This window comes from Streptomyces sp. NBC_00400, assembly GCF_036048035.1.
GTDB lineage: Bacteria > Actinomycetota > Actinomycetes > Streptomycetales > Streptomycetaceae > Streptomyces.
On record NZ_CP107940.1, the window covers coordinates 2,783,934 to 2,841,376 of the forward strand.

General features: G+C 70.2%; 47 protein-coding genes and 1 pseudogene (2 of these 48 cut by a window edge). 21 read left to right on the forward strand and 27 right to left on the reverse strand.

The window, feature by feature from the left end; genetic code table 11:
* The 3 genes from OHS81_RS12115 to OHS81_RS12125 all read right to left on the reverse strand — a co-directional run.
* On the reverse strand, positions 1 to 284 hold the 5' portion of the coding sequence (locus OHS81_RS12115) for an antibiotic biosynthesis monooxygenase family protein (RefSeq protein ID WP_328384795.1). Its footprint begins 49 nt before the window's first position; only the first 284 of its 333 coding nucleotides appear in the window; it begins with the start codon at positions 282 to 284; its stop codon lies off the left edge, out of view.
* A gap of 219 nt (positions 285 to 503) precedes the next feature.
* Entirely contained in the window at positions 504 to 2,408 is a 1,905-nt protein-coding gene (gene typA / locus OHS81_RS12120) for a translational GTPase TypA (RefSeq protein ID WP_328384796.1), read from the reverse strand.
* 187 nt (positions 2,409 to 2,595) lie between these two features.
* Complete coding sequence (locus OHS81_RS12125; RefSeq protein WP_328384797.1) at positions 2,596 to 5,007, reverse strand: ABC transporter family substrate-binding protein; 2,412 nt, start codon at positions 5,005 to 5,007, stop codon at positions 2,596 to 2,598.
* 405 nt (positions 5,008 to 5,412) lie between these two features.
* On the opposite strand from OHS81_RS12125, the gene OHS81_RS12130 reads away from it, so the two are divergent.
* The 4 genes from OHS81_RS12130 (at position 5,413) to OHS81_RS12145 (ending at position 9,445) form a co-directional block, all read left to right on the forward strand.
* Positions 5,413 to 5,712, forward strand: coding sequence for a hypothetical protein (locus OHS81_RS12130; RefSeq protein WP_328384798.1), 300 nt, complete (start codon positions 5,413 to 5,415; stop codon positions 5,710 to 5,712).
* A gap of 106 nt (positions 5,713 to 5,818) precedes the next feature.
* Complete coding sequence (locus OHS81_RS12135) at positions 5,819 to 6,646, forward strand: hypothetical protein (RefSeq protein ID WP_328384799.1); 828 nt, start codon at positions 5,819 to 5,821, stop codon at positions 6,644 to 6,646.
* Between the two features lie 34 nt (positions 6,647 to 6,680).
* Positions 6,681 to 8,648 (forward strand): fumarate reductase/succinate dehydrogenase flavoprotein subunit, encoded by a 1,968-nt coding sequence (locus tag OHS81_RS12140; RefSeq protein WP_328384800.1) that lies wholly within the window; start codon positions 6,681 to 6,683, stop codon positions 8,646 to 8,648.
* Complete coding sequence (locus OHS81_RS12145) at positions 8,645 to 9,445, forward strand: succinate dehydrogenase/fumarate reductase iron-sulfur subunit (RefSeq protein ID WP_328384801.1); 801 nt, start codon at positions 8,645 to 8,647, stop codon at positions 9,443 to 9,445. Before OHS81_RS12140 ends, OHS81_RS12145 begins: the two co-directional genes overlap by 4 nt.
* Before the next feature lie 89 nt (positions 9,446 to 9,534).
* Here the strand turns inward: OHS81_RS12145 and OHS81_RS12150 are convergent, their stop codons facing one another.
* From OHS81_RS12150 to OHS81_RS12175, 6 genes are all read right to left on the reverse strand, one after another.
* Entirely contained in the window at positions 9,535 to 12,099 is a 2,565-nt protein-coding gene (locus OHS81_RS12150; protein WP_328384802.1) for a SpoIIE family protein phosphatase, read from the reverse strand.
* A 277-nt stretch (positions 12,100 to 12,376) separates the two neighbouring features.
* The gene (locus OHS81_RS12155; protein WP_328391085.1) at positions 12,377 to 12,838 is read right to left on the reverse strand and encodes an ATP-binding protein; all 462 of its coding nucleotides are present in this window, start codon (positions 12,836 to 12,838) and stop codon (positions 12,377 to 12,379) included.
* Positions 12,839 to 13,286: 448 nt separating this feature from the next.
* The gene (locus OHS81_RS12160; RefSeq protein ID WP_328384803.1) at positions 13,287 to 13,709 is read right to left on the reverse strand and encodes a (deoxy)nucleoside triphosphate pyrophosphohydrolase; all 423 of its coding nucleotides are present in this window, start codon (positions 13,707 to 13,709) and stop codon (positions 13,287 to 13,289) included.
* A 51-nt stretch (positions 13,710 to 13,760) separates the two neighbouring features.
* Positions 13,761 to 13,940 (reverse strand): SPOR domain-containing protein, encoded by a 180-nt coding sequence (locus OHS81_RS12165; RefSeq protein WP_328384804.1) that lies wholly within the window; start codon positions 13,938 to 13,940, stop codon positions 13,761 to 13,763.
* 239 nt (positions 13,941 to 14,179) lie between these two features.
* Positions 14,180 to 15,919 (reverse strand): APC family permease, encoded by a 1,740-nt coding sequence (locus OHS81_RS12170; RefSeq protein ID WP_328384805.1) that lies wholly within the window; start codon positions 15,917 to 15,919, stop codon positions 14,180 to 14,182.
* A gap of 318 nt (positions 15,920 to 16,237) precedes the next feature.
* The gene (locus OHS81_RS12175) at positions 16,238 to 16,990 is read right to left on the reverse strand and encodes a GntR family transcriptional regulator (RefSeq protein WP_328384806.1); all 753 of its coding nucleotides are present in this window, start codon (positions 16,988 to 16,990) and stop codon (positions 16,238 to 16,240) included.
* Positions 16,991 to 17,388: 398 nt separating this feature from the next.
* Between OHS81_RS12175 and OHS81_RS12180 the strand changes: the two genes are divergently transcribed.
* A complete protein-coding gene (locus tag OHS81_RS12180; RefSeq protein ID WP_328384807.1) occupies positions 17,389 to 18,138 on the forward strand; it encodes a PIG-L deacetylase family protein in 750 nt (249 codons plus the stop codon).
* Positions 18,139 to 18,216: 78 nt separating this feature from the next.
* Here the strand turns inward: OHS81_RS12180 and OHS81_RS12185 are convergent, their stop codons facing one another.
* Entirely contained in the window at positions 18,217 to 19,293 is a 1,077-nt protein-coding gene (locus OHS81_RS12185; RefSeq protein ID WP_328384808.1) for a class I SAM-dependent methyltransferase, read from the reverse strand.
* 332 nt (positions 19,294 to 19,625) lie between these two features.
* Between OHS81_RS12185 and OHS81_RS12190 the strand changes: the two genes are divergently transcribed.
* The gene (locus OHS81_RS12190; RefSeq protein WP_328384809.1) at positions 19,626 to 20,363 is read left to right on the forward strand and encodes a carbonic anhydrase; all 738 of its coding nucleotides are present in this window, start codon (positions 19,626 to 19,628) and stop codon (positions 20,361 to 20,363) included.
* A gap of 73 nt (positions 20,364 to 20,436) precedes the next feature.
* Complete coding sequence (locus tag OHS81_RS12195; RefSeq protein WP_328384810.1) at positions 20,437 to 21,018, forward strand: Uma2 family endonuclease; 582 nt, start codon at positions 20,437 to 20,439, stop codon at positions 21,016 to 21,018.
* A gap of 278 nt (positions 21,019 to 21,296) precedes the next feature.
* Here OHS81_RS12195 and OHS81_RS12200 read toward each other — a convergent pair whose 3' ends face one another.
* The 5 genes from OHS81_RS12200 to ychF form a co-directional block, all read right to left on the reverse strand.
* A complete protein-coding gene (locus tag OHS81_RS12200; protein ID WP_328384811.1) occupies positions 21,297 to 22,028 on the reverse strand; it encodes a hypothetical protein in 732 nt (243 codons plus the stop codon).
* Between the two features lie 629 nt (positions 22,029 to 22,657).
* Positions 22,658 to 24,247: a type I restriction-modification system subunit M gene (locus OHS81_RS12205; protein WP_443058843.1), complete on the reverse strand. Its 1,590-nt coding sequence runs from the start codon at positions 24,245 to 24,247 to the stop codon at positions 22,658 to 22,660.
* 32 nt (positions 24,248 to 24,279) lie between these two features.
* Positions 24,280 to 25,695 carry a restriction endonuclease subunit S gene (locus OHS81_RS12210; protein ID WP_328391087.1) on the reverse strand — a complete coding sequence of 472 codons (1,416 nt, stop codon included), beginning with the start codon at positions 25,693 to 25,695 and terminating at the stop codon, positions 24,280 to 24,282.
* Positions 25,696 to 25,697: 2 nt separating this feature from the next.
* A complete protein-coding gene (locus OHS81_RS12215) occupies positions 25,698 to 29,300 on the reverse strand; it encodes a type I restriction endonuclease subunit R (protein ID WP_328384813.1) in 3,603 nt (1,200 codons plus the stop codon).
* Positions 29,301 to 29,529: 229 nt separating this feature from the next.
* Positions 29,530 to 30,618: a redox-regulated ATPase YchF gene (gene ychF, locus OHS81_RS12220; protein ID WP_328384814.1), complete on the reverse strand. Its 1,089-nt coding sequence runs from the start codon at positions 30,616 to 30,618 to the stop codon at positions 29,530 to 29,532.
* 596 nt (positions 30,619 to 31,214) lie between these two features.
* Between ychF and OHS81_RS12225 the strand changes: the two are divergent.
* Positions 31,215 to 31,553: pseudogene (locus OHS81_RS12225) on the forward strand (DUF6542 domain-containing protein); the annotation flags it as partial.
* 13 nt (positions 31,554 to 31,566) lie between these two features.
* Here OHS81_RS12225 and ppgK read toward each other — a convergent pair.
* Together ppgK and OHS81_RS12235 are read right to left on the reverse strand one after the other, a co-directional pair.
* Positions 31,567 to 32,460, reverse strand: coding sequence for a polyphosphate--glucose phosphotransferase (ppgK, locus tag OHS81_RS12230; RefSeq protein ID WP_328384815.1), 894 nt, complete (start codon positions 32,458 to 32,460; stop codon positions 31,567 to 31,569).
* Positions 32,461 to 32,544: 84 nt separating this feature from the next.
* Positions 32,545 to 33,576, reverse strand: a complete 1,032-nt coding sequence (locus OHS81_RS12235) for a 4-hydroxy-3-methylbut-2-enyl diphosphate reductase (RefSeq protein WP_328384816.1) — start codon at positions 33,574 to 33,576, stop codon at positions 32,545 to 32,547.
* Between the two features lie 83 nt (positions 33,577 to 33,659).
* Here OHS81_RS12235 and OHS81_RS12240 point away from each other — a divergent pair, with 83 nt between their 5' ends.
* From OHS81_RS12240 to OHS81_RS12255, 4 genes are all read left to right on the forward strand, one after another.
* The gene (locus OHS81_RS12240; RefSeq protein ID WP_328384817.1) at positions 33,660 to 35,192 is read left to right on the forward strand and encodes an APC family permease; all 1,533 of its coding nucleotides are present in this window, start codon (positions 33,660 to 33,662) and stop codon (positions 35,190 to 35,192) included.
* 185 nt (positions 35,193 to 35,377) lie between these two features.
* Positions 35,378 to 36,613, forward strand: a complete 1,236-nt coding sequence (gene xseA / locus OHS81_RS12245; RefSeq protein ID WP_328384818.1) for an exodeoxyribonuclease VII large subunit — start codon at positions 35,378 to 35,380, stop codon at positions 36,611 to 36,613.
* Between the two features lie 29 nt (positions 36,614 to 36,642).
* Entirely contained in the window at positions 36,643 to 36,939 is a 297-nt protein-coding gene (locus tag OHS81_RS12250; protein ID WP_328384819.1) for an exodeoxyribonuclease VII small subunit, read from the forward strand.
* A 262-nt stretch (positions 36,940 to 37,201) separates the two neighbouring features.
* On the forward strand, positions 37,202 to 37,795 hold the full coding sequence (locus OHS81_RS12255) for a malonic semialdehyde reductase (RefSeq protein WP_328384820.1): 594 nt from the start codon (positions 37,202 to 37,204) through the stop codon (positions 37,793 to 37,795).
* A gap of 111 nt (positions 37,796 to 37,906) precedes the next feature.
* Here OHS81_RS12255 and OHS81_RS12260 read toward each other — a convergent pair whose 3' ends face one another.
* The gene (locus OHS81_RS12260) at positions 37,907 to 38,443 is read right to left on the reverse strand and encodes a DUF4245 domain-containing protein (protein WP_328391089.1); all 537 of its coding nucleotides are present in this window, start codon (positions 38,441 to 38,443) and stop codon (positions 37,907 to 37,909) included.
* Between the two features lie 236 nt (positions 38,444 to 38,679).
* Between OHS81_RS12260 and glpX the strand changes: the two genes are divergently transcribed.
* A complete protein-coding gene (glpX, locus tag OHS81_RS12265; RefSeq protein ID WP_030981453.1) occupies positions 38,680 to 39,711 on the forward strand; it encodes a class II fructose-bisphosphatase in 1,032 nt (343 codons plus the stop codon).
* Between the two features lie 148 nt (positions 39,712 to 39,859).
* Here the strand turns inward: glpX and OHS81_RS12270 are convergent, their stop codons facing one another.
* The gene (locus tag OHS81_RS12270) at positions 39,860 to 40,219 is read right to left on the reverse strand and encodes a WhiB family transcriptional regulator (protein ID WP_328384821.1); all 360 of its coding nucleotides are present in this window, start codon (positions 40,217 to 40,219) and stop codon (positions 39,860 to 39,862) included.
* Between the two features lie 308 nt (positions 40,220 to 40,527).
* Positions 40,528 to 41,394, reverse strand: coding sequence for a DUF1707 SHOCT-like domain-containing protein (locus OHS81_RS12275; protein ID WP_443058690.1), 867 nt, complete (start codon positions 41,392 to 41,394; stop codon positions 40,528 to 40,530).
* 167 nt (positions 41,395 to 41,561) lie between these two features.
* On the opposite strand from OHS81_RS12275, the gene OHS81_RS12280 reads away from it, so the two are divergent.
* Positions 41,562 to 43,235 carry a fumarate hydratase gene (locus tag OHS81_RS12280; protein WP_328384822.1) on the forward strand — a complete coding sequence of 558 codons (1,674 nt, stop codon included), beginning with the start codon at positions 41,562 to 41,564 and terminating at the stop codon, positions 43,233 to 43,235.
* 46 nt (positions 43,236 to 43,281) lie between these two features.
* Here the strand turns inward: OHS81_RS12280 and OHS81_RS12285 are convergent, their stop codons facing one another.
* The 6 genes from OHS81_RS12285 to OHS81_RS12310 form a co-directional block, all read right to left on the reverse strand.
* On the reverse strand, positions 43,282 to 43,926 hold the full coding sequence (locus tag OHS81_RS12285; RefSeq protein ID WP_328384823.1) for a TetR/AcrR family transcriptional regulator: 645 nt from the start codon (positions 43,924 to 43,926) through the stop codon (positions 43,282 to 43,284).
* Positions 43,923 to 44,603: a DUF4166 domain-containing protein gene (locus OHS81_RS12290; RefSeq protein ID WP_328384824.1), complete on the reverse strand. Its 681-nt coding sequence runs from the start codon at positions 44,601 to 44,603 to the stop codon at positions 43,923 to 43,925. The genes OHS81_RS12285 and OHS81_RS12290 overlap by 4 nt, the downstream gene beginning before the upstream one ends.
* On the reverse strand, positions 44,603 to 45,316 hold the full coding sequence (locus OHS81_RS12295; protein WP_328384825.1) for a hypothetical protein: 714 nt from the start codon (positions 45,314 to 45,316) through the stop codon (positions 44,603 to 44,605). The genes OHS81_RS12290 and OHS81_RS12295 overlap by 1 nt, the downstream gene beginning before the upstream one ends.
* 816 nt (positions 45,317 to 46,132) lie before the next feature.
* Positions 46,133 to 46,630 carry a hypothetical protein gene (locus OHS81_RS12300; protein ID WP_328391093.1) on the reverse strand — a complete coding sequence of 166 codons (498 nt, stop codon included), beginning with the start codon at positions 46,628 to 46,630 and terminating at the stop codon, positions 46,133 to 46,135.
* A gap of 242 nt (positions 46,631 to 46,872) precedes the next feature.
* Positions 46,873 to 47,346 (reverse strand): nuclear transport factor 2 family protein, encoded by a 474-nt coding sequence (locus OHS81_RS12305; RefSeq protein ID WP_328384826.1) that lies wholly within the window; start codon positions 47,344 to 47,346, stop codon positions 46,873 to 46,875.
* 65 nt (positions 47,347 to 47,411) lie between these two features.
* A complete protein-coding gene (locus OHS81_RS12310; RefSeq protein WP_328384827.1) occupies positions 47,412 to 47,588 on the reverse strand; it encodes a hypothetical protein in 177 nt (58 codons plus the stop codon).
* Positions 47,589 to 48,050: 462 nt separating this feature from the next.
* Between OHS81_RS12310 and OHS81_RS12315 the strand changes: the two genes are divergently transcribed.
* The 7 genes from OHS81_RS12315 (at position 48,051) to OHS81_RS12345 (ending at position 56,657) form a co-directional block, all read left to right on the forward strand.
* The gene (locus OHS81_RS12315) at positions 48,051 to 48,902 is read left to right on the forward strand and encodes a helix-turn-helix domain-containing protein (RefSeq protein WP_328384828.1); all 852 of its coding nucleotides are present in this window, start codon (positions 48,051 to 48,053) and stop codon (positions 48,900 to 48,902) included.
* Positions 48,881 to 49,096: a DUF397 domain-containing protein gene (locus OHS81_RS12320; RefSeq protein WP_328384829.1), complete on the forward strand. Its 216-nt coding sequence runs from the start codon at positions 48,881 to 48,883 to the stop codon at positions 49,094 to 49,096. The genes OHS81_RS12315 and OHS81_RS12320 overlap by 22 nt, the downstream gene beginning before the upstream one ends.
* A gap of 52 nt (positions 49,097 to 49,148) precedes the next feature.
* Positions 49,149 to 50,561, forward strand: a complete 1,413-nt coding sequence (locus tag OHS81_RS12325) for a class II fumarate hydratase (RefSeq protein WP_328384830.1) — start codon at positions 49,149 to 49,151, stop codon at positions 50,559 to 50,561.
* Between the two features lie 138 nt (positions 50,562 to 50,699).
* The gene (fomD, locus tag OHS81_RS12330) at positions 50,700 to 51,443 is read left to right on the forward strand and encodes a cytidylyl-2-hydroxypropylphosphonate hydrolase (protein ID WP_443058691.1); all 744 of its coding nucleotides are present in this window, start codon (positions 50,700 to 50,702) and stop codon (positions 51,441 to 51,443) included.
* 210 nt (positions 51,444 to 51,653) lie between these two features.
* A complete protein-coding gene (locus tag OHS81_RS12335; protein WP_328384831.1) occupies positions 51,654 to 52,337 on the forward strand; it encodes a class I SAM-dependent DNA methyltransferase in 684 nt (227 codons plus the stop codon).
* A 90-nt stretch (positions 52,338 to 52,427) separates the two neighbouring features.
* A complete protein-coding gene (locus OHS81_RS12340) occupies positions 52,428 to 55,010 on the forward strand; it encodes a SpoIIE family protein phosphatase (protein WP_328384832.1) in 2,583 nt (860 codons plus the stop codon).
* Positions 55,011 to 55,193: 183 nt separating this feature from the next.
* Positions 55,194 to 56,657 carry a catalase gene (locus OHS81_RS12345; protein ID WP_328384833.1) on the forward strand — a complete coding sequence of 488 codons (1,464 nt, stop codon included), beginning with the start codon at positions 55,194 to 55,196 and terminating at the stop codon, positions 56,655 to 56,657.
* Positions 56,658 to 57,415: 758 nt separating this feature from the next.
* Here OHS81_RS12345 and OHS81_RS12350 read toward each other — a convergent pair.
* Positions 57,416 to 57,443, reverse strand: the 3' portion of a protein-coding gene (locus OHS81_RS12350; RefSeq protein WP_328384834.1) for a transglycosylase domain-containing protein. Its footprint extends 2,252 nt past the window's final position; the window shows 28 of its 2,280 coding nt (coding positions 2,253-2,280); its start codon lies beyond the right edge, outside the window; its stop codon occupies positions 57,416 to 57,418.

Genomic DNA, 57,443 nt, shown 5'->3' on the forward strand with positions numbered 1-57,443 from the left:
TCCGCCAGCGCCGCGGCCTCCGTCATGTGCTCCTGCGCCGTCGGGTCGCCCAGCATCGCCCGGAAGTGCTCCTCGCTCTCCCACTGCGCGTAATTGACGACCCGTTCGCCGTCCGCGCTCGCGTGGATGTTCGCCGAGATGAACCCCGGCCGGTCCTTCATCGTCTCCTCGGTGGCCCGGCTGAGCACCGCCACCAGCTCCGCCTGCCGCTCGGGCAGGACGGTGAACACATTGATGAGCGTCGCGATCGTGCGCCCGGTCTCGATCTTCGTTACAGCTGCCATACCGACAGTCTGCCGCCGACCACTGACAACGCGGCCGCCGCCGGGACGCCCCAGCAGCGGCCCCCAGCCGCTCCCCCGCGCGGCCCGCCCCGCCGCCCTCCGGGTACGGCCGCCCTCCGGGTACGCAAACGGGGCGCCCCTCACGCGGAGGGGCGCCCCGTTTCCCGGGCCGGCATCCCGGCCCGGACCACCGTCGGTGTTACCGCTTGGCGCGGTCCTTCAGCGCTTCGCGCGGGAAGCCGTGCGGCCGCGCTCCTTCTGGTCCAGGACGACCTTGCGGATGCGCACGGCCTCCGGGGTCACCTCGACGCACTCGTCGTCGCGGCAGAACTCCAGGGACTGCTCCAGCGACAGCTTGCGCGGCGGCACGATCGCCTCGAACGAGTCGGCCGAGGAGGAGCGCATGTTGGTGAGCTTCTTCTCCTTGGTGATGTTGACGTCCATGTCGTCGGAGCGGGAGTTCTCGCCGACGATCATGCCCTCGTACACCTCGGTGCCCGGGTCGGTGAAGAGCACACCGCGCTCCTGGAGGTTGGTCATCGCGAAGGCGGTGACCGCACCGGAGCGGTCGGCGACCAGGGAGCCGTTGTTACGGGTGGAGAGCTGGCCGAACCACGGCTCGTGACCCTCGTGGATGGAGTGCGCGATACCGGTGCCGCGGGTGTTGGTCAGGAACTCGGTACGGAAGCCGATCAGGCCGCGGGAGGGAACGACGAACTCCATGCGGACCCAGCCGGAGCCGTGGTTGGACATGTTGTCCATCCGGCCCTTGCGGACACCCATCAGCTGCGTGACGGCACCCATGTGCTCCTCGGGCACGTCGATGGTCATGCGCTCGACGGGCTCGTGCGTCTTGCCGTCGACCTCCTTGGTGACCACCTGCGGCTTGCCGATGGTCATCTCGAAGCCCTCACGGCGCATCTGCTCGACCAGGATGGCCAGCGCCAGCTCACCGCGGCCCTGCACCTCCCAGGCGTCGGGACGCTCGGTCTCCAGCACGCGCAGCGAGACGTTACCGATCAGCTCACGCTCCAGGCGGTCCTTGACCTGGCGGGCGGTGACCTTGCGGTCCTTGACCACGTTCTTGGCGTCCGCGCCCTTGCCGGTACCGCCCCGGCCGACCAGCGGCGAGGTGTTGGTGCCGATGGTCATGGAGATGGCCGGCTCGTCGACCGTGATCAGCGGCAGCGCGATCGGGTTCTCCGGGTCGGCCAGGGTCTCGCCGATCATGATGTCGGGGATACCGGCGACCGCGCAGATGTCGCCCGGGCCGGCCACCTCGGCGGGCTTGCGGGTGAGCGCCTCGGTCATCATCAGCTCGGTGATGCGGACGTTCTGGATCGAGCCGTCGCGCTTGATCCAGGCGACGTTCTGGCCCTTGCGCAGCTCGCCCTGCTCGACGCGGAGCAGCGCGATACGGCCGAGGAAGTTGTCCGCGTCGAGGTTGGTGACGTGGGCCTGGAGCGGCGCCTGTGCGTCGTACTCCGGCGCCGGGGCGTGCTCCAGCAGCGTGCTGAAGAACGGCTGGAGGTTCTCGCTGTCGGCGGGGACGGTGCCGTCCTCCGGCTTGGTCAGCGAGGCGACGCCGTCACGGGCGCAGGCGTAGACGATCGGGAACTCGATCTGGTCCTCGTCCGCGTCCAGGTCCAGGAAGAGGTCGTAGGTCTCGTTGACGACCTCGTCGATCCGGGAGTCGGGGCGGTCGGTCTTGTTGATGCACAGGATGACCGGCATCCGGGCCGCGAGCGCCTTGCGGAGCACGAAGCGGGTCTGCGGGAGCGGGCCCTCGGAGGCGTCGACCAGCAGGACGACCGCGTCGACCATCGACAGACCGCGCTCGACCTCGCCACCGAAGTCGGCGTGGCCGGGGGTGTCGATGATGTTGATCGTGATCGGGTCCCCGCCGTCCTTGGGGTGATACTTCACCGCCGTGTTCTTGGCGAGGATCGTGATGCCCTTCTCACGCTCCAGGTCGTTGGAGTCCATCATCCGGTCGTCGAGCTTCTCGGCGGCGTGCTCGGCGAACGCGCCGGCCTGCTTGAGCATGGCGTCGACGAGGGTCGTCTTCCCGTGGTCGACGTGGGCGACGATGGCTACGTTACGAATGTCGTGGCGCGTGGGCATACTGGCGGCGCTTCTCCCGGAATCGTGGGTGGCGGCACGTCCATTCGGTACGCGCGCCTGCCGGGCATAACGAAGCCACGGCCTCACCCCATCGTACGGGGCTGCGGCGGCATTGACCGCCGCAGCCCGTATCTACGCCGTCTGACCTGCGGTTTCTTACCTTTTATTCGCCAGGGTGGCTGCCCGGCTACATCTGGTAGCCGATGTCCTGGAAACGGGGTGTGGCGAAGCCGAAGGCGCCGACGTTGGCGAGCGTCTTCTTCGTGGCCACCAGCTCGGGCCGCTGGTAGAGCGGAACCGATCCGGCGGCCGCCCAGATCCTGGCGTCGGCCTGCTCGACCAGCGTGTGCGCGGCACTCTCGTCCAGCTCGGAGGCGGCCTGGTCGAAGAGCTGGTCGATGTGGTCGGTGCCGACCCGGGTGTAGTTCTGCTCGACGGTCAGCGAGCCGTCGGGCGCGGGCTGCGGCTTGGCGTAGATCGGCCGGGCGTCGGTCGCCGGGTAGGCGGTGCCGGGCCAGGAGTACAGCGCCAGGTCGTAGTCGCCGGAGGCGATGTGGTCCTGGAAGTAGCTGGCGTCGGAGACCCGCTGGAGGGAGGTCTGCACACCGATCTTGCCGAGCATTTCGGCGATCTGCCGTCCGACGGCGCGCAGCTGGGCGGAGCCGGCCCCGTCGGGGAGCACGAAGCGCAGGGTGAGCGGCCTGCCGTTCTTCTTGACGGCGGCGATCTTGGCCCCCTTGTGGCCGGCCGGCCGCGGTGCGAAGGCCGCGTCGGCGGGCCGCTCGGCGGCCGCGCGCAGGGCGCCCGGGTGGCCGCCCGAGCCCGGCAGGTTCGGGGCCTGCCCGGTCTCGATCAGCTCGGCCGCGCCGAGCGTCTGTGCCGCGCGCTTCTTGTACTGCTTGTACCTGCCGTACGCCGCTGACCCGGCGTCACCGTCCGCCCGGCCCTTCTCCCTGGCCGCCGCCTCCTTGTAGAACGAGGCGCTCTGCCGCAGCAGGGCGGCCTGCTGGACCTCGGAGCCGACCGCGCCGGTGAAGGACAGCGGGGCCTTTGCGGCGGCGGGCCGCATGCCGTCGGACCGGTCGCCCCTGGCGGGCGGGGCGGCATGGCCGCGGCCGGCGCGGGCCGGGTTGCGGTCGTCGGCGTCGCCGTCGTCCCCGCCGTCGGACCGGTCGCCGGCCCCCTCGTCCCCGTAGCGGTCGCCCGAGGTGTCGTAGCCGTCCTCGCCGGCGGCGCGGCCCGTGCCGGGCGCCGGTGCGCCCGCCTTCTCGCCGGCCTGCTGACGGCCGGTGTCATCGCTCTTCCAGCCGGCTTCCGCGAGCAGCGCCCTGGCCGCCCCGGTGTCCTGGCCGCCGAGCGCATCGCTGTGATCCTGGTAGCCGTACTGCTCGGCCATGAGCAGATGGCTGCCGAGCGGCCTGGACGGCAGGTCGAGCGGCTTGAGGACGGTGTCCGCGAGCTCCTGGCGGTCGAGGGCACGGGCCACCGCGCGGCGCACCCGGTCGTCGGCCAGCGGCCCGCTGCTGCCGTTGAGGGCGAGCTGGGTGTAGGCGGGCTCCAGGGCCTTGCGGATGGTGTAGCCGCGCAGTAGGGCGGTCTGCGCTGCGACGGCCTTGGCGCCGGACCGGGCCCGGGCCCGGTTCCCCTCGCCCTGCGGACCCGCGTTGCCGTCGCCGGGCTCGTGGGGGCCGGCCGTGGCGGCACGCCGGGCGGAGGCGACCCGCTTCGCGGCGGCCTGGTCGACCGCGGCGACATCGATGCTCCCGTCGGCGAGCGCCGCGGCCCGCTTGTCGCCGGGCAGCGACTGCAGCACGATCCTCTTGAGCATGGCGGGATCGCCCCACCACCTCGGGTTGCGTACGAGGACGACGCGCCCTTCCTTGGCGTCCCGCTTCTGGAAGAGGAACGGCCCGGCGCTGACCTTCAGTTGCTCACGTGCGCCGTCGTTGAAGGCGTCGGCGCTGCCCATCACGCTCTTGGGGTAGAGCGGGGTGAACAGGGACTCCCAGTCGGCGTAGGGGCGGGCGAAGGTGACCTTGACCTCGTGGGAGTCCGCGCCCTGTTCGACCTTGCCGATCCGGTCGTAGCCGGCGTTGCGGGCGGCCCAGAAGGCGTTGTCCTTGCCGCGCAGCGCGGTCCACTGGGCGATGAAGTCGGCGGCGGTGACCGGTCTGCCGTCGCTCCACCGCGCCTTGGGGTTGATCTTGTAGGTGACGACCTGTTTGGGGTCGCGGGCGCTGATGTCCGCGGCGTCCAGGTAGTCGGCGTTGCGCTGTGGTCTGCCGCTCGCGTCGATGGTGAACAAGCTGGGCAGCACCGCGCCGGTGATCCGCGTGGTGGTCGCGTCGGCGTCCGACTGGAAGGCGTTCAGCGTGCCGGGCATCGCATCGACGGCCCAGCGCAGGGTGCCGCCCTTCTTCAGTTCGCCGCGGGGCGCGGGGGCGATGTCCTGGGATGTGGTGACGGACGTGTCCCGGGCCTCGTCACTGCATCCGGTCAGGGCCGGCAGCGGGAGCAGCACCCCGGCCGCGATGAGCGCGGCACAGCGGCGCCTGCGGCACGCCGCGCGGCGGCCTGAGGGGTGGTCGTGGTCGGTCATGACGGTTACCTCCGGGCTCGCCCGCGCCGCGCCGTGCGCCGCCTGGGGCCAGACCGGCGCACCACGTTCGGCCGACTTTGGGGCTCATCACATCTATGGCACCCCTACTGAAGGCGACCCCGGGCGGACCGTCCGCCCGACACGTCGTCCGGGACCCCAAGCCCACCCGCCCGGCCCAACACCGGGCCCCTCAGCGGCCAGAACCGGGGCCCCCGGGTGCGCGGAACGCCCCCGCGTACCGGCGGTTTCCGTATCCGCGTTCGACCTACGCCGCGGCGCATGGTTGCCGGAACGCACCGGTTCGAGTCGTAATCACGCTCGCCCCCTTCCCAACGCCTACTGTGACGCGCGACACTCTCGGGCGCATGAGATCGCCCACCACACCTTCAAAAGTGAGGGCACGTTATGTCCCTTCAGGACGAATTGACGGCGGTTGAACGCAGCCTGGACGGTCTGGCCCGTTCGGTGGGACGGCTGGAGGCGCAGCTCGACGCCTGTCTGGACATCCGCCGGCTCCGCAGCGACACGGACCATCTGCGCGAAAGCCTGACCCTGCTCAAGCAGAGTGTGGCGGCCGGTCCGCCCCGCCGTCCGAGCGCCGTCGTCGAGGAGATGGTGACGATCCCCGACGCCCCGTACAACGCCGCGCTGTGGACCGATGCCGAGGACGAGGGGCTCGGCTCCAGGAACGGCCACGCGCCCTGACGACGCAGCACGAGTCCCGCTCACCGCCCCTCATCCCGTCCCGCCCCGCCCCGGCGGTGCCTTCGCCGCCCCCGCCCCGACGGAGCGCCCTTCACGGAGACCGACGTTGGCCACTGGCACCGAACCCTCCCCACCAGCGCCCGCGAACGGTGTGCACACCGCCTCGCGCGCCGCCATCCCCGCCCGTCATCTGCGCACCGACCGCTGGTGGCTGGCACCGGCCGGCACCGCCGCCGGACTGTTCGCGTTCATCGTCTACTCGACCTGGCGGGCGTTCGCGAACGCCGACTACTACCACGCGCCCTATGTCTCACCGTTCTACTCGCCCTGTCTGGCGGAGAACTGCCGCACCATGCGCGGCGGCCCCAACTGGGAGCTCTTCGGCAGCTGGTGGGGCCTGTCCCCCGCGCTGCTCATCCTGATCTTCCCGCTGGGCTTCCGGCTGACCTGCTACTACTACCGCAAGGCCTACTACCGCGGCTTCTGGGCCTCGCCGCCGGCCTGCGCGGTCGCCGAGCCGCACAAGAAGTACACCGGTGAGACCCGCTTCCCGCTGATCCTGCAGAACATCCACCGCTACTTCTTCTACTTCGCGGTGCTGGTCGCGGGCGTGCTGACCTACGACACGGCGCTCACCTTCCGCGACGAGAACTACGCCTGGGGCCATATGGGCCTGGGCACCCTGGTCTTCCTCGCCAACATCGTGCTGATCTGGGCGTACACCCTCTCCTGCCACTCGTGCCGGCACATCATCGGCGGCCGGCTGCGGCACTTCTCCCAGCACCCGGTGCGCTACCGGCTGTGGGGCTGGGTCGGCAAGCTCAACGAGCGGCACATGCTGCTCGCGTGGTCCTCGCTGATCAGCGTGGCCGTCGCCGACTTCTATGTCTTCCTGCTGGCCAGCGGGGCCATCACGGACCCGCGTTTCTTCTGACGACAGCATCTCCTAAGGAAAGGTGTGCCCTCTGATGGCGCATGTGGACCGGCAGGCATGGGACGTGGTCGTGGTGGGCGCCGGCGGCGCCGGGCTGCGTGCCGCCATCGAGGCCCGCGAGGCCGGCATGCGGACGGCCGTGATCTGCAAGTCCCTGTTCGGCAAGGCGCATACGGTGATGGCCGAGGGCGGCATCGCCGCCAGCATGGGCAATGCCAACGAGCACGACAACTGGCAGGTGCACTTCCGCGACACCATGCGCGGCGGGAAGTTCCTCAACCAGTGGCGGATGGCCGAGCTGCACGCCCGTGAGGCCCCGGACCGGGTATGGGAGCTGGAGACCTGGGGCGCGCTCTTCGACCGCACCGCGGACGGCCGGATCTCCCAGCGCAACTTCGGCGGCCACGAGTACCCGCGCCTCGCGCACGTCGGCGACCGTACGGGCCTGGAGCTGATCCGCACCCTCCAGCAGAAGATCGTCTCGCTGCAGCAGGAGGACGAGAAGGAGTTCGGCGCGTACGACGCCCGGCTGAAGGTCTTCCAGGAGTGCACGGTCACCCGGGTGCTCACGGAGTCGTTCAGCGGCTCCGCCGCGGGGTCCGGCAGGGTCTCGGGCGCCTTCTGCTACGAGCGGGAGTCCGGGCGCTTCTTCGTGCTGGAGGCCCCGGCGGTGGTGCTGGCCACCGGCGGTATCGGCAAGTCCTTCAAGGTGACCTCGAACTCCTGGGAGTACACCGGCGACGGGCATGCGCTGGCGCTGCTGGCCGGGGCGCCGCTGATCAACATGGAGTTCGTGCAGTTCCACCCCACCGGCATGGTCTGGCCGCCGTCGGTCAAGGGCATCCTCGTGACCGAGTCGGTCCGCGGGGACGGCGGGGTGCTGCGCAACAGCGAGGGCAAGCGCTTCATGTTCGACTACATCCCGGACGTCTTCAAGGACAAGTACGCCCAGACCGAGGAGGAGGGCGACCGCTGGTACGAGGATCCGGACCACAACCGCCGCCCGCCCGAACTGCTGCCCCGCGACGAGGTAGCCCGCGCCATCAACTCCGAGGTCAAGGCGGGCCGCGGCTCGCCGCACGGCGGCGTCTATCTGGATGTCTCCACCCGGATGCCGGCCGAGGTGATCAAACGCCGGCTGCCGTCGATGCACCACCAGTTCAAGGAGCTGGCGGATGTGGACATCACCGCCGAGCCGATGGAGGTCGGCCCGACCTGTCACTACGTGATGGGCGGGGTGGACGTGGACCCGGACACCGCGGCGGCGATCGGCGTCCCGGGCCTGTTCGCGGCCGGTGAGGTGGCCGGCGGGATGCACGGCTCCAACCGGCTCGGCGGCAACTCGCTGTCCGACCTGCTGGTCTTCGGCCGCCGGGCGGGGCTGCACGCGGCCGAGTACGCACAGTCGCCGGCCGAACGGCCGGCCGTCGACCCGCTGCAGATCGACGCGGCGGAGGCGGAGGCGCTGCGCCCCTTCAGCGCCGAGCTCGTCGAGGCGGACACCGTCCGCGAACCGGGCCCGGCGGAGAACCCGTACACCCTGCACCAAGAGCTCCAGCAGTCGATGAACGACCTGGTCGGCATCATCCGCAAGGAAAGCGAGATGTTCGAGGCCCTGAAACGGCTGGCCGATCTGCGGGTGCGGGCCCGGCGGGCCGGCGTCGAGGGGCACCGGCAGTACAACCCCGGCTGGCATCTGTCCCTCGATCTGCGGAACATGCTGCTGGTCAGCGAGTGTGTGGCGCGGGCGGCGCTGGAGCGCGAGGAGAGCCGGGGCGGGCACACCCGCGACGACCATCCGGCGATGGACCGTACCTGGCGCAACATCAATCTGGTCTGTGAACTCGCCGACCCGCAGGGCGACGCGCGGGCATCCGACGCGGCACTGGGCCAGATCCGCCTCTCCCGCCGCGAGACCCCGCCGATCCGCCGCGACCTGCTGGAACTGTTCGAGAAGGACGAGCTGGCGAAGTATCTGACCGACGAGGAGCTGAGCCGGTGAGCGTGTCGCAGGAAGAGCAGCAGCAGTCCGGCGTCTACCAGGCGCACTTCCGGGTCTGGCGGGGCGACACGGACGCCGGGGACCTGGAGGATTTCAAGGTCGAGGTGCACGACGGCGAGGTGGTGCTGGACATCGTCCACCGCCTGCAGGCGACCCAGGCACCCGATCTCGCCGTGCGCTGGAACTGCAAGGCCGGCAAGTGCGGTTCGTGCAGCGCGGAGATCAACGGGCGGCCGCGGCTGATGTGCATGACCCGGATGTCGGTGTTCGACCGTACGGAGACCCTCACCATCACGCCGATGCGGGCCTTCCCGGTCATCCGCGATCTGGTCACCGATGTGTCGTTCAACTACACCAAGGCCCGCGAGATCCCGGCGTTCGTCCCGCCCCCGGAGCTGGGCCCCGGTGAGTACCGGATGCAGCAGGAGGACGTGGGCCGGTCGCAGGAGTTCCGCAAGTGCATCGAGTGCTTCCTGTGCCAGGACACCTGCCATGTCGTCCGGGACCACGAGGAGAACAAGGAGGCCTTCGCCGGTCCGCGCTTCCTGATGCGGATCGCCGAGCTCGACATGCACCCGCTGGACGCGGCCCCGGAAGCCGGTCTCGACCGCAAGCGCACCGCGCAGGACGAGCACGGGCTGGGCTACTGCAACATCACCAAGTGCTGCACCGAGGTCTGCCCCGAGCACATCAAGATCACCGACAATGCGCTGATCCCGCTGAAGGAGCGCGCCGCGGACCGCAAGTACGACCCGCTGGTGTGGCTCGGGAACAAGATCCGGCGCCGTAGCGAATGACCGGGCGGGACGCGGGCGGGGGCCCGGGGCGCGCGCCCCGGGCCCCCGCCCGCGTCCTCGGATCGTCAGAACCTCAGCCCCTCAGCCCCTCAGAACAGACTCAGCAGCGCTTCGGCCGGATCGACCGCCGCCGACTCCCCGTCCGGCAGCGCGAGTTCGAACCACACGGTCTTGCCGCGCGGGGTGCGGCGGCTGCCCCAGCCCTGGCTGAGCAGCCCGACCAGCTGCAGTCCGCGGCCACCCTCGTCGGTGTCCCGGGCCCGGCGGCGGCGCGGCTGGGCGAGATCGGCGTCCCAGACCTCGCAGACCAGGGAGCGGTCCAGCAGCAGCCGCAGCCGGATCTCGCCGTGGCCGTGCCGTAGCGCATTGGTCACCAGCTCGCTGACCAGCAGCTCCGTGGTGTCGACCAGCTCCTGCAGGCCCCAGTCCGTCAGCTGGTCACGGGCGAGCTCGCGGGCCCGGGCCACCGAACGGGCCTCCGGCGCCAGGCTCCAGTCGCCCACCGCGTCCTTGGGCAGCCCGTGCACCCGCGCCATCAGCAGCGCGATGTCGTCCTCGCCGTGCGAGGTGTCCATGGCGCTCAGGACCTGGTCGCAGGCGTCCTCCAGCGGACGGTCGGCGTGCGAGAGGGCGGTGCGGAACGCCTGCAGCCCCTCCTCCAGCGGATGGTGGCGGGACTCCACCAGACCGTCGGTGTAGAGCGCCAGCAGCGCCCCGTCCGGCAGCTCGACCTCGATCTCCTCGAACGGTTCGCCGCCCACCCCGAGCGGCATCCCCGGCGGCACGTCGAGCAGCAGAGCGTCCTCGCCGTCCTCGACCAGCGCCGGCGGCAGATGCCCGGCGTTGGCGAACGTACAGCGCCGGGTGACCGGGTCGTAGACGGCGTAGACGCAGGTGGCGAGGTAGACCTCGGAGAGATCGGCGGTGGCGGCGGAGCGCCGCTGCTCGCCCGTGCCCTCGCCGGCCCCGGACCGGCTGCGGGCGGAGCGCGCGGTCGACGACCTGCCGTCGCCGTCGCCGCCGAGCCCGCGGGCGATCTCGTCGAGCGCCGACAGCACCTCGGCGGGCTCCAGGTCCAGCAGCGCCAGGGTCCGTACGGCGGTGCGCAGTTCCCCCATCGCCACGGCGGCGCGCAGCCCGCGTCCCATGACATCGCCGACGACCAGCGCCGTACGGTGGCCCGGGAGTTCGATGACATCGAACCAGTCGCCGCCGACCTCGGTGGCGGTGGTGCCGGGCAGATAGCGGCAGGCGATGTCCAGACCGGCGGCCTCGGGGTCGCCGGGCGGCAGCAGGCTGCGCTGCAATATCAGGGCACGCTCGTGCTCCCGGCGGTAGAGGCGGGCGTTGTCGATGCAGACCGCGGCGCGCGCGGCCAGTTCGACGGCGAGCGCGGTGTCGCGCTCCCCGAAGGGCTCGCTGCCCTTCGTACGGGAGAACTGCACCAGTCCGACGACGGTGTCCCTGGCGACCATCGGGACGGCGAGGGTGGAGTGCACCACCGCGCCCAGCTCCGGTCCGTCGTCGCTCTCCCGGCCGGGGATGATCTGTGCGTGGGCGGTCCGCAGCGCGCCCGCACAGGGGGAGTTGAAGGGGTAGCGGTGGACGGCGCCGACCGCGACCGGCCCCGGCGCGTCGCCGAGGACACCGGGGGCGGCGAGCGGGGCGTCCGACACGGCGCTGGCGAAGGCGACCCGGCGCAGCTCCGCGCTGCCGTCGCTCATGCCGGGCGGCGCCTCGTCACCCGCCAGCAGGCCCTGGTAGAGGTCCACGGAGGCCAGATCGCAGAACTGCGGGACGGCGACGTCCAGGAGGGTGCGGGCGGTGGTCTCCAGATCGAGGGAGTTGCCTATCCGGGCGCCGGCTTCGTTGAGCAGGGCGAGGTTGCGGCGGGCGTTGGCGGCCTCGCGCTCGGCGCGCCGACGGCCCGTCACATCGGCGGCCAGCGCCGCGACACCGATCGGGCGGCCGCTGGCGCCGTGCAGCCGGTAGAGCGAGACCGCCCAGCGGCGGCGGTCCTCCTCGCCGGGCGCCATCCCGACCAACTGCATCTCGGTGACCGGCTCGCCGGTGTCCAGGACGCGGCGCAGCGCGACGGTCATCCGCTCGGCCTCGGAGCGCGGCAGGAAGTCGTGCGGGCTGCAGCCGCGGTACTTGCTCGCCGGACCGCCGAAGACCGTGGCGAAACGTTCGTTGACCCGCAGCAGCCGCAGATCCGTACCGAACAGGGTGAAGCCCATGGGAGATTGACCGAAAACGGCCTGCGAGGCGGCGAGGTCGGTCTCGATGCCGCGCAGCGCGCGGACATCGACGACGAGGCAGACCGCGGCCCGCTCGCCGTTCTCGTCGCGCGAGGGCATCACATAGATCTCGGCGAGCCCGTCGGCGTCCGTGCCCTCTCCACGGCGGTAGGGCACCAGGCCGGTCCACTCCCGGCCGTCAAGGATCTCGGACACCTTGCGGCGCCCGGTCGCCCGCAACTCGCGGGGGACGAAGGCCTCGACGGGGTCCTTGCCGAGTGCGTACCGCGCGGGTATGCCGAGCATGTCCTCGGCCCGCTCGCTCCACTGGTCGATCCGCCCGTCGGGGCCGAGCGAGAAGGAGGCCACGCGAATGTAGTCATAGATCGACCCGGGCCGGCTGCTCTGCCACACGGGCGGGCCTTGCAGCTCACGCGCGTGTGGGCGGCCACCTGGATCACCGGAGCCGTCCGCACCGCCCTGACCCTCGGCCTGCGCGGGTTCTTCCCCGCCAGATGACATCTCGCTCACGAGCCCCGTCCCCTCCAGCTCATCGTGCCCGGACCGGACCCGCCTGAGTATCCAGCACCTCGACTATCCGGAACACGGTCTTCACGATCACAGCACAGTCTCGATCGCAGGTCATCGACGGAATGTCGATGAATTGGCAACGATCAGACCCACCTGTCTCCTAACCAGCCACCGACAGCTCGAACCACACTGTCTTGCCACTCTTTCCGCGACGGGTCCCCCACCGCCGCGAACTGCATGCGACCAGCTGCAATCCACGGCCTCCCTCGTCGTCGGGAGCGGCGTCGCGCTCTTGCGGCGGGTCGGGCAGCGGATCGGAGACCTCGACGAGCAGCCCGTCGGTGTTGAGGAGCACCATACGGACTCCGATCGGCCCGCTGGCGTGACGCAGGGAGTTGGTGACGAGCTCGCTCACGAGTAGTACGGCCATGTCGGCGGCGCCGTTCAGCCCCCAGTCGTCCAGCACCTGCCGCACCGCCGTGCGGGCCGTGCGCACCGCCCCGGGGTCAGCCGGAAAACTCCATTCGGCACTGGGAGCACCGGAGGCCCTGCCGCGCCTGCGGACGTTCCCGGAGTCCGGCTCCGGGACCCCTGCCGCTGCGCTGTCGCTCACGCCGATCACATCCCAGCCCGATGGCAATCCCCGTCGCCTTGCCTGCATCGAAGGGGTCATTCAGGACATACCCGCTATGTATCCCTCAGTACCGCCTGCAGCGGCGCACTGTGGCACAAATGAAACATATCGGCGTGCTGGAGTGAGGCGGTGCGGGCGGGCAGTACAGGCGGACGGGCAGCACGTACAGACCGGCAATGCAGACGGACGGGCAATGCAGGCAGACGGGCAGCGGAGGCGGACGGGCAGCGGAGGCGGACGGGCAGCGGAGGCGGACGAGCAGCGGAGGCGGACGAGCAGCGGAGGCGGACGAGCAGACCAGCTCGCCGAGGGCGTCCGTACGGGCAGGGGGCGACGGTGTGCGGTCACCAGTCGCCGGTCACCGGATCCGGCACACGAAGCCGGCCTGGGCCGCGTACGGGGCCCTCAGGGCCGCGCACGGGGCCCGGCTCGGCGACTACGGCCGCAGGCTCGGCGCCCCGGCCGTCCCCGCCAGCCGGCGCATCGCCTCGGCCACCGCCGGGCGGTCCTGGTCCAGCCAGTCGACCTGGGACTCCTCACCGGGCAGCAGCCAGCGCAGCTCATCGTGATCCTGCAGAGGCCGCGGCGCCCCGGACAGCAGCCGGGCCGTCCACACCTGCAGGACATAGCCGGGCCGCAGCACCCACTCCCCCGGGATCCGCTCCTGGGCCGCCGCCTCGATACCCAGCTCCTCGCGCAGCTCTCGCTCCAGCGCCTGCTCGGGTGTCTCGTCGTCTTCCACCTTGCCGCCGGGCAGCTCCCAGCGGCCGGCCAGTGCGGGCGGTGCACTGCGCCGTGCGGCCAGCAGCCGCCCGCGCTCGCACACCGCTCCGCCCACCACTACGCGCACGGTCGTCATGCGCGGCAGCCTACGTGCCCCGCCCTCGTCCCGCTTCCCGCTCGCCGCCTCTCAGGTCGCCGCCCGGTCGGCCTTCTCGACCACGTAAAGCTGCTGGTGGCCGCGCGTTCCGAGCCGGTCGGCCACCCGCTCCGCCTCCGCTCGGGTGGCATAGCGGCCCACGCGATACCGGTTGCCGCCTTCGTCCTGGCGGATGACGAGCCAGGGGAGCACTGCTCCGCCCTCGGTCATTGCGCCCCTCCGTCCGCCGCGTAGCGCGCCGTCGCACGCCCCTGGTCTGCTGATGCCGAAATCGCAATCCGCATATGCCCGAGCCTACGCCCGACCTTTACTCACCGGATATGGATTTTCACAAAGAGATACCGAACCGGCCACCCGCGGGCCCCCGGCGTACCGGAAGCGGCCTGCGAGTGGCCGGTGGTCCCGAGGAGTCCCGGGCGATGTACGAAGTGGTGTGGAACGGGCGCGGCTCAGGCGCCGACGGGTGCCTTGGCCTCTTCGGCCTGGGCAGCCGCTTCCTGCTCCGCCGCATGGCTCTCGGCCTCGGCCTGGAGCAGCGTCGGGTTACGCCAGGAGCTGCGCACGCCCCAGTAGTAGAAGGCGAGACCGATCGCGGCGACCAGGAGGATGTCCCAGCCCTCGGGCAGATAGCCCTTGCCGCCGAAGTCCTTGCCGCCCAGGTACGAGACAGCGGCCATGACCAGCAGATACGCCACCATCCAGGCACCGGCCTTGAGGTGCGGACGCAGCTCTGCCCACGGCTTGCGGCCCTGGGTCAGCGGCTTGCCGATCTCGTACCAGGCCCAGACCGGCAGTCCGACGGCCATGATCAGGATGACCTTGCCGGTCAGCGGCCAGCGGCCCCAGTACAGGACCAGCGAACCGAAGATCATCGCGATCGGCGCGATGACCGGCATCGCCCGCAGCTTGACCGGCCGCGCGAGGTCCGGCGACAGCCGGCGCAGCGACATCACCGCGACCGGTCCGGTGATGTACGAGATGACCGTGGCGACCGAAACGATCTCGGCGAGCGAGCCCCAGCCGCGGAAGACCGCGAGGAACAGGAAGGCGATCGCGAGGTTGAGCAGCAGCGCCGGACGCGGCACACCGGTCTTCTTGTCGACCTTGCCGAAGATGCCGGGCAGATGACCGTTCTCCTGCACGCCCTGGATCATGCGCGAGGTGGTGGCCGCGTAGATCATGCCCGTACCGGACGGCGAGACAAAGGCGTCCGCGTACAGCAGCAGCGCCAGCCAGTTCAGGCCCCAGGCCACCGCGAGGTCGGCGAGCGGCGAGTTGAAGCCGAGCGAGGCCCAGCCGCCGCCGGCGGTCAGCTTGTCGCCGGGCACCGCCATCAGGAACGCGACCTGCAGGGCGACATAGATGACCAGCGCGATCACGATCGACCAAACGACGGCCTTCGGCAGCGACTTGCCGGGGTTGCGGGCCTCACCGGCCATGTTCAGCGGGGACTGGAAGCCGTTGTAGGCCCAGACTATGCCGGACACGGCGACGGCGGTGAAGACCGAGCTCCAGCCGTTGGGCGTGAAGCCGCCGTGGTGGGTGATGTTGCCGGTGTCGAAGTGCGCCACCATCAGCGCGCTCGCGGTCAGCACCGGGACCACGACCTTGAAGACCGTGATCGCGGTGTTGGTCTTCGCGAACAGCGAGATGGCGAACCAGTTGAGGAAGAAGTAGAAGATCAGCAGGATGCTGGCGAGCCCGACGCCGGTGCCGGTCAGCTCCTTGCCGTCGTAGAGCGCATGCGCCCAGCCGAAGTCCCAGGAGCTCATGTACTGGACGGAGGCGGTGGCCTCACCCGGGATGACCGAGACGATCGCGATCCAGTTCGCCCAGGCCGCGAGGTATCCGGCGAGCGAACCGTGCGAGTACTGGCCGTAGCGGACCATGCCGCCGGCCTTCGGGAACATCGAGCCGAGCTCGGTGTAGGTGAGCGCGATCGTGAGGGCGACGAGCGCCCCGATGAGCCAGGCGAGAATCGCGGCCGGGCCCGCAATCGCGGCGGCGCGTTCGGCTCCGAAGAGCCAGCCGGAGCCGATGATGGACCCGAGACCCGTGGCGGTCAGGGCGATGGTCCCGAGGGACCGACGGTAATTCGAGTGCGAGCCCTGCTCTGCGCTCGGGGTCTTCGTCGTGCTCACGTGCTTGGTCTCCTGGTCTTCCCCCGTGCCGTGCACAAACTTCGCCATCGTAAGAGCGAATCGAGGCGTCGGCTTCCCACAGCAGCCAGAAAAAGGCCTGTAGTTGAGGGTCTGTGAGTTATCCAACACAAGGTTTCAGCCATATTTTGTGTGCGAATAGCCACAAACTGGACACTCGCCAGAGAACCGGGACCGGGATCAGGGCGTCTCGCGCCCGCGTACGGAGGATGCGGGAGCGTTTTGCGCACGCGTATGGGGCTCGGAAAGGGTCTCGCGCAGGTGCCGGCGCAGAGGGCAGGTGCCGGCACAGAGGTGGGCGCTGCCGCTCGCGCACCGGGGTGCGGGAGCGGCAGCGGAGCTTCGCGGCTACTTCACCGGCAGGTGGTACGTGACCCGGTACCGGTCCGCGAGGGTGACGACATCGGCCGTCTCGACCGGCCTGCCGCCCGCGAAGTACGTACGCGAGACGACCAGGACGCCGTGCCCGGGGACCCCGCCCAGCGTCATGGCCTCCTCCGCCAGCGCGGGCCGCGCCCCGACCTCTTCGACGACGTTGTCCACCACCACATCGATGGCCGCCATCCGCTCGACCACGCCGCGCCCCGCCAGCGGCCCCTCCTCCGGCAGCATCACGGGCGTCCGCCCGGTCACCTCCAGGGGCTCCCAGGAGGTCGAGAGCATCGACGGCTCCCCCTCCGCCCGGAAGACATAGCGCGTCCGCATCACCTTGGCGTCCTGCGGGATGCGCAGCCGGGCGGCGATGGCAGCGCCGGCCGGCTCCTGCTCGCTGTGGGACTCCCAGGTGCCCCGCACCCGCTCGTCCGTCTGCTCCTGCCGGAACGGCGTACAGCCGCCCGCCGAGTGGAAGCCGACGCGGGCGATACGGCGCGGGACGGGCTGTTCGCGTACGTAGGTTCCCGACCCCGAGCGGCCCTCGACCAGCCCCTCGGCCATCAGGACCTTGCGCGCCTCCAGGGCGACGGTGTCCGAGACGCCGTACTCCTCGCGGATGCGCGCCTGGGAGGGAAGGCGGGTGTGCGGCGGCAGCACCCCGTCGACGATCTTCTGGCGCAGGTCGCCGGCGACGCGGAGGTATGCGGGCTGCTCACCGAAAGGCACGTGCCCCTCCCAACAGCTTGACGGTGAGCAACAGCGTGGCAACCGCGCGTTGCCGATCGCAAGCTTGGGCCAGATATTCACCTGATGTGATGAAACCCAGCTCAGCCCGTGTAAACGACCGAGGCCGGGCACCATGGGTTCTCGTACCCCCACCCCGCGCCACCCCACCCTTCCTTTCCACCCGGTAGCCGCCACCCATGCGTGTCACGATCGAAAAGGAAGCACGGTCGAGCCGGAGCGAGCAGCACGGTCGAGCCGGAGCGAAGAGACGCCCGAACGGCGCACGGCACACGGAACGCACGGCAGGCCGCGGTCGTGGGACACAGCAGACAGAAGACGGCACAGCACCCGGCAACGGAACGCGGGACGCGGTATCAGGACGCGAAGGAAGGGACCCCATGCCCGCCGAACCCCAGCTCTCCCCCATGCCCAAGGACTGGCAGCGGGCACTCGCCGTCGTCGCACACCCCGACGACCTCGAATACGGCGCCGCGGCCGCCATCGCCGAATGGACCGCCGCGGGGCGCGAGGTCAGCTACCTCCTGGTCACCCGCGGTGAGGCCGGCATCGACGGACTCGCGCCCGGGGAGGCCGCCACGGTCCGCGAGACCGAGCAGCGGGCCGGCGCCGCAGTGGTCGGCGTCCACACCGTCGAATTCCTCGACCACCACCACGACGGCATCATCGAGCCCGGTCCGGCGCTGCGGCGTGATCTGTCCTCGGCCGTCCGGCGCCACCGCCCCGAGCTGCTGCTCACCCTCAACCACCACGACACCTGGGGCGGCGGCCACTGGAACAGCCCGGACCACCGGGTCGTCGGCCGCGCCGTCCTCGACGCCGCGGGCGACGCCGGCAACCGCTGGATCTTCCCCGAACTCGCCGGCGCGAAGGGCCTGGCGCCCTGGAACGGCGTCCGCTGGGTGGCCGTGGCGGGCTCCCCGCACCCCACGCACGCCGCGGAGGTCGGCCCCGGCATCGACCGCGCGGTCGACTCACTGGCAGCACACGGGGCGTACATCAGGGGCCTGCGCGGCGCCGAACAGGACCCGCACGCGTACGCCCGCACCTTCATCGAGCAGATGCTGCGCACCGGCGGCGAACGCTACCGGGGCCGCCCCGCCACGCTCTTCCAGCTCTTTCCCCGCTGAGCGCCCGCTTGAGCGCCCGCTTGAGCGCCCGCTTGAGGCCCGCCAAGGGCTCTCCCGGCGCCTCCCCCCTTCCCCTCCTCACCCCTTCCGCGCCACGTAGTAGACGTTCAGGATGTCGCCCGGCACCTCCCGGGTCTCGACCTCGCCGAACCCGGCCTCCGCCAGCATCCGCAGCGCGGCCTGCCGCCCCCAGGCCGTGCCCAGCCCCGCGCCGCCCTCCGCGAGGGAGACGGTCATGCAGTAGAAGACCGACAGGGCGTAGAGGGTGGGTCCCAGTGGATGGCCGATGTTCTCGGACAGCTCGCTGGAGGCCGCGATGTCGCCCATCAGGAAGATCCCGCCGTCCCGCAGGCCGTTCGCGACGGCGGCCAGTGTGCGGGCGGGACGCGCCAGGTCATGGATCACGTCGAAGGCCGTGATCAGGTCGTAGGAGCCGGCGAGTTCGGCCGTATCGGCCACCTCGAAGCGGGCGTTGCCCAGCCCCCACCGCGCGGCCTCCGCCCGTGCCGTGGCGATGCCCGCGGCGGAGATGTCCATTCCCGCGAACCGGCTTCCGGGGAAGGCGCGCGCCAGCAGGTTGACGGCATGCCCCTGCCCGGTGCCGATGTCCAAGACGTCGATCCCGGAGCGCAGTTGGTCCGTGAGCCCCGGCACCAGCGGCACGATCGTGCCGGTCAGCGCGGCGTCGTACACCCGCGCCGTCTCCTCGGCCTGCACGTCCTGGAAGTGCGGATACGAGGAGTACGGCACCCCGCCGCCGGCCCGGAACGCCGCAAGGACCTCGTCCTCCACGTCACCCATCATCGCCAAGTACTGCATGAAGGCAGCCATGTTGTCCGGCCCCGCGGCCCGGGACAGCACGGCGGCGTGCTCGGGCGGCAGCCGGTAGCCGCCGTCCTCGGGGGCGTACGCGACGATGCCGCCGACCGTCATCCCGCCCAGCCACTCCCGCACATAGCGCTCGTCGAGCCCGGCCGCCTCGGCGATCTGCGCACTGGTCGCCGACGGCAGACCGGACATCACGTCGAACAGGCCCGCGCGGTGGCCGAGGCTGCAAAGGTGCCCCAGACAGGAGTCGTTCAGCACCTGGAGCATCCGTCCGGTGAACTCCTCCTGCCGCACCGGATCCGGGCGCGCCGGGGTCCGCTCGCTCATCGCCGCCTCCTCCTGACGCCGGAGTACGGTGCGAGGCCCCTCGCCCGCGCAACGGCGCGACGCGGGCACACCCGCGCCACCATCGGCCACACTGCCCCACTCCTGCACTTTGCGACTTCTTTACCCCTTTTCCGATGCTACGCGGAGGTTGGGAAGTCTTCACAGCCGCCAGAACACCGGGCCGCCCTCCCGGCCGGTTCCTGTGGGCCGTCGGTGGCAAAGTGACCCGCGCCCGCTTGCGCCTGCCGTCGGGTGCCGCCCTCGCGCTGGACAATCGCCCTGGTCACCACGTACGGACGCATCTCAGCGGACTGAAGTGAGGGGAACGGCCCATGGACGGAGCGGGACATCCGGATCGCAGAACACTGATCGCCGGCGGAGTTGCGGCCGCCACCGTCGCGCTGGCGGGGTGCGCCACGACCAGCGCCGCCCCGTTGGCGGCCGACTCTCCGTCGCCGGCACGGCCGACCACGCCCGAAGCGGCCTTCCAGAGACTGATGGACGGCAACGCCCGCTGGGTGAGCGGAGACCTCCAGCACCCCGACCGGGACCCGAGCCGCCGCGAGTTCGTGGCCCAGAAACAGGTGCCCTTCGGCTCGGTCCTCTCCTGCATCGACTCCCGGGTACCGCCCGAGCTCCTCTTCGACACCGGCCTGGGCGACCTCTACGTGATGCGCACGGGCGGAGAGGCGGTCGGCCCGGTGGTCACGGGTTCGGTGGAGTACGGCCCCATGACGAGCGGCACCCCCCTCATCGTGGTCCTCGGACACCAGCGCTGCGGCGCCGTCGAGGCGTCCTACAAGTCCCTCCGCGACGGCAAGCCCCTGCCCGGCAACCTTGAGGCGATCGCCAGGGCCCTGCGGCCGGCGTACGAGCAGACGGTCCGCGAGGGCGGCGGCGGCGACCCCGTCGACACCATGGCCCGCGCCCAGGTCAAACTGACCGCCGCCAACCTGCGCTCCAACCAGGACCTGGCCCCCCTCGTGGCCAAGGGCAGCCTCGCCGTGGTGGGCGCCTACTACTCCCTCGACAGCGGCAAGGTGGAGGTCCTGGCCGGCGCACCGTCCTGACCGGAGGAGGCGGGACCACTCCGGCGTTGATGATCTCGTAGCCCCAGCCTTGCCGAGTCGCTACGGTTGAGCCATGACCGCACTGCCCGCCGGGGTGCGCCCGCCGCGCGTGGAAGGCTGGTTCGCGGAGGACCTGGACCACCTCCCCGAGGCGCCCCGCCACACCGAGCTCATCGACGGAGCGCTTGTCTTCAGGGTGGCCCCGCAGCGGTCGTGGCACGGCCGCCTCGTCACCTCTCTCACCGTGGCTCTCATGGACCAGGCACCCGACGGCATCGAGGTCGAGCGGGAGATGACCATCCGCCTCGACGCTCGCAACCGCCCGGAGCCCGACCTCCTGCTGGCCACGGCCCCGTACGAGGCGGACCGCACCTGGTTCACCCCGGAGGACGTCCTGCTCGTCATCGAGGTCGTCTCGCCCGAGTCCGCCCACCGCGACCGCACCGTCAAGCTGCGCAAGTACGCCGAGGCCGGAATCCCGCACTACTGGTGCATCGAGGACGAGGACACCGTCCCCGCCGTACACGTCTACGAGCTCGACGAGCCGACCCGCTCCTACGCGCCCGCAGGGATCTTCCGCCATACGCTCCAGCGGTCCCTGCCCTTCGAGATCAGCCTCGATCTGGACAAGCTCGCACCGGGCCGGTCCGGCTGAGACCACGGTGGGAGGTCAGCGCCACGTCGGGCGCGGGGAGAAGGGAAAAGGGCCGGACTCTCTTCGTCCGACCCTTTTTCCTGCGCGTTCGGCGACTCGGGGCGCCTGCGGCAGACGTGCGACTACACGTTGAACCGGAATCTGTAGTGCAGGGCTCCCATCTGCGAAAACGCGGGTTTGGAGGGGGCATCCCAACACGAGCGTTCTATCCCAGCACCATGCAGGCCAGACGGCTCTGAGCCAGTCGGCACGAGTTCGCAGGGCTCGACGACGATGACTCAGTCGATGTGCACCTGATCTCCACCTGGTACTTCCGAAGCCCTGGCCGGAGCCGGATGCCCTGAGGCCTTGGACGCGTCCCCCTCCAGCGCATACGCGAGCGCGAGCGCAATCCGCTCGATCCAGTTGAGGGCGTCCGTGACATCAGCCTCGCCGATCTGGCGGCGTTGCTTGAGGTCGCCGTCGATCAGATCCGCGTCGTGTGCGATCTGGTTGCGGCGGCGGAGCAACAGGACGTACTGGCCGCGCAGCCGTTTGTCGTCGTATGAAGTGCGGTACTGGCTCCACCGGTTAACCCACTTCGCCGCCTCCCGCCACACCTTGACGTCGGTGACGAGCGACATCACCTTCGCGATGGCGTCCGGGTTCTGCAAGGTCTGATGGGCGATTTCCTGGCGCGCCCGCTCCGCGACCACCTCGGCCATGGTCGTTTCGCCCCGTTGCACCCTCTCCACACAGTGCAGCGGCAACAGGTAGTCACGGAGCTTGCGCGGCATGTCCGGGTCGTCCTTGGCAGCTTCCTCGGCGACCCGGCGCAACACCTCCTCCTGCACCCAGTGTTCGAGGGCGGCGATGGACTGCACCCAGGCGGCCCGGTAGAAATCGCCGGTGTCGATGCCCTTGGGGCTGAGCACTTCCAGTGCCTGCCCTGCTCGGACCATCTGGCGTGCGTATGACAGGTTCGTGACGAACGACTCGAACTGACGGGTCTGAGGGTGTGCGATGGCCATGCATACCTCTGTGCGGCGCGTGGAGGGAAGGGGAACTTCGGGACGTGGACTCCTGATGTTCCCTGCACCGTATAGAGGCCGGTCAAGCGGCTTTGCGGATCATGGTCGGTTTGTGGCTCGATCTGATCGGTTCAGCTCCGGATCCGGCCCTCCACTCTCTTGCGACAGGACTCTGGAGCCCTCCGCGATACGCATGGAGTCGGCCAGGCTCGCGTCTAGGCATCGGCCCAGGTAGCGGAGCTTGCCTGCACCAGCCGTATGGCCCGCCAGCATCGCCCCAGGGTTCCGCAACACGCGGGCGAGCGACCATGGCAGCTGCAAGGCCGTGTGCTAGCCGGTCAGCCGCGAGGCCACTTCACCGCCGGAGCCGGAGACGACGTAGCAGGATTTGCCGTTGGCGCTGTCTCAGGAGAGGTGGCGGGGTTGGTCGAGAGGTGTCCGCCATTGCGGCTGTCGCGGCTGCTCCATCTTCGGGCAGGTACATCGTAGAGACGTTCCGGCGATAGGAACCTTTGACACCGCCGTCCCAGAGGAATGGCCGGCAGTAGCAGCACGGGAACGCCGAAGGGCCACAAGGCACTTGGCATGGCGGCTCTCCGGAGCGGTGACGACGAACCTTCGGGCCGTCGTCAGACTTCTTCCGCCCCCGGTACGTCCACATCCGCGCCCAGGGACTTCGCGATGGCAGTGAACTCGGCGAGGGCGGACTGGAGATCGCGCAAGATCTCCTCGGCGATGACCTCCGGCTCCAGGTCACTGTCCGCGTCCTCCAGGGCCGGGTCCTTCATCCACGTGATGTCGAAGTTGACCTTGTCGCGCGCCGTCAACTCCTCGTATGTGTACGGCTTCCAGGGGCCGTCGTCGTCCTTGTCGGCGACCCGGGCGGAAATCGGCTCGCCCGCCTTGTACTTGGCTACGAAGTCGTCGAGGTGGGGCCGGGTCAGCGGGCACTTCTTCATGGTGAAGTGCTGGCCGGTGCGGAAGTCGTAAACCCAGGTGGCGGTGGTGTGTGGCTTACCGTCGGCGCGCGGGGGCTTCTTGTCGAAGAAGAGGACGTTGGCCTTGACGCCGCCCGCGTAGAAGATGCCGGTGGGCAGGCGCAGGATCGTGTGCAGGTCGAACTCGTCCAACAGCTTGCGGCGGATCTTCTCGCCTGCGCCGCCCTCGAAGAGGACGTTGTCCGGCAGGACGACGGCCGCCCGGCCGTTCACGGCGGTCAGCGACATGATGTGCTGGAGGAAGTTGAGCTGCTTGTTGGTCGTGGTGGCGGTGAAGTCGTCGCGGTCGTACTGGACGTCCTCCTTCTCCAGGTCGCCGTCCTGGCCGATCACGGTGATTGCGGATTTGCGCCCGAAGGGCGGGTTGGCGAGGACGAGTGAGGCGTGCCGACCGCTCGGCTTCTCTGCAAGCGCGTCGCCGACGTCGATCAGGCTCGGGCCGTCGCTCTTGCCGATGCCGTGCAGGAGCATGTTCATGGCGGCGAGGCGGGCGGTACCGGTGACCAGCTCGTTGCCCCAGATCTTGCGCCCGCTGTCGTACGCCTTGCGGGCCTCAAGGTCCATGTCCTTGATGTGGAGCCGGGTGATGTACGTGTGCGCGGCGATCAGGAACCCGCCGGTGCCGCAGGCGGGGTCGGTGATGGTGTCGTCCGGCCCCGGCCTGGTCACGTCTACCATCGCGTCGATGAGCGCGCGCGGCGTGAAGTACTGGCCGGCGCCGGTCTTGGTGTCGGATGCCCCCTTGGCGAGCAGCCCCTCGTAGGCGTCGCCCTTGAGGTCAGTCCCGGTGACCGTCCACTCCTCTCGACCGATCAGCTCCACGACCAGCTTTTCGAGCAGCGCCGGCTTGGTGATCCGGTTCTGCGCGTCGGCGAAGATCGTGCCGATGGTGGTGTGGGGCTTACGGCCCAAGTGCTCCAGGATGGCGCGGTAGTGGGCTTCGAGTTCCGCTCCGCGCTTGCTGACGAGGGACTTCCAGTTGTAGTCCTCCGGCACGATGCCGCTGAGGTCGCGGCCCTCCCACGGGTCGTCCTCGATCTCATCGACCATCTTCAGGAAGAGCAGGTACGAGAGCTGTTCTACGTACTCGATGGTCGACATGCCGTTGTCGCGGAGAACGTTGCAGTAGTTCCAGAGCTTGGCGACCAGAGTGTTGGTCTGCGCGGCGGCCTTCTTCGACTTGGGCGTCTCGGTGAGGAGGACACCCTCGGCGGAGGGGATGGCTGCGCCGTCTGGCGTCGGGACGAGGGCGGTCACTGGAAGAGCTCCTGCTGAACGGTAGTGACGGGGGCGGGGGTTGGAGCGGGGGCGGCGGCCTCGGTCGCCTTGGCCGCGGCGGCCGTCTTGCGGGGGCGCGCGGCGCGCTTGGTCTTTCGGGCAGGCTTGGCGGCGTCGCGCTCGGCGGCGATGCGGGCGAGGAAGGTGGTGGCGGGTTCGTCGGTGGGGTTCTGGGGAAGCAGGTTGCCGTTGAACGCCTTCCGGAGCAGGGCCGACCGCAGAGCGTCTGCCCGCTGAGCGGCACGGTCGACTTCACGGCCGATCGCCTCGGTGCCTGACAGCAACTCTTCGCAGCGCTGGACGAGATCTTTCTGGATCTCCAGAGGGGGAATCGGGAACTCGACCACTTTCAAGCGCTTTGACGACAAGTGGGCGATGTTCGTCGTGATGCGTACCTCGCGCATGAACCTGCGAGCGTGCAAATGCCGCCGGAATACCATGAGTGCCCATTCAGGGAGAACACCCGGACCCGCCTGGAATCGCAACAGACTGTTCGTAAATGCAACATTCTCCGGAACCCCGCGGTACATCGCTGGACGACCCACCAAATGCGGGCTCTGCCCTTCGTTCAGGAGGATGTCCCCCTTGTGGAGCCGGTACTTCTCAAAGATCCCCGAAAAATCCATTTCCATGACGCTGGAGATGTCGATCCGGTCCTCGAAAACATTGGCCACGCGCAGGTAGGGACGCATTTCGGGACCGTGATGCCAGTCGGGGTGCCGGGCTCGCCCCAACTCCAGAGTTCCAGCCTCACCGACAGTCGTAACTGTCCAACCGGCGGGGGCTGTCTCGGGGACCAATGAGGTGAAGACCGACTTGCGTAGAACCTCGATCCGCTTGCATGCCAGTCGCAGCGTCTGCTCGGCCGCGTCGAGCCGGGAGAGCTGCTCCTCGAGGGCCTCGACGATGCGGTGCTGTTCGGCGAGTGGAGGGACCGGAACCTGACGCGCGAGAATATCTTTGCTCTTAGCACGAGTATGGCTACCCGTTACGCCAGAAACGGATGACGAGATCCATTGCCGGAAGGAAGGGGAGGAAAGATAGTACTGGAGATACTTTCCAGAAACCCCCGTACTGCCACTGTGAAGCCGGAGCACAACCCACTCCGGAGAACAGACTTGGATCAAACCTTCATTTCTGCCCGTGACACTCCATACGCGGTTAATGCGCGGGTTGATTTTACAGATCAACACGTCGCCCGGCTCGACAGAGAGCTTAGCGCTCCCAATCTCTCGCCCGTCCAAGACTTCGGGGGAACCACTTGCGAACGACGGCACGCTCCACAGTTCGTAAACATTCCCCTCAGAAGGAACAACCGTCTCCCTGACCTCGCTGCCGAGGTCCCCGAGGCGTGCCCAAGCCCACCCTTCCGGCAACCCGCCCACACTCATACTCAAGCCAGTTCCTGATTCAGCTCGTCCAGCAGTTCCAGCGCCCGGTCCTTATCACCGAAGGCGTTTGCGAAGCCGCGGCCGCCGCCCTTCGCCGAGAAGGGGAGGTGGCTGAAGTCCTCGCGTTCCATGCCCACGTCCACCGCGATGGCGTCCTTGATGCGGTGCAGCCACCATTGTTGGTCCTCGGTGAATTCGACGCCCGCCTGGTCCTGCCGCAGCAGCCAGCCCCCGAAGCGCTCCTCGACCACCGTACGGTAAGGGCGGAGTTCGTCGTCTGCGCCAAGCGTGTAGCGGACCAGGTTCATGAGGTCGCCGAGGCCGGCCGATTTCGACAGGGATTCCGACGCCTTGCCGAGCAGGTCATAGTGGTCCCATATGACTTTCGGGGTCCACGTTCGGTTGGTGGCCTTGATGGTGGCGAGCAGCTCGCGAAGATGGGCCCGTGCCTCCTGCGGGCGGACCCGCGATCCGCTGCCGAGGATCACCTGGAGTGCGATCGCCTCCGCCGCCTGCTCGTCGCGCCGACGGCTGTCCAACAACTGGCGCCACTCGGCGAGTTCCTTCTCCGCGCGTTCTTCTCGCGGGACCTCCGTCAGCCGCACCCCGACCTCGGTCGTCGCGTCGTACGTCAGGTCGTGCTGCTGCTTGATGCCGACGATCAGCTTGCGGAGCTCCGGGTGCGTGGTCAGGACCTCGACCGCGCCCTGGACGAGGCGCCGGGCCTGGTCCGCGCCGCCCTCCCGGTGTGCCCGGTCCTGGGTGTCGACATCCACCGCGTCCGAGATCCGGCGGACCAACTCGCCGAGTGGGACGCCGCCCGAAGCCTGCTTGATCTGCTCGCGCTCCTCCCCGGTGAGCTTGCGGTCCAGGCGGGCCAGGCGACGGCCGAGCGTCTCGGCCTGTTCGGCGGTGAGGGAGCGGCTGCCCGCCTTGTCCATGAGCTTGTCCGTGCTGAGGGCACCGGTGTCCGGCGGCAGCATCGGCCGGGTGTCGACCAGCGGCGACGCGGTGACGCCCACCGCGTCGACCAGGACGAAACGGTCCTTGGCGAGGTCGGCCGCCGCCTCCGGCGTCACGGCCTTCAGCTCGTCGGCGTCGATCGTGCGGGAGCCGCGCCCCTTCATCTGTTCGAAGAGGACGGGACTGCGTACGGCCCGCAGGAATACCACGCACTCCAGGGCGCGGACGTCCGTCCCCGTGGCGATCATGTCGACTGTCACGGCGACCCGGAGCAGCGGCGAGTTCCGCAGGTTGTTGACGAGCTGCTCAGGGTCGTCGCCCTTGTCCCGGGACCGGTAGGTGATCTTCTTGGCGAAGGCGTCACCGCGTCCGAAGACCTCCTTGACCTGCTTCAGGACCTCGTCGGCGTGGTCGTCGCTCGCCGCGAAGACAAGCGTCTTGGGTAGTTCGGCACGGCCCGGGAACCAGCGCTGCCAGTTGTTCTTGTAGGCGGTGAGGACGGCCCTGATCTCGTCCTCAGTGATCACCGTGCGACCGATCTGGCCGACCGTGTACGCGAAGTCCTCGTCCAGTTCCTCGTACCGCTGGGTACGGGTCTTGCGGTCGCGGATACGGACCGTGGTGCCCTTGTCGATCTTCGCGCCGCCCGCTTCCCGTACCGAGGTGTCCATGGTGACCACGTCGAAGTCGACGTTGACGCCGTCGGCGACAGCCTGCTCGTAGGTGTACTCCGAGACCAGGTTGTTGTCGAAGAAGCCCTTGGTCTGGCGGGTGGGGGTGGCAGTGAGGCCGACGAGGTGGGCGTCGAAGTAGTCGAGGACGCCGCGCCACAGGCCATAGATGGAGCGGTGGCACTCGTCGATGACGATCACATCGAAGGACTCGATGGGAACGTCCGCGTTGTACTCGACACTGACCGGGCGGTCGGTCATGTAGTTCTCGTCGAGGGTGGAGGCGTCCTCGCGGTCCTCGGCCTCGCCCGTGTCCGCCAGCGGCTCGCCCTTGAGGAGGGAGTACATGCGCTGGATGGTGGAGACGACGACGGCGGAGGTCTCCTGGAGGCCGGCCCGGCCGAGGGTATCGACGTTGTAGAGGTCCGTGAACTTACGGTTCTCGTCCGGGGCACGGTATTTGTCGAACTCGGCCTTGGCCTGGCGGCCAAGGTTGTTGCGGTCGACGAGGAAGAGGATGCGGCCCGCACCCGCGTGCTTGAGCAGCCGGTACGCCTCGGTGACGGCGGTGTAGGTCTTCCCCGCACCGGTGGCCATCTGGATCAGGGCGCGCGGCTTGTCCTGGCCGAGGGAGTGCTCCAGGCCGGTGATCGCTTCCTCCTGTGCCGCGCGGAGGTCGTGGGTCTCCAGGACCGGGAGCCCGGTGCGCAGAGCGGCGCGGAAGGTGGGAGCCTCGGGGCGCTCGGTGGCCCGCTTCATCCAGACGGCGAAGGTCTCGGGCCGGTGGAAGGCGAAGACCGGACGGGAACGGGCGTGCGGGTCGAGGAGGTTGACGAAGAACGTCTCCGCGCCGGTGGTGGCGTAGCGGAAGGCGAACGGTTCGTCCTCGTGCCACACCGCCAGGGAGTGTTCCTTGAGGACACCGGCCGCGTACCGCTCGTTCTGGGCGAGGGCGCCGGCCAGGGCGGTGCCCTCACGCTTGGCTTCAATGACGCCGACGATCATGCCGTCGACGTAGAGGACGTAATCGGCGCGGCCGGTGGCCAGGGCGAACTCGCGGACCGCGACGCCCTGGGAGGCGAGCGGGTTGAGGTTGGCCTTGTCCTGGACGGTCCAGCCGGCCGCGGCAAGCATTTCGTCGATACGGACACGAGCCTGCACCTCGTTGAGCGGTTCGGGCCGCTGCGCACGGGCGACGATCGCCTCGCGGGCGGCGGCGGCGACCGGGCGGGGCTTCAGCCGCTCCTGGTTGTAACGGCTCCGCTGCTCGCTCCTGAGCCGCTCGATCTCCTCCCGATAGCTCGCGGCCAGTGCTTCCGACTCAGCGCGGGCCTGCTCGGCGGCCGCGGTCAGTTTCTCGGCCTCCTCCCGGCCACGCTGCTCGGCCTCCAGGCGGTCGCCGACCTCGCCGAGGCGGGTGCGGGACTCGGCGAGGGTGCGCTGGTGGTGGCCGAGCGCCTCGCGGAGCTCCTCGAGCTCGGCGGGCCCGGCCGCCACGTCACTCGGCAGCCGCGGCGGTACGAACGCAGAGATTTCGCGGACGCCATCGATCGCGCGGGAGAAGAACTGCCCGAGCTGGAAGCAGAGTTCAACGGCCTTGAGGGCCTTGCTGGTGTCGAAGAGGTGGTTGTGCGCGGCGTCGTTCCGCCCTCGGCGAAGGGTGTCGAAGGCGTCCCGGGTTCGGCCCGGCAGCAGACCAGCCCGCTGGAGCCCGGCGAGCCGGTCGACCTGGCGGGCCCCTTCGATGCGCATCCCTGCGCGCTGGACCAGCTCCTCGGCGAGCACCTCTCCGAACTGGCCGGACGCCACATACGAGACGTTGGGGTTGGTGAAGACCGACTGTTCGGCCTGGGAACCGTAGATCGCGAGTAGGGGCTGCATCGCGTAGAGCCGCCCGAAGTTGGGAGACCTTCGGGCCGCTACCTTCAGCTGCTCCGGAACTTGCTCACGACGCCGTGCCCGCCCGCTCATACGCTGCCGCTCCTCGACCAGGCCACATCCGGCCCTCACCTGTGACAAGACCTCTCACCCTACGTCTGACCGGGCACTCCTCTCCGGCAAATGAATCGATCACGTCGTCCAGCCTTCGATGGAGCCACAAGAGGGGCCCGTCTCGGATTGACGGACCCCTCTTGACCGGCGCCTTTACAGGACGCCCAAATTTAGTTGAAACTCCAATTAAACATGGAACCGGGACGTCTTAGACGTTGAACCGGAACTCCACCACATCCCCGTCCTGCATCACATACTCCTTGCCCTCCATGCGGGCCTTGCCCGCGGCGCGGGCGTCCGCGACCGAGCCGGTCTCCACCAGCTCGGCGAAGGAGATGATCTCGGCCTTGATGAAGCCCTTCTGGAAGTCGGTGTGGATGACTCCGGCGGCCTCGGGGGCGGTGGCGCCCTTCTTGATGGTCCAGGCGCGGGTTTCCTTGGGGCCGGCCGTCAGGTAGGTCTGCAGGCCGAGGGTGTTGAAGCCGACGTGGGCGAGGGTGGCCAGGCCCGGCTCTTCCTGGCCGACGGACTGGAGGAGTTCCAGGGCCTCGTCCTCGTCCAGCTCGGCGAGGTCGGCCTCCAGCTTGGCGTTCAGGAAGATCGCCTCTGCGGGGGCGACCAGGGCGCGCTGGTCGTTCTTGAAGTCCTCGTCGGTCAGCTCGTCCTCGTCGACGTTGAAGACGTAGAGGAAGGGCTTGGTGGTGAGGAGGTGGAGGTCGTGCAGGAGCTCTTCGTTGCCGGAGCCCTGGACGATGCCGGCGGAGAACAGCGTGTCGCCCTTCTCCAGGATCGCCTTGGCCTCCTCGACCGCCTTGACCTTCGGGGCCACGTCCTTCTTGATGCGCGACTCCTTCTGGAGACGCGGCAGCACCTTCTCGATGGTCTGGAGGTCGGCGAGGATCAGCTCGGTGTTGATGGTCTCGATGTCGTCCTTGGGCGAGACCTTGCCGTCGACGTGGACGACGTTCTCGTCCTTGAAGGCGCGGATGACCTGGCAGATCGCATCGGACTCGCGGATGTTCGCGAGGAACTTGTTGCCCAGGCCCTCGCCCTCGGAGGCGCCGCGGACGATGCCCGCGATGTCCACGAAGTCGACGGTGGCGGGGAGGATCTTCTGGGAGGCGAAGATCTCTGCCAGCTTGGCCAGCCGCGGGTCGGGGACACCGACGACGCCGACGTTCGGCTCGATGGTGGCGAACGGGTAGTTGGCCGCCAGCACGTCGTTCTTGGTCAGGGCGTTGAACATGGTCGACTTGCCGACATTCGGCAGACCGACGATTCCGATCGTGAGCGACACGTGGCGACTCGACTTCCGAGCGAGGTGGTGGGGTGGGCACGGCCCCGGGAGGGCCGATCCACCAGTCTACGGGGCGGCCGGGGCCGAGCCGCCGCCACCGGGACCGAGCCGCCGTCACCGGGACCGGCCGCGCCCCCGCCCGCCCCCGGGCCCGGAGCGAATCAGTCCGAACCTCGGCCCAATGCGCGTGTCCCGCAACCGGTTAATCCCACTTAGCGGCCTACCGTTGACGAGTGGAGCAACACGAAGCGCGCACCCCCCAACACAGCCCGCCGCGGTCCGCACGTCCGCCCGCGGGCCAGGACGCCCGGCTCCCGCGCCCCGCGGAGGCCGTGGCCCCCGACCCCGACGACGACTTCCTCACCGCGATGCGGGCCTCCGGGTTCGCGGCCGTACCGGCGTCCGCACCCGCGGTCGTGCGGGCCGGCGCGCGCGGTCCCGCACCGGCCGGCCCCCTCCGCGCGCCCGCCCGGGTGCCCGGGACGGCGGCCCCGGGACGCACCCCGGCCCCACCGGAAGGCGTGGAGTCCGCGACCGTCTACCGGGCGCGCCCCCAACGCCCCCTGCCGTCCCCGCCCCCCGCCCTGCGCCGCCGGATGCCGGCCGCCAAGCTCACCGGGCTCGGCTGCTGGCTGCTGGCGACGCTGGCGCTGCTGGCCTTCGCCTTCCTGGACCGGCTGCTGCTCGGCGGCGCACCGGCCCCGTACGGCGTCTGCTACGTGCTGGTCGGGGTCGGCGCGGCGCTCTGGGTCAGGCCGTTCGACCTGGTCATTGCGCCGGTCACGCTGCCGATCGCGTTCACGCTCGGTGCGCTGCCGCTGCAGCACGGTGCGGACGGGTTCGACGGGCTGCTGATGGGCGTTTTCACCGTCCTCGCCCTGAACGCAGGCTGGCTCTACACCGGCACGCTGATCAGCGCGCTGCTCGCGATCGTCCGCCGGGTGCTGATCATTGCCCGGCGTCGGGCCAGCCGACCGGCGAGTCGACCGCAGAGCGCACCGCGCGGTCCGCAGGACCGGCCGACGGGGCGGACGCCCGGGAGGGAGCGCCCGCGGCCGGGGAACCGTCCGCGGCAGGTGGCTCGCCAGCCCGAGCGGCGTACGCAGCCATCGCCGCACCCACAATCCCCGCATTGTTCTGAAGCTGAGCCGGCACGATCTCCGCGCTGACGCCCTCGATCAGCGGCAGGAACTTCTCCGCCTTGCGGCTCACCCCGCCGCCGATCACGAACAGCTCGGGTGAGAACAGCATCTCCACATGGGCGAGGTACTTCTGCACCCGGTGCGCCCAGTGCTGCCAGCTCAGCGCCTCGTCCTCCTTGGCCTTGGTGGAGGCCCGCTTCTCGGCGTCATGGCCGTGCAGCTCCAGGTGGCCGAGCTCGGAGTTGGGCACCAGGCGGCCGTCGGTGAAGAGGGCGCTGCCGATGCCCGTGCCGAGGGTGAGCACGATGACCGTGCCGGTGCGGCCGCGGCCGGCGCCGAAGCGCAGTTCGGCCAGGCCGGCCGCGTCGGCGTCGTTGAGCACCGTGACGGGGCTGCCGGCGGCCTCGCCGCCGAGCCGCGTGGTGAGCAGCGCGGCCGCGTCGAGCCCGATCCAGCCCTTGTCGACATTGGCGGCGGTACGGGTCGTCCCGTCGGTGACCACACCGGGGAAGGTCGCCCCGACCGGTCCCGACCACCCGAAGTGGTCCACGACCTCTTTGACGCCGTCCGCGACCGCATCCGGGGTGGCCGGATGCGGGGTCAGCACCTTGTGGCGCTCCTCCGCGAGCTCACCGCGCTCCAGATCCACCGGGGCGCCTTTGATGCCCGATCCGCCGATGTCCACACCGAAGACCTTCATGGGAAAAGGCTAGGCGTCGGCGGGGCGGCCCGCCCCCGGGATGCACCGACCGGTGCCCGGGGCGGCGCGGCGAACGCGGCGGGCTCAGTCCTCGGTTGCCGCCTTGGCCTCGGCGCGCAGGTCCCGGCGGAGCTCCTTGGGCAGCGAGAAGTGGATGGACTCCTCGGCGGCCGTGATGGTCTCCACGTCCTCGTAGCCGCGCTGGGCGAGCCAGTCCAGGACGCCGTGGACGAGGACGTCGGGGACGGAGGCGCCGGAGGTGACACCGACCGTGGCGACGCCCTCCAGCCAGGCCTCGTCGAGCTCCTCGGCGTAGTCGACCAGATGGGCGTCACGGGCACCGGCGCCCAGTGCCACCTCGACCAGGCGCACGGAGTTCGAAGAGTTCTTGGAGCCGACGACGATGACGAGATCGGCCTGGGCGCCCATCTGCTTCACCGCGATCTGGCGGTTCTGGGTGGCGTAGCAGATGTCGTCGCTGGGCGGCGAGAGAAGGTTGGGGTAGCGGCCCTTGAGGGCGTCCACCGTCTCCATGGTCTCGTCGACCGAGAGGGTGGTCTGGGAGAGCCAGACGACCTTCTCCGGGTCGCGGACCTCGACATTGGCGACGTCCTCGGGGCCGTCGACCAGGGTGATGTGCTCGGGCGCCTCACCGCTGGTGCCGATGACCTCTTCGTGGCCCTCGTGGCCGATCAGGAGGATGTCGTAGTCCTCCTTGGCGTAGCGGACGGCTTCCTTGTGGACCTTGGTGACCAGCGGGCAGGTGGCGTCGATGGTGGCGAGCTTGCCGCGCTTGGCCTCTTCGTGGACGACGGGCGCCACGCCGTGCGCGGAGAAGATGACGATGTTGCCCTCGGGCACCTCCTCCGTCTCGTCGACGAAGATGGCGCCCTTCTTCTCCAGGGTCTTCACGACGTACTTGTTGTGGACGATCTCGTGGCGGACGTAAACGGGGGAGCCGTACTGCTCGAGGGCCTTCTCGACAGCGATCACGGCGCGGTCCACGCCCGCACAGTAGCCACGGGGGGCGGCGAGCAGGACCTTGCGCCGGCCGCTGCGGCGCGAAGCGTCTTCGCCCGGGGTGGTGGCGGGCGTCGGGCTGGGCGAGGAAGTCATGCGTCCCATCGTAAAGGCGTGGCCCCGCCCCGGAAGATCGCGCCGTTGTCCGAGACTGGGTCGGCACGGAGCGAGGAGGCAGGATGCCGGGCACGAGCGGCGGCACGGGCGGCGCGGGGGCGGGCGGCGAGGCGCCCGGCGGCGGAGCGGACACCGCGGCCGGCGGGGGCGGGGACTCCGGCGTCCCCGGTGCGCTGCGGCGGACGCTGACGTTCCGGGATCTGGTCGTCTACGGGCTGCTGTTCATCGCCCCGATGGCGCCGGTCGGGATCTTCGGCACGCTGCAGGCCACCTCGCACGGTGCGGTCACCGCCGTCTACCTGGTCGCCACGGTCGCGATGGCATGCACCGCGTACTCGTACGCCCAGATGGTGCGGGTCGCCCCGCAGGCCGGTTCGGTCTACACGTACGCCCGGGTGGGGCTGGGCGAGGGTGCGGGGTTCGTCGCCGGGTGGATGGCGATGCTGGACTATCTGCTGATTCCGGCGGTGGCGTATCTGTTCTCCGGGATCGCGCTGCATGCGCTGGTGCCGTCCGTGCACCAGTGGGTGTGGACGGCGCTGGCGGTGGCCGTGACCACGCTGCTGAATCTGTGGGGCGTGCGGACGGCGGCCCGGGTGGGGTTCGCGGTGCTGGCGATGGAGATCGTGGTGCTCGCGGTGTTCGTGGTGTCGGCGGTCGCCGAGCTGATCGCGCACGGGGCTCCGCGGGGCTGGGCCGAACCGCTGACCGGCGAGGGCGGGTTCTCGGTGCGGGCGGTGCTGGCCGCGGTGTCGGTGGCGGTGCTGTCGTACCTGGGGTTCGACGCGATCGCGTCGTTCGCGGAGGAGGCCGGGGGCCGCCCGGCGCCTGCGGGGACGGCCGGGGGCCGGGCGCCTGCCGGGACGGCCGGGGCCCGGGGGGCCCGGCGGCACGACCGGGCGGTCGAGGGGCCGGACCGGGTGGCGCGGGCGGTGCTGGCCTGCCTGGCGGTGGCCGGTGTGCTGTTCGCGGTGCAGACGTATCTGGCGGCGCTGCTGATGCCGATGAGCGCGGCGGAGCTGGCGGCCCGGCCGGGCGAGCAGGGCGGCGCCTTCTACGCCACGGTCGACGCGTCGGTGGGCCGCTGGCTGCACGACCTGGTGGCGGTGAGCAAGGCCATCGGCGCGGCGTTCGCGGCGCTGGCGGGGCAGGCGGCGGCCGGCCGGCTGCTGTTCGCGATGGCCAGGGACCGGCGGCTGCCCGGGGCGATGTCGAAGGTGGACGCGGACAGCGGGGTACCGCGCAGGGCGCTGCTGGGCGCGGCGCTGGTGTCGCTGGTGGCGGCGGTGTGGGCGGCCCGCAGGGACGACGGGCTCGACCAGCTGTCGTCGGTCGTGAACGTGGGGGCGCTGACCGCGTTCGGGCTGCTGCACGCGTCGGTGACCGGCTGGTTCTGGATCCGCCGGGCGGACGGGCCACCGAGCGTGCTGCGGCATCTGGTGGTGCCTGTGCTGGGGCTGGCGGTGGTGGTCGCGGTGATCGCCGAGGCCTCGGCCGCCGCACAGGCCGTGGGCGGCGCCTGGCTGGTGGTGGGGCTGGTGGTGCTGGCGGTGCAGTACCGGGGGTGGGTGCGCGGGGGCGGGGTGCGGGGGTGAAGGGTGGGGGCGGGGCGGAGGTGCGGGCCGGGCGCGGGCCCTGTACGGGCAGGCGGGGTACGGGCCGACGGGTGCGGACGGGCCCCTCCGGTGCAAGCGCACCCGTAACAGGAGGGCCCGCCCGCCGGGCCACGCACCGCGCGAGCGCGCCGCCGCTGTCAGTGCCCGCCGCTAGTCTCGCTCGTATGGCTGTTTCTACGTCCCCGGAAACGCCGATCCCGGTCGGCGAGGTGTCCCGGCTCATCGGCGGTTGGATCGACCGGCTCGGCGCGGTGTGGGTCGAGGGGCAGATCACCCAGCTCTCGCGGCGCCCCGGCGCGGGAGTGGTCTTTCTGACGCTGCGTGACCCGTCGTACGACATCTCGGTGAGCGTGACGTGCTACCGCCAGGTCTTCGACAAGGTCGCCGACGTGGTGAGCGAGGGCGCCCGGGTGGTGGTGCACGCCAAGCCCGAGTGGTACGCCCCGCGTGGCCAGCTGTCGCTGCGGGCCGCCGAGATCAAGCCGGTCGGGGTCGGTGAACTCCTCGCCCGGCTGGAGCAGTTGAAGAAGTCGCTGGCGGCGGAGGGGCTGTTCGCCGCGGACCGCAAGAAGCCGCTGCCGTTCCTGCCGCAGCTGATCGGGCTGGTCTGCGGCCGGGCGAGCGCCGCCGAGCGGGACGTCCTGGAGAACGCCCGGCACCGCTGGCCGGCCGTCCGTTTCGCGGTGCGCAATGTGCCGGTCCAGGGGGTGCATGCGGTCCCGCAGGTGGTCGCGGCGGTCCAGGAGCTGGACGCGCTGCCCGAGGTGGACGTGATCGTCGTCGCGCGGGGCGGCGGCAGCGTGGAGGACCTGCTGCCGTTCTCCGACGAACAGCTCGTCCGGGCCGTGAGCGCGGCCGTGACGCCCGTCGTCTCCGCGATCGGGCACGAGCCGGACACTCCGCTGCTGGACCTGGTCGCCGATCTGCGTGCCTCGACGCCGACCGACGCGGCGAAGAAGGTGGTACCGGACGTGGGCGAGGAGCTGGCCCGGGTCCAGCAGCTGCGGGAGCGGGCGCTGCGCGCCGTCGACGGCTTTCTGCAGCGGGAGGAGCGGGGGCTCGCGGCGGCGCTGCAGCGGCCGTGCATACAGCGGCCGCAGCGGATGGTCGAGGACCGCGAGGAGCAGGTCACGGCGCTGCTGGAGCGCGGCCGGCGGACCCTGGGGCATCTGCTGGACCGCGCCGACTCGGAGCTGACGCACACCCTGGCCCGGGTGGTCGCGCTCTCCCCCAAGGCGACGCTGGAGCGCGGCTATGCGGTGCTCCAGAAACCGGACGGCACGGCGGTGCGCTCACCGGACGAGGTGGGCGCTGACGAAGCGTTGCGGGCCCGGGTGGCCGAGGGCGAGTTCAGGGTGCGGGTGGACGGCGTCCCGGGCGCGGTCACACCCCCCGAATAGTGCAAAGACAGACTCTTAGGGTGGGAGACATGGCGAAGGCGAAGACGGATGGCGCGGCGGACGCGGAGCAGGGTGCGGCGGCCGGTGCGGCGGCCCCGGTGGAGTCGGTGGACTCCACGCTGGGCTACGAGCAGGCGCGGGACGAGCTGATCGAGGTCGTCCGCAGCCTGGAGGCGGGCGGTACGACCCTGGAGGAGTCGCTTGCGCTGTGGGAGCGCGGCGAGGCGCTGGCGAAGGTCTGCCGGCGCTGGCTGGACGGCGCGCGGGCGCGGCTGGACGCGGCGCTGACGGAGTCCCCGGACGGGCCGGAGGCGGAGCGCGCGTAGCGGCGGAGCGCGCGTAGCGGCGGAGCGCGCGTAGCGGCGGAGCGCGCTGGGGGCGAGACCCCGGCCGGCTCCTCGCCCCCGTTACAAAGACCGCAGGGGCAAGGCAAATCCCTGTGAACCGCCTCACAGCACCCCGGTTTTAGTTGAAACTTAATCTATCTGAACTACAGTGGTGTGCCGTACGACCCCTGTAGTGCGTGCATGATCACTAATGTCTGCAGTGCCACAGAACCTGACCCAGCTCACTCACCGAGGTGCCTTTATGTCTCTCGCCCTTGACGCCGCCGCTCAGGACCTCCTGTTCCGGGAGGCCCAGACCGCCAACACGTTCACGGACGAGCCGGTGACGGACGAGCAGGTCCAGGCCATCTACGACCTGGTGAAGTTCGGCCCGACCGCTTTCAACCAGTCGCCGCTGCGGATAACCCTGGTCCGCTCCCAGGAGGCCCGTGAGCGCCTGGTCAACCACGCCATGGGCGCCAACGGCCCGAAGACCCTCGCCGCGCCGCTGACCGCGGTCCTCTCCGTGGACCTGGACTTCCACGAGAAGCTGCCGCAGCTCTTCCCGCACGCCCCGGGCATCAAGGACACCTTCTTCTCCGAGGCCGCGCGCCGCGAGGTCGCCGGGACCCAGAACGCCACCCTCCAGGCCGGTTACTTCATCGTCGGCATCCGCGCCGCCGGTCTGGCCGCCGGCCCGATGACCGGCTTCGACTTCACCGGCGTCGACAAGGAGTTCTTCGGCGACGGCAAGCAGAAGTCGTTCCTCGTCATCAACATCGGCAAGCCGGGCACCGACGCGTTCTTCCCGCGCTCCCCGCGGCTGACCTTCGACGAGGCCGTCGCCACCGTCTGAGCAGACGCACGGCGGCGCCGCGGGACATCCCCGCCCGCACCACGCACGAGGCCGCCGCACCCCTCCCGGGTGCGGCGGCCTCCTCGGTCTCCTGCTCGGCGTCCGCGCCGCTCAGCTCTTCTTCGCCACCAGCGCGGCGGCCAGGTCGGCGAGCCGCCCGTAGGGCGCGGTGCCGGTGACGACCGTGGTCACCCCGGGCTCCTCGCGGACCAGTGCGTTGTACTTGTCGCCCTTGTAGCGGTCCCACTTCTTGCTGCCGACGGCCTGCTTGCCCTCGGCCTTGGTCGCGCCGAGCGTGACCTCCTGTATGAACTTCCGCGGCGTGGCGTCGCTCTGCTCGACGGCCGCGTACTCCTGCTCCGGGTCGAGCATGCCCAGGTGCCAGGCACCGCCCTTGCCGTCCTCGTTCGCCTTGTACGAGACGGAGGTGGCACGCCAGGTCTTGGGCAGCCCCTCGGGCGCGGCGACCGGGTAGGGCGCCGCCCGCCGGGCCGTGATCAGTTCGACGCGGTAGTCGACCTTCTTGACCGCGTTCCGCGCCGCGTCCGCGCTCTCGTCGTGCGGGATGAAGAGATAGATCGCCCCGACGAGGATGCCGATCACCGCCAGTGACAGGACCATGTCCCGCACCGTTTGCCTGCCTCGCATACCTGCCACGCCCCTATGGTCCCCCATCCCCGCCGCGACCCCGACAGGCCCCCCGGCAAAGCCCGTCACCTGTGCAAACACCCAGGTGACCGGCTCCCCCACCGCTGCTCATGCGTAGGGCCCTCTGCTCATTTTGGCGGCCTGGAGATACTGTGAACCTCCGGGGAAAACCCCCGCACCCCCGCACAGCCACCCTCATTCCTTCACGGCCGTCGCCGTTCAGAAAGGTGCGCTCGATGAGCGAGCATCATCTCCCGTCCCCACTCGAGGTCAGCCCCGAGGCGCCGGACCGCAACCTCGCCCTGGAACTCGTCCGGGTCACCGAGGCCGGTGCCATGGCATCGGGCCGCTGGGTGGGGCGAGGTGACAAGAACGGCGCGGACGGCGCGGCGGTGAAGGCCATGCGCGCCCTGATCCACACCGTCTCGATGAACGGCGTCGTGGTCATCGGGGAGGGCGAGAAGGACAACGCCCCGATGCTCTACAACGGCGAGCGCGTGGGTGACGGTACCGGCGCGGAGTGCGACGTGGCCGTGGACCCGGTGGACGGGACGACGCTGACCGCCAAGGGCATGGCGAACGCCGTGTCCGTGATGGCGGTGGCCGAGCGGGGTTCGATGTTCGACCCGTCCGCGGTCTTCTACATGGACAAGCTCGCCACGGGCCCGGAGGCGGCGGACTTCGTCGACATCACGGCGCCGGTGGCGGTGAACATCAAGCGGATCGCGAAGGCGAAGAAGTCCGCGGTCGAGGACGTCACCGTGGTCATCCTGGACCGGCCCCGCCACGACGGCCTGGTCAAGGAGGTCCGGGAGGCCGGGGCCCGGATCAAGTTCATCGCCGACGGCGATGTGGCCGGCGCGATCATGGCGGCCCGTGAGGGCACCGGCGTGGACCTGCTGCTGGGCATCGGCGGTACGCCCGAGGGCATCATCGCGGCCTGTGCGCTGAAGTGTCTGGGCGGCGCCTTCCAGGGCAAGCTGTGGCCCAAGGACGACGAGGAGCGGCAGCGGGCCCTGGACGCCGGGCACGACCTGGACAAGGTGCTGGAGATCGGCGACCTGGTCCGCGGCGACAACGTCTTCTTCGTCGCCACCGGCATCACCGACGGCGAACTGCTGCGCGGCGTGCGCTACCGCGCCGAGAACGCCTACACCCAGTCCCTGGTGATGCGCTCCAAGTCCGGCACCATCCGCCAGATCGATTCCCAGCACCGGCTGTCCAAGCTGCGTGCGTACAGCTCGGTGGACTTCGAGCGCCCCAGCTAGCGAGGGATGCGGCCGGCCCGTGCAACCGGCCCGCCGTCCCCACACTTCGCCCCCGCCGGAGAGTCTCCGGCGGGGGCGAAGTGGCCCATACGCCCTGGGGTGCGTCCTGCCTGGGGTACGTCCTATGGGCCGAAGCCTCGCGCGGCCGCTATCCGGCCGCGGGCATATGGGCGGCTCGCTGGAGATCGGCCTCCCGGCGCCGCCGACGGGTCAGTACGACCCGGCGCTCGGCCGCGGTGAGGCCGCCCCAGACGCCGTACGGCTCGGGCTGGAGCAAAGCATGCTCCCGGCATTCGACCATCACGGGACAGCGGGCACAGACCCGCTTCGCGGCCTCTTCCCTGGCCAGCCGCGCGGCGGTCGGTTCCTTGGACGGGGCGAAGAACAGCCCGGCTTCATCCCGGCGGCACACCGCCTCCGAATGCCAGGGGCCGGCCTCGTCGCGATCAGGCACTTGCTGGGACGGAACGACAGCGGCATCCTGCAGGGGCTGATGCGGTAGCAGCACGGTCTACTCCTGACGACGGCTTCGGCGCGAGAATCACCCTTGCCCGTCTCGCTGCGCACGGCCGATTTCCGCACCCCGCAGCCGTACGAGAGACGATGCACCAGCCCTACCCGCTGTACGCACGCTTATGCACACCGTGGCGATCGTGCGACAACGAGACAATCGCGGGTGGTGCCGCCTCCAAGCCACCTCCGACGGCTCACCCCGGCCCGGGCGGTGGCCGATCGCCGTACCCGTCCCCACGGGCCCGCGCTCTCACCCCTGGGACACCCGCGTTCCGCCCCCTGCCCTCCCCCGGTTCCGCGCCCTTACCGGAACCGGTCCCGGCGCTCGCGCCGTGCGGAGCGCAGCCGTTCCTGCCACTCCTGGCGGTCGTGGCGCAGTTGGTGGTGCCGTTCACGCCGCTCCTCGCGCAGCTCGTGGCGGAGCGCCCGGTGGTCCTCCCATACCCGGTCGCGCAGATCGCGGATCCAGGCGCCGCGCTTGGGCTTGGCCTCCACGCTGCCCAGTACGGCATAGCCGTTGACCAGGATCTGCGGGGCGTTGCCGTCCTCGGCGTCATGGGTCTCGATCTCGAAGTTGCCGAGGATGCCGGAGCCGCTGCTGCGCAGGGTGATGTTCTCCGGGACCCGGATCTCCACGCTGCCGAAGACGGCGGTGACATTGATCTGGACCTGCTGCTGCGGGAAGACCGCCTCGGTCAGATCGATCTCGACGCTGCCGAAGAGCGCGAAGGCGTTGATCCGCGCGGGGGCCTGCCACCGGCCCTTGCGCACGGAGGCGCTGAAGATCGCGACGAGGTTCTGGTCCGGGACCGGGGCGCGGGGGCCGTAGACGTACGCGTCCGGGCCCTGCTGCGCGCGGCCGGCGCCCGCCGCGGGCAGATCCCGTACGACGGGCTCCAGTTCGCCCATGGTCTTGGCGCGGTAGACCGTGTCGATCCGCTCGGCGTGCTCCTCCGGATCGAGCCGGCCCTCGGCCAGCGCCTCGCGAAGGATCTCGGCGACCCGGTCGCGGTCCGCGTCGGAGGCCCTGATGTCCCCCTCGGCCACCGCAGCCGGCGCGGACGGCGGCTTGGTCATGTTCACCGGCTGCCGCGCGTGCGGTTCGTCCTGCTTCTGAAGCGGTCCGGGCGGGTTCTCGGGGCCCGGTCGTCCCCCGTTGTCTGCATCCACCGGCCCAGCGTACCGAAACGCGATAGATCGCGACTAGGGATCGGCGGGGACGGCTCTCCCGCCGACTGAGCCTGACCTCACAGCGGCGTCCGCGCCCCGGGGTTCTACGCTGTGGAGGCGCTGCCGTAGATGCCAGCCGGACCTCTCCGAGTAAGGAATGACCTTCGATGCCGGAATTCGCCTACACCGACCTTCTCCCCGTAGGTGAGGACACCACCCCGTACCGCCTCGTCACCGCGGAGGGCGTGAGCACCTTCGAGGCCGACGGACGGACGTTCCTCAAGGTCGAGCCGGAGGCGCTGCGCAAGCTGGCCGCCGAGGCGATGCACGACATTGCGCACTATCTGCGCCCGGCCCACCTCGCCCAGCTCCGCAAGATCCTGGACGACCCCGAGGCCAGTGGCAACGACCGCTTCGTCGCGCTCGACCTGCTGAAGAACGCCAACATCGCCGCCGCGGGCGTCCTGCCCATGTGCCAGGACACCGGCACCGCGATCGTGATGGGCAAGCGCGGCCAGCAGGTCCTGACCGAGGGCGGCGACGAGGCGGCCCTCTCCCGCGGCATCTACGACGCCTACACCCAGCTGAACCTGCGTTACTCGCAGATGGCCCCGCTGACGATGTGGGACGAGAAGAACACCGGCTCCAACCTCCCGGCCCAGATCGAGCTGTACGCGACCGACGGCGGCGCCTACAAGTTCCTCTTCATGGCCAAGGGCGGCGGCAGCGCCAACAAGTCCTTCCTCTTCCAGGAGACCAAGGCGGTCCTCAACGAGGCCTCCATGATGAAGTTCCTGGAGCAGAAGATCCGTTCGCTCGGCACGGCCGCCTGCCCGCCGTACCACCTCGCGATCGTCGTCGGCGGCACCAGCGCCGAGTACGCGATGAAGACCGCCAAGTACGCCTCCGCGCACTACCTCGACGAGCTGCCCGCCGAGGGCTCGCCCACCGGCCACGGCTTCCGCGACAAGGAGCTGGAGGAGAAGGTCTTCGAGCTGACGCAGAAGATCGGCATCGGCGCGCAGTTCGGCGGCAAGTACTTCTGCCACGACGTCCGTGTCGTCCGCCTGCCCCGCCACGGCGCGTCCTGCCCCGTCGCCATCGCCGTCTCCTGCTCCGCGGACCGCCAGGCCGTCGCGAAGATCACCGCTGAGGGCGTCTTCCTGGAGCAGCTGGAGACCGACCCGGCCCGCTTCCTCCCGGAGACGACGGACGAGGAGCTGACCGAGGGCGCCGGCCCCGACCTCGACGCGGTCGCCATCGACCTCAACCGCCCCATGGACGACGTCCTGGCCGAGCTGACCAAGCACCCGGTCAAGACCCGGCTCTCCCTCACCGGCACCCTGGTCGTCGCCCGCGACATCGCCCACGCGAAGATCAAGGAGCGGCTGGACGCCGGCGACGAGATGCCGCAGTACCTCAAGGACCACCCGGTCTACTACGCGGGCCCGGCCAAGACCCCCGAGGGCTACGCCTCCGGCTCCTTCGGCCCGACCACGGCCGGCCGGATGGACGCCTACGTCGAGCAGTTCCAGGCGGCCGGCGGCTCCAAGGTCATGCTCGCCAAGGGCAACCGCTCCCAGCAGGTCACCGACGCCTGCGCCGCGCACGGCGGCTTCTACCTCGGCTCCATCGGCGGCCCGGCCGCGCGCCTGGCCCAGGACTGCATCAAGAAGGTCGAGGTCCTGGAGTACGAGGAGCTGGGCATGGAAGCGGTCTGGAAGATCGAGGTCGAGAACTTCCCGGCCTTCATCGTCGTCGACGACAAGGGAAACGACTTCTTCCAGGACCCGGCACCGGCGCCCACGTTCACGAGCATTCCGGTGCGTTCGGGAAGCTGACGCACCGGCAGGACCCGGATGCCGCCACGGAGCCCCTGACGTCTCATCAGGGGCTCCGCCGGGCCGTACTGCGGCGGATCCGGGCGCGTACGGCCCGCTGGGCGACCGGCCCCAGATCCTCCAGTACACCGACCAGCCCGGACAGTTGCTCCAGTGCGTCGAGGGCGGCAAGCGCCCCCTCCGGGTCCACGCCCTCGTACAGCTCCAGGCCGACGAAGCCCGCCGCGAGCGCCCGCGAGAGGCCCGCGACGTCCACGAACGCGGCGATCGGCGTCCCGGCCAGTACCCGTGCCAGCACCCCTTCGATCTCCTCGATCCACGAGGCGAGTCCGGCGGCGGTCGCGGGGGCGAGGCGGGGCTGGGTCTGGGCACCGGCCAGGAGCTGGGCGAGGACGGCGACATGGCCGGCGGCGCGCTCCTCGGCATGCAGTTCCCGGCCCAGCTCCAGGAATTCGGCGAGGCTGCCGACCCGGGCGAAGCGTTCGCGGTAGTGCGCGACGCGCTGCTCCGCGCCGTACCGACAGGCGGCGGCGAGGAGTTCGTCGACGCTGCCGAAGTGGTAGAAGACCAGGGCCTGGTTGACTCCTGCGGTGGTGGCGATGCTGCGGGCCGAGGTCTTGGCGAGGCCCTGTTCGGTGAGCGTCCGCAGCGCACCGGCGAGCAGTTTCGTACGGGTGTCGTCGGCGCTCATGCCCGGGCCTCCTCGCGCACCGGCCGCAGCCCGGCGCGCACTCCGCGCTCGGCGGCGTTCACGAACTCGGCGGAGAAGGACCCCTCGTAGCCGAAGAGCGGGCCGAACCGCCGGTTGCCGACCCGCACCTGGATCCGGAAGCGCCCGGCCGCTTCGTCGTACGACTCCCGCACCACGGCGTCGCCCCCGATCAGGTCCGGCACCCGGACGTCGACCGGCCCCTCCCGGAAGCGGTGCTCGCCGGAGCGGATGATCAGTGCCCCGCTGTCGTCCACGGTGAAGTGCAGGTCGGTGGCGAGGTGCTGGTGGGTGCCGAGGTAGTCGACGACGCAGCCGCGCTCGGGGCTGAAGACCATGGTGGCGTCGAAGCGGCGGGGGCGGCGCGGGAAGGCGAAGGTCCGCACGAAGGTGACGGTTTCGCGGCCGAAGGAGTCCGTGTACGGGACGTTCTCGATGACGAAGGGGATGTCCCGGCCGGCTTGCGGGACAAGGATGTTGCGGCTGCCGCCGAGGGCCAGGAACGGCCGGACGAAGCTGCGGCCGTGCCAGATCCGGTCCATCGTGCCCCGCCCGATGCACGCCTCACCGCTGTCGAGCCCGACGGAGAAGCGCCGCCGGATGTACGGGTGAAGGCGGTCGAAGTCGGCGCCCAGGGCACGCTGGAATATCGAGGTCATCACTGCTCCAAGGTGGCGAGGAGGGCGGCCGGGGCGGCAGCGCTCTCGCTGCGTCCGGCGGCCCGCTCGGGAGGGCGGCGCAGACAGCGGCGGGCCGCGGGGGTGACGGGCAGAGGCGGCAGCAGCAGCGCGGCGCCTGCCACGGCGAGTGCGGTGACGGGGGCCACGGCCGCGGCGGTGACGACGACGGCGGCCATGCGGACGCACAGTTCCGCGAGGGCATGGCGCAGCGACCGCTCAGGGGTGATCCCGCGTTCGCACCACAGCCGCAGCCGGTCGAAGGACCAGGCGGTCGCCCAGCCCATGAGCGGCCGGAAGAGGAGCCGGTCGACGACCCTTCCGAAGCGCCCCCAGCGCGGCCGGTAGTCGTATCCGGTGAGGAATCGCAGCGCGTCACCGTCCGGGACGTAACGCCAGTACCCGCGGCCCTCCTCGATGAGCGACAGCGGGTGCGCGGAGAAGAAACGGAGGGCGGAAGTCCGGGTGCCGTCGGGCCGGTTCCGCTCACCGGCCGAGACGCCGGTGCCGTCGACCGTGAGCAACGGCAGGACGCGGGTGGCGTAGCGGAAGCGCTGCGGCTCCCCCGGAGCGCACGGCAGGTAGTCGATCTCACTGAACCTCAGGTCCCAGCGCTGATGCTGGTCCGGCACCTGGCTGCGGTCCCACACGTCGTCGATCCCGGCGCGGATCCGCACCTCCACGTACAGCCCCATGCGGCTCCCCCCATCCCACGAGTTCCACGAGTTTGAGCGACTGCTCAAAACGCAGGGTAGAGCGTTTTGAGCAGTCGCTCAAGGCGGTGCGGGTGGCGGTACGGGGCCCGTCGCGTCCCGCCGACGCCCGAAAGGCCGGCAGCAGGGCGAGGCGGGCGGGCGAGGCCTGTGCCGATCACGGCCCATGGATTCCCGCCGCGCGAAATCGCGGGAGAGGTTCCGAAAGAGTTTGCGCTGAGAGTCAGCCGGCCGATTGCGGCGAGGCCGGGGAAACGCGGCTCTCGGGGTGGTGGGCGAGGAACGGCGACGAAAGGGGGAAGAGCCAGGAGTCGCGCCGCGAAAACTACGGACGCTGCGGCAAGAATTCGGGAAGAAGCGAAGAGGGCTTAAGCTGCCGCCCCCGGTGCTGCCGCATCCGCAAGCAGGATGAGCAAAGTGAGCAAGGCATGCCGCACAAGAGGGAATCAGGGAAGGCCGATCCATCCGCCGTCGCAGACGTAAAGAGCAGATCCTACGGCGGTTCGGGTTCGACACCTCACCGGTTCGACGCTTCGACATTTCCCAAGACGTCAAAGCGGAGTGCGCGGAGTGCGCGGAGCGTCAAGCAGAGGCCGGATCGGCGTTATTTCGAGTCCCCGCGCGAGCGAACGCAGCGCCACCCGAAGTAGAGCACCCCCAGGCCTCCCCCGACTGCGCCGGCCCCACACATGACAGTCGCCCATGGGGCCATGACCTGCGTGAACCACAGCAAGCTCACTACGGCCAGGGCCATGGAGAGCAAGCACCGCTCTCCATGGCCCGGACCGCGGCGACCGGTCAGTCCCGGATGTTGCCGCACTTGTACGTGACGCCCTTCATTTTGATGTCCCGGTACCCCGCGAAGGAGGCGAAGTCGGTGCCGCCACCGCCGCCGCCACCCTCCTTCCGGCAAGAATAACCAAGCGCCTCAAGCTTCCCGAGATCACTCTTTGCCTGGTAGTTCTTGTACGACTTGATCATGGCAGCTCGCTTTTGCGCAGGCGTGGCTTCCTTCGCCTTCGTGTACGCATAGCACCCGACGCTGGCACCGATGCCTACCCACGACGCCCCCTTGGCCAGTGCCTTGGTAAGGCCTGCCGCACCGCTGCCGATCCCCAGAACTGCGCAGATTTCATCGACTCCAGCAGCGTGAATCTTCGCTTCCGCGGCCGGCCGCGCGACGGCTGCGCCTCCTCCGCCTTCCCCCGAAGCTGCACTTGCGGTGTGCGCGCTGATGCCGCACATTGCGCCGGTCATGGCGAAGGCGATCGCGGTCGAGATCCCCTTGCTTCGCATACTCACGAAGTCAATCCCCCAATAACACTCTGAAGTGTGTTGATCTTTATGAGAAGGACGCTACCAGCGCGGCTATATGCACGCAATGAGTTTGCTGGAAATGGAGATTCCTTAACGAGGCCGACTCCACGGAACCGGAGGAATTTCGCGTAATTTGCATAATCTCGCATACCCGGCGTCCTGGCCGTGGACAGACATAAACCCTTCGGGGGCAGTTCGGGCCGATCGTTCCGGCCGCGCCCTCACGCCCCCCTGGGGTCCCCGAGCCGCTCCGTGGGACCGGCGAAGGACAGGAACAGGGTCCGGGTGACGAGCAGCCAGACACCGTCCAGCTTGTGGAACGTGTCCTCGTAGTGCCCCACTTGAGCCGGGGGCCGGGGCGGCACCATGCCCTCCTGGTAGCCGTCGACCCGGTAGGTGGCGAAGTAGGTGGTGGCGGTGGCCGTCGTCGGAGAGGTGACGGTGACCAGGATGTTGGTGCACATACGGCGCGACAGCCGGTCCGCGGGCCGGTTGCCGAAGTAGTCGCGGAGCGCGTCGCGTCCCTGCACCCGGCGGTCGCCGTGCGGCCACTCCCAGACCCCGTCGGGTGTGAACAGATCCGCCACCGATCCCGGGTCCCCGAGGTCGAGCCGGCGGACGAACTCGACGATCAGACGCTCGCAGGCCCGCTCGGCGAGCAGGCACTCCATGGGGTCAAGAGCTTCGGTTTCCATCCCTACTTGGTAGCAGCGCCGGACGCACCGCCACCACGGCTTTGCGGGCGGGCGGTGGGCTACCGCTACCGCCCGCGATGACGGGGGCAGGCGCAGGGCGGCCAGGCCTGGCTGAGCCCGTAGAGGTCGAACCGGTCACCGGCCACGACATGGACCGGCGCCCGTTCGTCTTTCACGATGCCGTCGCGGGTCGCGGTGTAGACCCGCAGCGTCATCAAGGACTGCCGGGGCGGCTCCGGCATCCCCGGCAGTGTGCGGCCGACGCTCACCAGACCACCTCTGCGGGCTGCGGCTGCCGCTCGTACGCGGCCTAGTAGGGGCGGACGAGGGGTGAGGTGTCGCCGTCCAGCGGTGGTTCGACGGGCCTGCGTCGCCGCACCCGGCCCGGCAGCGACGGCGGGTTCCACGGCCGTACGAGGACCGTACGGACGACCACCGGGCCGCAGCACGGGGAGGGCGCAGCCGCCCGGTGCCGGCCCGGCGCTCGCGGGATGAGTAAAGCCCGCACCCACGCGAGGCAATGGGCAATAGGCTGCAACATGTTGACGCTCCTGTGCATTTCGCGGCGTTGACCATGCCCCGGGGTCGTTGGCGCGACCGCCGGGGTAATTACGTTCTGTGGACCCATGGTTGCTCTGCGCTGGCTACGATCAACAGAGGGTCGCTGTCCCAGATCACATTCGGGGACAGGAAGGGATAGGCCGATGACGTTCGAAGCGCGGGAACTCTCACCAGACCGCTCGGTGCGCGACCTCTTCGGTGCGGAGCTGCGCCGCTACCGGGAGCGGGCCGGCATGTCGCTGAGACGGCTTGCCGACGTGGTGAACTACAGCAAGTCGCAGCTTGCCCGGATCGAGGCCGCAGAGTCGCTGCCGTATGACGACCTGCCGGCGAAGCTGGACGCATGCTTCGGCACGGGCGAGCTCTTCGCTCGCTTGCACGCCCTCGCGAAGAGGGAACCGTTCCCCGACAAGTACTGCCGCGTCATCGGCGAGATCGAGAGCAAGGCCACCACCATCAAGGAGTACGCGAGCGCCACGATCCCTGGTCTCCTCCAGACGCGGGCACTTGCGGAAGAGTCACTGCGACTCGGTAACCCCTACGCCTCGGATGCCGAGATCGAGACCTTGGTACAGGCCCGGATCGATCGACAGGCCCTGTTGGACAAACCCAAGCCACCACGATGCTGGTTCATCCTCGACGAGGCGGTGCTGCGGCGCCCGGTCGGTGAAGCCGGGGTGATGCGCCGCCAGATGTCTGCTCTGGTGGAGGCGGGTGCAAGAGCCCATCTCACCATTCAGGTACTGCCGTTCGCGGCCGGTGGCCACGCAGAAGCAGGTGGCTCGCTCATGCTCTACACGCTGCCGCACCAACCGTTGAGGGCCTACGAAGAAGGCAGTCACTCAGGGACGATCATCGAAGACCAGAACGACGTCACCATCCGCCGGGAGAACTACGATCTGCTCAGGGCCATGGCCCTCTCGCCCCGCGACTCTGCGGCGATGATCCGAGTGGCAATGGAGGACTGGACCCCATGCGAGCCGCCCCTGACCTGAGCACAGCCGTCTGGCGCAAGAGCAGTTACAGCAACAACGAGGGAGGCGTGTGTGTCGAGGTAGCCGACGGCTTCCCCGGCCTCGTCCCCGTCCGTGACAGCAAAAACCCCCACGGCCCCGCCCTGCTCATCCCTGCCCCCGTCTGGGCCGCCTTCATAGCGGACCTGAAGGGTGGGCACCCCGCAGGCAGGTGACATCCGTGCGGTGCCCGGGAACAGATTGCCGTTTCCGGGCACTGACATAGGCATGAGTGACAACAGCGCATTCGGCGACTCCGGCGGCTTCCGGACCGAGCACGACTCCATGGGTGAGGTGCAGGTGCCCGCGTATGCGAAATGGCGGGCGCAGACGCAGCGTGCGGTGGAGAACTTTCCGGTCTCGGGGCAGCGGCTGGAGCGGGCGCACATCGAGGCGCTGGCCCGGATCAAGGGGGCGGCGGCCAAGGTGAACGGCGAGTTGGGGGTGCTGGACAAGGACATCGCGGAGGCCGTGCAGGAAGCCGCCGCGGCCGTCGCGGAGGGGCAGTGGGACGACCACTTCCCCGTTGACGTGTTCCAGACCGGGTCCGGGACGTCGTCGAACATGAACACCAACGAGGTCATCGCGACGCTGGCGGGTGAGCGGCTGGGCCGGGAGGTTCATCCGAACGACCATGTCAATGCGAGCCAGTCGTCCAACGATGTCTTTCCGTCCTCGATTCATATCGCGGCGACGTCGGCTGTCCTCAACGATCTGATTCCGGCGCTGGAGCATCTGGCGGCGGCGCTGGAGCGCAAGGCGGAGGAGTTCGCCGAGATCGTGAAGTCGGGGCGGACGCATCTGATGGATGCGACGCCGGTGACGCTGGGGCAGGAGTTCGGCGGCTATGCCGCCCAGGTGCGCTACGGCGTCGAGCGGCTGCGGGCGTCGCTGCCGCGGCTGGCGGAACTGCCGCTGGGCGGCACGGCGGTGGGGACGGGGATCAACACCCCGCCCGGGTTCCCGGCCGCGGTCATCGCCGAAGTGGCGCGGGCGACGGGGCTGCCGCTGACCGAGGCGCGCGATCACTTCGAGGCGCAGGGGGCGCGCGACGGGATCGTCGAGACGAGCGGGCAGCTGCGGACGGTCGGGGTCGGGCTGACGAAGATCGCCAACGATCTGCGGTGGATGGCGTCCGGGCCGCGCACCGGGCTCGCGGAGATCGCGCTGCCGGATCTGCAGCCGGGCTCGTCGATCATGCCGGGGAAGGTCAACCCGGTGATCCCGGAGGCGGTGCTGATGGTTGCGGCGCAGGTCACCGGCAATGACGCGACGGTGGCGGCGGCCGGGGCGGCCGGCAACTTCGAGCTGAATGTGATGCTGCCGGTGATCGGGAAGAACGTGCTGGAGTCGGTGCGGCTGCTGGCCAATGTCTCCCGGCTGCTGGCGGACCGTACGGTCGACGGGATCACCGCGAACGCGGAACGCGCCCGGGAGTACGCCGAGTCGTCGCCGTCGGTCGTCACCCCGCTCAACAAGTACCTCGGGTACGAGGAGGCGGCGAAGGTCGCCAAGAGGTCGCTCGCCGAGCGGAAGACCATCCGTGAGGTGGTCCTGGAGGGCGGCTATGTCGAGCGGGGGCTGCTGAGCGAGGAGCAGTTGGACGAGGCGCTGGACGTGCTGCGGATGACGCGGCCCTGAGCCGGCCGGCCCCTCGCCCCCGCGTCGATGCTCCTGTTGCGGCGCGGGTTCCGGGAGACGGCCCTCATTATCATGCCCGTAACGCCCGGTGCGTCTCATGTCACGGCGCGCTTCATGCGGCGCAACTAAGATCTGCGCATGACAGCGGACATGGTGGACACGACGGAAGGCGAGACGCCCGGCGGACGCGGGACGGCCGGGGCGGGGCGGGCGGCGGGCGGTGCGGCGGCAGCGTCACACTGGGCGCCGGGGGACCAGATCCTCTGGCGCTACCGCGACAACGCCGACGCCGGACGGTTCCACATCTGTCGTCCGATGACCGTTGTCCAGGACACCGACGAACTGCTCGCCGTGTGGATGGCGCCGGGCACGCCCTGCATCAAGCCGGTGCTCGCCGACGGCACGCCGGTGCACCGCGAGCCGCTGTCCACCCGCTACACCAAACCGCGCCGGACCAGCCACGACCAGTGGTTCGGCACCGGTGTGCTGAAGCTGGCCCGGCCCGGTGACCCGTGGTCGGTGTGGCTGTTCTGGGAACACGGCTGGCAGTTCAAGAACTGGTACGTCAATCTGGAGGAGCCGCGCCGCCGTTGGGCGGGCGGCATTGACTCCGAGGACCACTTTCTCGACATCTGTGTCTATCCGGACCGGCACTGGGAGTGGCGGGACGAGGACGAGTTCGCACAGGCGCAGCGGGACGGGCTGATGACCGGCGCACAGGCCGCCGAGGTCAGATCGGCGGGCCGGGCCGCGATCGCACAGATCACGGCCTGGCGTGAGCCGTACGCGGATGGCTGGGAGGACTGGCGGCCCGATCCGGCCTGGGAGGTTCCCCGGCTCCCGGACAATTGGGACCGCGCACCGGATCGTTTGCGGTCGTGAGGGAGTGAAGTGAAACCACACGAGTGAAGGGGCGAACCGTGGGAAGCTGCGCCTATGGGCAATGCTGTTTCCTGCGGGGCGAGGAGCGGGGCCGAGCCCCCTTGCTGCGCCCCGGGTCTTCAAACGTAGGATCGTCCTCCGCAAGACTGCACAGGCGCAACTCCAGAACGGGAAAACGAACTTGACTGCGGTCGCAGGAGGCGCGAGGTCGTGAGTGCCACTCACTACGACGGATACGAAGGGCTCAACCGGTTAGCACTGGACCGGGCCGGGCAGGCCGAGGCGTTCGACGCCATCGGCGACCGGTACGACGACGCCTTCCCGCACAAGGAGGGCCAGCTCGCCTCGGGCACCTGGCTGGCCGACACCCTCCCCGCCGGCTCACGCATCCTGGATCTCGGATGCGGTACGGGCCTGCCGACCGCCCGTCAGCTCTCGGACGCCGGGCACCACGTCGTGGGAATCGATCTCTCCCCCTCGATGGTCGCACTGGCCCGGGAGAACGTCCCGGACGCCGACTTCCACCGGCTGGACGTCGCCGATCTGCGCAGCGGCCGGCTCGGCGGCCCCGGCTCTTTCGACGGAATCGCCGCTTATTTTTGCCTTCTGATGCTGCCCCGTGCGGAAATCCCTTACGCACTGGGCATGCTCCATGATCTGCTACGTCCCGAGGGGCTGCTCGCCCTGTCCATGGTCGAGGCGGATGTGGACGACTCCACCATTCCGTTCCTGGGCAACTCGATCCGGGTATCGGGTTACCTGCGGGACGACCTGCGCCGGGTCGTGCACGACGCGGGTTTCGACGTCGTCGGGGAGGATGCCTACGCATACGCCCCGTCGAGTACGGACGTACCACCCGAGATCCAGCTCTTTCTGCACCTGCGACGCGCCTGACACGCAGCGCGTTGGGCGCGTCCCGTACGGGCGGCGCGCTCGCAACGCGGCGCGTTCGGCGCACAGCCCCGGACGGATGGAATCCCACGCGTGACGGAGCACCCCACCTCCCACGAATCGCGGCGGTCGGCCTCGACCGCCGCGCCCTCGGCGTCCCCTGCTCGGGGGCCGGCCCGGACGGCGTCGTTCGGCGCGGTCCCCGACCCGCGCAGCGCCCTGCAGCAGCCCACCGCGGCGGGGTTCGCCCCGTCGCCAGGCGCCGGGTTCGCGGTGCGCGGCGGTGACGACATAGGCCTCGCCGGTGTCGCCGTCACGGCCTCGGCCGGCCCGCCGGCCGGCCACCACGGCGGCGAGCCGCCCGTGGATCACGGCGCGGCGCGGCGGGACCCGTCGACGGAGGCGGACGGCGCTGCCGCGGGCCACACCGGCGGGCGCACCAGTGATCACAGCGCCGCTCACAGCGGCGGTCATGCCGCCGCACGGGACGTCTCGCTCCCGTACGGGGAGGCATACGGCGACACGTACGGGGAGGTGGCCATGCCTGCGGGAGGACGGCCGGGCGGGGCAGCGGATGCGGGGCGCGAGACGGCCCGTGCCGCGCGGCGGGTGGCGCAGGGCGCGGTGGGCCGCGCCCAGGCGCCGGAGCCGGGCGAGGAGCCGCACCACGGGCAGCGCCCGCGGCACGACGGCGAGGGCATCGGGCGGCCGCGGGAGGGCGGCAGTCCGGCCGGCGGCGGTGGGCCGGGCGGGACGGTGCCGGGGCAGCCGCCGGCGCCGCACGGCGGACGCTCCGCCGGCCCGGGCGCCCACGGTGAGGCCTCACGCCCGGCGGCCGGGGAGGCCACCGCGGCCCCGGTGCCCGGTCCGGGCAGCCCGCCGCAGGACCCGCCGGCCGCTCCCCCGGCCCGCTCGGCGCATCCGGGCGAGAGCAGCGAGGTGGCCGCGGCCCGGCAGGCCGGCGGCGACCGGCTGCGCTTCATCGGGGCGGCGACGCGGCGGATCGCCCGCGGTATCGACCTCGACGAGATCGTGCTCGGGCTGTGCCGGGCGACGGTGCCGACGTTCGCCGACGCCATCCTCGTCTATCTGCGCGATCCGCTGCCGGTGGGCGACGAGCGCCCGACCGGCCCGGTGGTGCTGCGGCTGCGCCGTACCGACCGGATCCCGGAGGAGCCGGACACCAACGGCGGCCGGCTGCCGGTGCTGCCCGCGCAGCCCGATCTGGGCCCGGCGATGGGCGGCAGCGCGGCGGAGCTGGCCGAGGTGGAGCCCGGCGGCCCGCTGGCCGAGGTGCTGCGGGGCGTACGGCCGCTGTTCGGTGAGGCGCAGGCGGCGCGGACGGCGCTGCCGGAGCTGCTGGGTCCGGATCCGCGGCTGCCCGGCGGTCACCGGGTGATCCTGGCACCGCTGCGCGGCCGCCGCCGGGTGATCGGTGCCGCGGTGTTCCTGCGCCGCCCGGACCGCCCGGCGTTCGAGCCGGACGATCTGCTGGTGGCCGCGCAGTTGGCGACGCACACCGCGCTGGGCGTGGACAAGGCGGTGCTCTACGGCCGTGAGGCGTATATCGCCGACGCGCTGCAGCGCACGATGCTGCCGGACTCGCTGCCGCAGCCGACCGGGGTCCGGCTGGCCAGCCGCTATCTGCCGGCCGCCGAGACGGCGCGGGTGGGCGGCGACTGGTACGACGCCATTCCGCTGCCGGGCAGCCGGGTGGCGCTGGTGGTCGGCGACGTCATGGGGCACTCGATGACCTCGGCCGCGATCATGGGGCAACTGCGCACGACCGCGCAGACGCTGGCGGGGCTGGACCTGCCGCCGCAGGAGGTCTTGCACCATCTCGACGAGCAGGCCCAGCGGCTGGGCACGGACCGGATGGCGACCTGCATGTACGCGGTGTACGACCCGGTGGCGCACCGGATCACCATCGCCAACGCGGGACATCCGCCGCCGGTGATGCTGCACCGCGGCGGGCGCGCCGAGGTGCTGCGGGTGCCGTCGGGCGCGCCGATCGGCGTCGGCGGGGTGGACTTCGAGGCGGTGGAGCTGGACGCCCCGGCGGGCGCCACGCTCGTCCTCTATACGGACGGTCTGGTCGAGTCGCGGATCCGGGACGTGTGGACCGGGATCGAGCAGCTGCGGGAGCGGCTGGCGGAGACGGCCCGGCTGACGGGTCCCAACCCGCCGCCGCTGGAGCCGATGTGCGACGAGGTGCTGGACATTCTGGGCCCCGGCGACCGCGATGACGACATCGCGCTGCTGGCGGCCCGGTTCGACGGGATCGCGCCGAGCGATGTCGCGTACTGGTATCTGGACCCGAAGGCGCAGACGGCCGGGCAGGCCCGCCGGCTGGCCCGGCGGGCGCTGGCGCGCTGGGGCCTGGAGGAGCTGACCGACCAGCTGGAGCTGCTGGTCAGCGAGGTGGTGACGAATGCCGTGCGGTATGCGGAGCGGCCGATCACCCTGCGCTTGCTGCGAACGGACGTACTGCGCTGCGAGGTGGGTGACGACGTTCCGCAGCTTCCGCGGCTGCGCCAGGCCCGGCCGTCGGACGAGGGCGGGCGCGGCCTCTACCTCGTCAACCGGATGGCGCGGCGCTGGGGCGCGACCCGTCTGAGCATGGGAAAGGTCGTCTGGTTCGAGCTGTCGATGCCGCCGGGGGCGCTGCGCCGCTGACGCCGTGCGGGCCCCGGCCGCCCGTCCCATATGTTGGACCCCGTCTGAGATCGGACGGGGTCCAACTCTTGCCGACGTGCCGTCGGGGTAGTTGACTGCTTGGGTGGATGTAAGGGACTGACCGCCCCAATTCGGGACTGACCGACCCCTACTCCCAGTCGTCGAAACAGGAGGCATTCCTCCATGTCCAGCACCGCGCACCACGTCCCGCGCACGACGAACAACGCCGGCATTCCGGTGGAGAGCGACGAACACTCACTCACCGTGAGTCCGGACGGCCCCATCCTGCTCCAGGACCACTACCTCATCGAGAAGATGGCCCAGTTCAACCGCGAACGGGTCCCCGAGCGGGTGGTACACGCCAAGGGCGCCGGCGCCTACGGCTTCTTCCAGGTCACCAACGACGTCAGCCAGTTCACCAAGGCGGATCTCTTCCAGCCGGGCAAGACCACCGAGATGCTGGCCCGCTTCTCGACCGTCGCGGGCGAGCAGGGCTCCCCCGACACCTGGCGCGACCCCCGCGGCTTCGCGCTGAAGTTCTACACCGAGGACGGCAACTACGACCTGGTGGGCAACAACACCCCGGTCTTCTTCGTCCGTGACACGATCAAGTTCCAGGACTTCATTCGCTCGCAGAAGCGCCGCCCGGACAACGGGATGCGCGACAACGACATGCAGTGGGACTTCTGGACGCTGTCGCCGGAGTCCGCCCACCAGGTCACCTGGCTGATGGGCGACCGCGGCATTCCCAAGACCTACCGCCACATGAACGGCTACGGCTCGCACACCTACATGTGGGTCAACGCCGGCGGCGAGAAGTTCTGGATCAAGTATCACTTCAAGACCGACCAGGGCATCGACTTCCTCACCCAGGAGGACGCGGACCGGATCGCCGGCGAGGACGGCGACTACCACCGCCGTGATCTGTTCGAGGCCATCGACGGCGGCAACGCCCCGTCGTGGACGCTGTATGTGCAGGTCATGCCGTTCGCGGACGCCCCGGACTACCGGTTCAACCCGTTCGATCTGACGAAGGTGTGGCCGCACGGCGACTACCCGCTGATCGAGGTCGGGCGGATGACGCTCAACAAGAACCCCGAGGACTACTTCATCCACATCGAGCAGGCGGCGTTCGAACCGTCCAACATGGTGCCGGGCGTCGGCCCGTCGCCGGACAAGATGCTGCTGGGCCGGCTCTTCTCGTATGCGGACACCCACCGCTACCGCATCGGCCCGAACTATGCGCAGCTGCCGCCCAACCGGCCGCACGTGCCCGCCCATTCGTACGCGAAGGACGGCCCGATGCGGTTCGAGCCGTCCAGGGCGGCCCGGCCCTACGCGCCGAACAGCTACGGCGGCCCGGCGGCGGACACCCTGCGCTACGGGGAGCCCGCGGGCTGGGAGACCGGCGGCGAGATGGTCCGCGAGGCCTACACGCTGCGCCGTGACGACGACGACTTCGGCCAGCCGGGCACGATGGTCCGCCAGGTCCTCGACGACGCGGCCCGCGACCGGCTCGTCGGCAATGTCTCCGGCCATCTGCTGAACGGCGTCAGCCGCCCGGTGCTGGACCGCGCGCTGCAGTACTGGCGCAACATCGACAAGAACGTGGGCGACCGGATCGCCCACAAGGTGAACGGCGGCTGAGGCGCCGGCAGCAGCCGGTCATGATGGTCTCGGGCTGAATACCGGCGTCCCCGACTCCGGTGTTCAGCTCTCTTCCTTCGACGAGGCAGGGGCCGGCGGGAGGACATTCGGCGCTCGCGCCGGTCAGGCAGCCCGCTGCCGGCGCTCCAGAGCCCTGGCCGCGCGACGTCGCGGGGACGAGGTGGGGTCGGTGGCTCCAGCGCCCTCGCCTTGCGCGTGACCCCACGCGGCGGTCTTCTTCGCGGCCCGGGCCAGGCCTGGGTCGCGAGGCTTCACCGCAATCTCAAAGTGGCTCTCCTTCGCACACCGCTATAGCTGCACCGCCGGCGAGACCCAGACCGGCGAGCAGAATGCGCCGACGATCCGGACGGAACGTGGAGGATAAGGGATCACTCATGGGAGAGCTCCTTCTTGCGCTTGATCGCTGTCCACATGGCCATAGCTGCGAGGTATACCGGAAGGCCGATACCCGCACTCAGGGACAACACCTTCACCCACAGCGATGGACCCGTTTTGCCGCGGAGAGAGTTCCGGTTCTCGGCGCGGCCTTGTTGGTCGGCATCGGAAAGCCGAGATTTCCGGAGAATCCCCATGACATCCCAGAGACACCCACCGGGCCCCACCGGCTTCGTCCCTGGGTAAAAGGGCCCTCGGGAAGGCGGCATGCCTCTCGCGGTACAGCCGCACGCTTCCCGTACGAGAGAGGGGCACCCGAAGCTTCGGGTGCCCCTCTCTCGGTGCCGGCCGGACTGACGGCGTCAGCGGAAGCCGGTCAGACTGTCGGGC

What these genes read in the sequence shown, in the direction of transcription:
- OHS81_RS12165 (WP_328384804.1), bottom strand. Translation starts at nt 13,940, where the DNA reads ATGACCGAGGGCGGAGCAGTGCTCCCCTGGCTCGTCATCCGCCAGGAC.
- OHS81_RS12325 (WP_328384830.1), top strand. Translation starts at nt 49,149, where the DNA reads ATGAGTGACAACAGCGCATTCGGCGACTCCGGCGGCTTCCGGACCGAG.
- OHS81_RS12180 (WP_328384807.1), top strand. Translation starts at nt 17,389, where the DNA reads ATGCCCGCCGAACCCCAGCTCTCCCCCATGCCCAAGGACTGGCAGCGG.
- OHS81_RS12200 (WP_328384811.1), bottom strand. Translation starts at nt 22,028, where the DNA reads ATGGCCATCGCACACCCTCAGACCCGTCAGTTCGAGTCGTTCGTCACG.
- OHS81_RS12170 (WP_328384805.1), bottom strand. Translation starts at nt 15,919, where the DNA reads ATGGCGAAGTTTGTGCACGGCACGGGGGAAGACCAGGAGACCAAGCAC.
- ppgK (WP_328384815.1), bottom strand. Translation starts at nt 32,460, where the DNA reads ATGAAGGTCTTCGGTGTGGACATCGGCGGATCGGGCATCAAAGGCGCC.
- OHS81_RS12240 (WP_328384817.1), top strand. Translation starts at nt 33,660, where the DNA reads ATGCCGGGCACGAGCGGCGGCACGGGCGGCGCGGGGGCGGGCGGCGAG.
- OHS81_RS12285 (WP_328384823.1), bottom strand. Translation starts at nt 43,926, where the DNA reads ATGAGCGCCGACGACACCCGTACGAAACTGCTCGCCGGTGCGCTGCGG.
- OHS81_RS12280 (WP_328384822.1), top strand. Translation starts at nt 41,562, where the DNA reads ATGCCGGAATTCGCCTACACCGACCTTCTCCCCGTAGGTGAGGACACC.
- OHS81_RS12140 (WP_328384800.1), top strand. Translation starts at nt 6,681, where the DNA reads ATGGCGCATGTGGACCGGCAGGCATGGGACGTGGTCGTGGTGGGCGCC.
- OHS81_RS12255 (WP_328384820.1), top strand. Translation starts at nt 37,202, where the DNA reads ATGTCTCTCGCCCTTGACGCCGCCGCTCAGGACCTCCTGTTCCGGGAG.
- OHS81_RS12185 (WP_328384808.1), bottom strand. Translation starts at nt 19,293, where the DNA reads ATGAGCGAGCGGACCCCGGCGCGCCCGGATCCGGTGCGGCAGGAGGAG.
- OHS81_RS12250 (WP_328384819.1), top strand. Translation starts at nt 36,643, where the DNA reads ATGGCGAAGGCGAAGACGGATGGCGCGGCGGACGCGGAGCAGGGTGCG.
- glpX (WP_030981453.1), top strand. Translation starts at nt 38,680, where the DNA reads ATGAGCGAGCATCATCTCCCGTCCCCACTCGAGGTCAGCCCCGAGGCG.
- OHS81_RS12195 (WP_328384810.1), top strand. Translation starts at nt 20,437, where the DNA reads ATGACCGCACTGCCCGCCGGGGTGCGCCCGCCGCGCGTGGAAGGCTGG.
- OHS81_RS12160 (WP_328384803.1), bottom strand. Translation starts at nt 13,709, where the DNA reads ATGACGACCGTGCGCGTAGTGGTGGGCGGAGCGGTGTGCGAGCGCGGG.
- OHS81_RS12295 (WP_328384825.1), bottom strand. Translation starts at nt 45,316, where the DNA reads ATGGGGCTGTACGTGGAGGTGCGGATCCGCGCCGGGATCGACGACGTG.
- OHS81_RS12210 (WP_328391087.1), bottom strand. Translation starts at nt 25,695, where the DNA reads ATGAGTGTGGGCGGGTTGCCGGAAGGGTGGGCTTGGGCACGCCTCGGG.
- OHS81_RS12290 (WP_328384824.1), bottom strand. Translation starts at nt 44,603, where the DNA reads ATGACCTCGATATTCCAGCGTGCCCTGGGCGCCGACTTCGACCGCCTT.
- OHS81_RS12130 (WP_328384798.1), top strand. Translation starts at nt 5,413, where the DNA reads ATGTCCCTTCAGGACGAATTGACGGCGGTTGAACGCAGCCTGGACGGT.
- xseA (WP_328384818.1), top strand. Translation starts at nt 35,378, where the DNA reads ATGGCTGTTTCTACGTCCCCGGAAACGCCGATCCCGGTCGGCGAGGTG.
- fomD (WP_443058691.1), top strand. Translation starts at nt 50,700, where the DNA reads ATGACAGCGGACATGGTGGACACGACGGAAGGCGAGACGCCCGGCGGA.
- OHS81_RS12235 (WP_328384816.1), bottom strand. Translation starts at nt 33,576, where the DNA reads ATGACTTCCTCGCCCAGCCCGACGCCCGCCACCACCCCGGGCGAAGAC.
- typA (WP_328384796.1), bottom strand. Translation starts at nt 2,408, where the DNA reads ATGCCCACGCGCCACGACATTCGTAACGTAGCCATCGTCGCCCACGTC.
- OHS81_RS12215 (WP_328384813.1), bottom strand. Translation starts at nt 29,300, where the DNA reads ATGAGCGGGCGGGCACGGCGTCGTGAGCAAGTTCCGGAGCAGCTGAAG.
- OHS81_RS12320 (WP_328384829.1), top strand. Translation starts at nt 48,881, where the DNA reads ATGCGAGCCGCCCCTGACCTGAGCACAGCCGTCTGGCGCAAGAGCAGT.
- OHS81_RS12315 (WP_328384828.1), top strand. Translation starts at nt 48,051, where the DNA reads ATGACGTTCGAAGCGCGGGAACTCTCACCAGACCGCTCGGTGCGCGAC.
- OHS81_RS12305 (WP_328384826.1), bottom strand. Translation starts at nt 47,346, where the DNA reads ATGGAAACCGAAGCTCTTGACCCCATGGAGTGCCTGCTCGCCGAGCGG.
- OHS81_RS12190 (WP_328384809.1), top strand. Translation starts at nt 19,626, where the DNA reads ATGGACGGAGCGGGACATCCGGATCGCAGAACACTGATCGCCGGCGGA.
- OHS81_RS12125 (WP_328384797.1), bottom strand. Translation starts at nt 5,007, where the DNA reads ATGACCGACCACGACCACCCCTCAGGCCGCCGCGCGGCGTGCCGCAGG.
- OHS81_RS12310 (WP_328384827.1), bottom strand. Translation starts at nt 47,588, where the DNA reads ATGCCGGAGCCGCCCCGGCAGTCCTTGATGACGCTGCGGGTCTACACC.
- OHS81_RS12300 (WP_328391093.1), bottom strand. Translation starts at nt 46,630, where the DNA reads ATGCGAAGCAAGGGGATCTCGACCGCGATCGCCTTCGCCATGACCGGC.
- OHS81_RS12260 (WP_328391089.1), bottom strand. Translation starts at nt 38,443, where the DNA reads ATGCGAGGCAGGCAAACGGTGCGGGACATGGTCCTGTCACTGGCGGTG.
- OHS81_RS12345 (WP_328384833.1), top strand. Translation starts at nt 55,194, where the DNA reads ATGTCCAGCACCGCGCACCACGTCCCGCGCACGACGAACAACGCCGGC.